This is a genomic window from Pectobacterium betavasculorum, assembly GCF_000749845.1.
GTDB lineage: Bacteria > Pseudomonadota > Gammaproteobacteria > Enterobacterales > Enterobacteriaceae > Pectobacterium > Pectobacterium betavasculorum.
The window spans coordinates 1-57,671 of sequence record NZ_JQHM01000006.1 but is presented as its reverse complement, the minus strand read 5'-3'; the positions used below and the strand labels follow the sequence as shown (position 1 = coordinate 57,671).

At 49.1% G+C, this 57,671-nt stretch carries 55 protein-coding genes and 3 pseudogenes (1 of these 58 running past the window's edge); 26 read left to right on the top strand and 32 right to left on the bottom strand.

Features of this window, described 5'->3' with window-relative positions:
- Together KP22_RS13985 and KP22_RS13980 are read left to right on the top strand one after the other, a co-directional pair.
- Positions 1–1,329 carry the 3' portion of a valine--tRNA ligase gene (locus KP22_RS13985; protein WP_039324828.1) on the top strand. 1,527 nt of this gene lie to the left of the window's left edge, so 1,329 of the gene's 2,856 nt are visible here — the last part of the coding sequence; its start codon lies beyond the left edge, outside the window; its stop codon occupies positions 1,327–1,329.
- Between the two features lie 195 nt (positions 1,330–1,524).
- Complete coding sequence (locus KP22_RS13980; RefSeq protein ID WP_039304287.1) at positions 1,525–2,175, top strand: DUF421 domain-containing protein; 651 nt, start codon at positions 1,525–1,527, stop codon at positions 2,173–2,175.
- Between the two features lie 60 nt (positions 2,176–2,235).
- Here KP22_RS13980 and KP22_RS23045 read toward each other — a convergent pair.
- From KP22_RS23045 to KP22_RS13950, 8 genes and pseudogenes are all read right to left on the bottom strand, one after another.
- A pseudogene (locus KP22_RS23045) lies at positions 2,236–2,489 on the bottom strand (VENN motif pre-toxin domain-containing protein); the annotation flags it as partial.
- Between the two features lie 614 nt (positions 2,490–3,103).
- Positions 3,104–3,415, bottom strand: a pseudogene (locus KP22_RS21810) (type II toxin-antitoxin system RelE/ParE family toxin).
- Positions 3,412–3,675 carry a type II toxin-antitoxin system ParD family antitoxin gene (locus tag KP22_RS13975; RefSeq protein ID WP_039304284.1) on the bottom strand — a complete coding sequence of 88 codons (264 nt, stop codon included), beginning with the start codon at positions 3,673–3,675 and terminating at the stop codon, positions 3,412–3,414. The pseudogene KP22_RS21810 and the gene KP22_RS13975 overlap by 4 nt, the downstream one beginning before the upstream one ends.
- A gap of 34 nt (positions 3,676–3,709) precedes the next feature.
- Positions 3,710–4,268 (bottom strand): annotated as a pseudogene (locus KP22_RS22205) (tyrosine-type recombinase/integrase).
- A gap of 677 nt (positions 4,269–4,945) precedes the next feature.
- Positions 4,946–6,565, bottom strand: a complete 1,620-nt coding sequence (locus tag KP22_RS13965; protein WP_039324826.1) for a methyl-accepting chemotaxis protein — start codon at positions 6,563–6,565, stop codon at positions 4,946–4,948.
- Between the two features lie 215 nt (positions 6,566–6,780).
- Positions 6,781–7,860 carry an alpha/beta fold hydrolase gene (locus tag KP22_RS13960; protein WP_039324916.1) on the bottom strand — a complete coding sequence of 360 codons (1,080 nt, stop codon included), beginning with the start codon at positions 7,858–7,860 and terminating at the stop codon, positions 6,781–6,783.
- Between the two features lie 316 nt (positions 7,861–8,176).
- The gene (locus KP22_RS13955) at positions 8,177–9,214 is read right to left on the bottom strand and encodes a M48 family metallopeptidase (RefSeq protein WP_039304276.1); all 1,038 of its coding nucleotides are present in this window, start codon (positions 9,212–9,214) and stop codon (positions 8,177–8,179) included.
- A 16-nt stretch (positions 9,215–9,230) separates the two neighbouring features.
- Positions 9,231–10,409 carry a YjgN family protein gene (locus KP22_RS13950; protein WP_039324824.1) on the bottom strand — a complete coding sequence of 393 codons (1,179 nt, stop codon included), beginning with the start codon at positions 10,407–10,409 and terminating at the stop codon, positions 9,231–9,233.
- A gap of 295 nt (positions 10,410–10,704) precedes the next feature.
- Between KP22_RS13950 and KP22_RS13945 the strand changes: the two genes are divergently transcribed.
- Positions 10,705–11,208, top strand: coding sequence for a GNAT family N-acetyltransferase (locus KP22_RS13945; protein ID WP_039324822.1), 504 nt, complete (start codon positions 10,705–10,707; stop codon positions 11,206–11,208).
- Positions 11,209–11,400: 192 nt separating this feature from the next.
- On the opposite strand, the gene rraB is transcribed toward KP22_RS13945, so the two are convergent.
- A complete protein-coding gene (gene rraB / locus KP22_RS13940; RefSeq protein ID WP_039304267.1) occupies positions 11,401–11,826 on the bottom strand; it encodes a ribonuclease E inhibitor RraB in 426 nt (141 codons plus the stop codon).
- Between the two features lie 161 nt (positions 11,827–11,987).
- Between rraB and argF the strand changes: the two genes are divergently transcribed.
- Positions 11,988–12,995: an ornithine carbamoyltransferase gene (gene argF, locus KP22_RS13935; protein WP_039304264.1), complete on the top strand. Its 1,008-nt coding sequence runs from the start codon at positions 11,988–11,990 to the stop codon at positions 12,993–12,995.
- A gap of 53 nt (positions 12,996–13,048) precedes the next feature.
- Here argF and KP22_RS13930 read toward each other — a convergent pair whose 3' ends face one another.
- The 3 genes from KP22_RS13930 to KP22_RS13920 form a co-directional block, all read right to left on the bottom strand.
- Positions 13,049–13,714 (bottom strand): PAS domain-containing protein, encoded by a 666-nt coding sequence (locus KP22_RS13930; RefSeq protein ID WP_039304261.1) that lies wholly within the window; start codon positions 13,712–13,714, stop codon positions 13,049–13,051.
- 4 nt (positions 13,715–13,718) lie between these two features.
- Positions 13,719–14,402 carry a helix-turn-helix transcriptional regulator gene (locus KP22_RS13925; RefSeq protein WP_039304258.1) on the bottom strand — a complete coding sequence of 228 codons (684 nt, stop codon included), beginning with the start codon at positions 14,400–14,402 and terminating at the stop codon, positions 13,719–13,721.
- Between the two features lie 492 nt (positions 14,403–14,894).
- Positions 14,895–15,359 carry a NanQ anomerase/TabA/YiaL family protein gene (locus KP22_RS13920; RefSeq protein ID WP_039304255.1) on the bottom strand — a complete coding sequence of 155 codons (465 nt, stop codon included), beginning with the start codon at positions 15,357–15,359 and terminating at the stop codon, positions 14,895–14,897.
- 448 nt (positions 15,360–15,807) lie between these two features.
- On the opposite strand from KP22_RS13920, the gene pyrB reads away from it, so the two are divergent.
- Together pyrB and pyrI are read left to right on the top strand one after the other, a co-directional pair.
- Positions 15,808–16,743: an aspartate carbamoyltransferase gene (gene pyrB, locus KP22_RS13915; protein ID WP_039304252.1), complete on the top strand. Its 936-nt coding sequence runs from the start codon at positions 15,808–15,810 to the stop codon at positions 16,741–16,743.
- A gap of 15 nt (positions 16,744–16,758) precedes the next feature.
- Positions 16,759–17,223, top strand: coding sequence for an aspartate carbamoyltransferase regulatory subunit (pyrI, locus tag KP22_RS13910; protein WP_039304249.1), 465 nt, complete (start codon positions 16,759–16,761; stop codon positions 17,221–17,223).
- 161 nt (positions 17,224–17,384) lie between these two features.
- Here pyrI and KP22_RS13905 read toward each other — a convergent pair whose 3' ends face one another.
- Genes KP22_RS13905 through KP22_RS13880 form a run of 6 tightly spaced genes read right to left on the bottom strand, consistent with a single transcriptional unit; the run spans position 17,385 to position 21,288 of the window.
- The gene (locus KP22_RS13905; protein WP_039324819.1) at positions 17,385–17,714 is read right to left on the bottom strand and encodes a 4a-hydroxytetrahydrobiopterin dehydratase; all 330 of its coding nucleotides are present in this window, start codon (positions 17,712–17,714) and stop codon (positions 17,385–17,387) included.
- Complete coding sequence (locus KP22_RS13900) at positions 17,714–18,232, bottom strand: adenine phosphoribosyltransferase (protein ID WP_039304244.1); 519 nt, start codon at positions 18,230–18,232, stop codon at positions 17,714–17,716. The genes KP22_RS13905 and KP22_RS13900 overlap by 1 nt, the downstream gene beginning before the upstream one ends.
- Positions 18,219–19,451 (bottom strand): hypothetical protein, encoded by a 1,233-nt coding sequence (locus KP22_RS13895; RefSeq protein ID WP_039324817.1) that lies wholly within the window; start codon positions 19,449–19,451, stop codon positions 18,219–18,221. The genes KP22_RS13900 and KP22_RS13895 overlap by 14 nt, the downstream gene beginning before the upstream one ends.
- Positions 19,429–20,070 (bottom strand): HAD family hydrolase, encoded by a 642-nt coding sequence (locus KP22_RS13890; RefSeq protein WP_039304238.1) that lies wholly within the window; start codon positions 20,068–20,070, stop codon positions 19,429–19,431. Before KP22_RS13890 ends, KP22_RS13895 begins: the two co-directional genes overlap by 23 nt.
- Positions 20,063–20,827, bottom strand: coding sequence for an HAD hydrolase family protein (locus KP22_RS13885; protein ID WP_167333802.1), 765 nt, complete (start codon positions 20,825–20,827; stop codon positions 20,063–20,065). Before KP22_RS13885 ends, KP22_RS13890 begins: the two co-directional genes overlap by 8 nt.
- An 11-nt stretch (positions 20,828–20,838) precedes the next feature.
- Positions 20,839–21,288: an ankyrin repeat domain-containing protein gene (locus tag KP22_RS13880; protein ID WP_052012528.1), complete on the bottom strand. Its 450-nt coding sequence runs from the start codon at positions 21,286–21,288 to the stop codon at positions 20,839–20,841.
- Between the two features lie 686 nt (positions 21,289–21,974).
- Between KP22_RS13880 and ridA the strand changes: the two genes are divergently transcribed.
- The 7 genes from ridA to nrdG all read left to right on the top strand — a co-directional run bounded on the left by ridA (position 21,975) and on the right by nrdG (position 29,632).
- Entirely contained in the window at positions 21,975–22,361 is a 387-nt protein-coding gene (gene ridA / locus KP22_RS13875) for a 2-iminobutanoate/2-iminopropanoate deaminase (RefSeq protein ID WP_039324813.1), read from the top strand.
- Between the two features lie 221 nt (positions 22,362–22,582).
- Positions 22,583–24,022 carry a circularly permuted type 2 ATP-grasp protein gene (locus KP22_RS13870; protein ID WP_039304231.1) on the top strand — a complete coding sequence of 480 codons (1,440 nt, stop codon included), beginning with the start codon at positions 22,583–22,585 and terminating at the stop codon, positions 24,020–24,022.
- Positions 24,016–24,945, top strand: a complete 930-nt coding sequence (locus KP22_RS13865) for an alpha-E domain-containing protein (RefSeq protein ID WP_039324810.1) — start codon at positions 24,016–24,018, stop codon at positions 24,943–24,945. Before KP22_RS13870 ends, KP22_RS13865 begins: the two co-directional genes overlap by 7 nt.
- Complete coding sequence (locus tag KP22_RS13860) at positions 24,942–25,772, top strand: transglutaminase family protein (protein WP_039324808.1); 831 nt, start codon at positions 24,942–24,944, stop codon at positions 25,770–25,772. The genes KP22_RS13865 and KP22_RS13860 overlap by 4 nt, the downstream gene beginning before the upstream one ends.
- 23 nt (positions 25,773–25,795) lie before the next feature.
- The gene (locus tag KP22_RS13855; protein WP_039324807.1) at positions 25,796–26,533 is read left to right on the top strand and encodes a proteasome-type protease; all 738 of its coding nucleotides are present in this window, start codon (positions 25,796–25,798) and stop codon (positions 26,531–26,533) included.
- A 414-nt stretch (positions 26,534–26,947) separates the two neighbouring features.
- Positions 26,948–29,086, top strand: coding sequence for an anaerobic ribonucleoside-triphosphate reductase (nrdD, locus tag KP22_RS13850; protein WP_039324805.1), 2,139 nt, complete (start codon positions 26,948–26,950; stop codon positions 29,084–29,086).
- Positions 29,087–29,167: 81 nt separating this feature from the next.
- The gene (nrdG, locus tag KP22_RS13845; RefSeq protein WP_039304217.1) at positions 29,168–29,632 is read left to right on the top strand and encodes an anaerobic ribonucleoside-triphosphate reductase-activating protein; all 465 of its coding nucleotides are present in this window, start codon (positions 29,168–29,170) and stop codon (positions 29,630–29,632) included.
- 11 nt (positions 29,633–29,643) lie between these two features.
- Here the strand turns inward: nrdG and KP22_RS13840 are convergent, their stop codons facing one another.
- From KP22_RS13840 to KP22_RS13830, 3 genes are read right to left on the bottom strand one after another with little or no spacing between them, the layout of a single operon-like run.
- Positions 29,644–30,297 (bottom strand): Rossmann-fold NAD(P)-binding domain-containing protein, encoded by a 654-nt coding sequence (locus tag KP22_RS13840; RefSeq protein WP_039324803.1) that lies wholly within the window; start codon positions 30,295–30,297, stop codon positions 29,644–29,646.
- 29 nt (positions 30,298–30,326) lie between these two features.
- The gene (locus KP22_RS13835) at positions 30,327–30,821 is read right to left on the bottom strand and encodes a YhbP family protein (protein WP_039324801.1); all 495 of its coding nucleotides are present in this window, start codon (positions 30,819–30,821) and stop codon (positions 30,327–30,329) included.
- A 9-nt stretch (positions 30,822–30,830) separates the two neighbouring features.
- Positions 30,831–31,277 (bottom strand): winged helix-turn-helix transcriptional regulator, encoded by a 447-nt coding sequence (locus tag KP22_RS13830; protein WP_039304208.1) that lies wholly within the window; start codon positions 31,275–31,277, stop codon positions 30,831–30,833.
- A gap of 155 nt (positions 31,278–31,432) precedes the next feature.
- Between KP22_RS13830 and KP22_RS13825 the strand changes: the two genes are divergently transcribed.
- Complete coding sequence (locus tag KP22_RS13825) at positions 31,433–32,164, top strand: MFS transporter (protein WP_081926252.1); 732 nt, start codon at positions 31,433–31,435, stop codon at positions 32,162–32,164.
- 90 nt (positions 32,165–32,254) lie between these two features.
- Here the strand turns inward: KP22_RS13825 and KP22_RS13820 are convergent, their stop codons facing one another.
- Positions 32,255–32,713: a hypothetical protein gene (locus KP22_RS13820; RefSeq protein ID WP_039304205.1), complete on the bottom strand. Its 459-nt coding sequence runs from the start codon at positions 32,711–32,713 to the stop codon at positions 32,255–32,257.
- A 186-nt stretch (positions 32,714–32,899) separates the two neighbouring features.
- Positions 32,900–33,451, bottom strand: coding sequence for a bactofilin family protein (locus KP22_RS13815; RefSeq protein ID WP_039324799.1), 552 nt, complete (start codon positions 33,449–33,451; stop codon positions 32,900–32,902).
- A 468-nt stretch (positions 33,452–33,919) separates the two neighbouring features.
- On the opposite strand from KP22_RS13815, the gene KP22_RS13810 reads away from it, so the two are divergent.
- The 5 genes from KP22_RS13810 to KP22_RS13790 all read left to right on the top strand — a co-directional run bounded on the left by KP22_RS13810 (position 33,920) and on the right by KP22_RS13790 (position 40,476).
- A complete protein-coding gene (locus KP22_RS13810; RefSeq protein WP_039304199.1) occupies positions 33,920–34,843 on the top strand; it encodes an aminoimidazole riboside kinase in 924 nt (307 codons plus the stop codon).
- Between the two features lie 200 nt (positions 34,844–35,043).
- On the top strand, positions 35,044–36,576 hold the full coding sequence (locus KP22_RS13805; protein WP_039324796.1) for a carbohydrate porin: 1,533 nt from the start codon (positions 35,044–35,046) through the stop codon (positions 36,574–36,576).
- Between the two features lie 70 nt (positions 36,577–36,646).
- Positions 36,647–38,017, top strand: coding sequence for a sucrose-specific PTS transporter subunit IIBC (locus tag KP22_RS13800; protein WP_039304193.1), 1,371 nt, complete (start codon positions 36,647–36,649; stop codon positions 38,015–38,017).
- Entirely contained in the window at positions 38,017–39,426 is a 1,410-nt protein-coding gene (locus tag KP22_RS13795; protein WP_039324795.1) for a glycoside hydrolase family 32 protein, read from the top strand. Before KP22_RS13800 ends, KP22_RS13795 begins: the two co-directional genes overlap by 1 nt.
- Positions 39,427–39,456: 30 nt before the next feature.
- A complete protein-coding gene (locus tag KP22_RS13790; protein ID WP_039304622.1) occupies positions 39,457–40,476 on the top strand; it encodes a LacI family DNA-binding transcriptional regulator in 1,020 nt (339 codons plus the stop codon).
- Positions 40,477–40,586: 110 nt separating this feature from the next.
- Here KP22_RS13790 and exbD read toward each other — a convergent pair whose 3' ends face one another.
- On the bottom strand, positions 40,587–41,012 hold the full coding sequence (gene exbD, locus KP22_RS13785; RefSeq protein WP_039304187.1) for a TonB system transport protein ExbD: 426 nt from the start codon (positions 41,010–41,012) through the stop codon (positions 40,587–40,589).
- 3 nt (positions 41,013–41,015) lie between these two features.
- Positions 41,016–42,014 carry a tol-pal system-associated acyl-CoA thioesterase gene (gene exbB, locus KP22_RS13780; protein WP_081923389.1) on the bottom strand — a complete coding sequence of 333 codons (999 nt, stop codon included), beginning with the start codon at positions 42,012–42,014 and terminating at the stop codon, positions 41,016–41,018.
- A gap of 670 nt (positions 42,015–42,684) precedes the next feature.
- On the opposite strand from exbB, the gene KP22_RS13775 reads away from it, so the two are divergent.
- The 5 genes from KP22_RS13775 to KP22_RS13755 all read left to right on the top strand — a co-directional run bounded on the left by KP22_RS13775 (position 42,685) and on the right by KP22_RS13755 (position 48,314).
- Entirely contained in the window at positions 42,685–43,662 is a 978-nt protein-coding gene (locus tag KP22_RS13775; RefSeq protein ID WP_039324793.1) for a TRAP transporter substrate-binding protein, read from the top strand.
- A 209-nt stretch (positions 43,663–43,871) separates the two neighbouring features.
- The gene (locus KP22_RS13770) at positions 43,872–44,378 is read left to right on the top strand and encodes a TRAP transporter small permease (RefSeq protein ID WP_039324791.1); all 507 of its coding nucleotides are present in this window, start codon (positions 43,872–43,874) and stop codon (positions 44,376–44,378) included.
- Between the two features lie 15 nt (positions 44,379–44,393).
- Positions 44,394–45,686, top strand: a complete 1,293-nt coding sequence (locus tag KP22_RS13765; protein ID WP_039304178.1) for a TRAP transporter large permease — start codon at positions 44,394–44,396, stop codon at positions 45,684–45,686.
- Between the two features lie 332 nt (positions 45,687–46,018).
- Positions 46,019–47,209 carry a cystathionine beta-lyase gene (metC, locus tag KP22_RS13760; RefSeq protein ID WP_039324789.1) on the top strand — a complete coding sequence of 397 codons (1,191 nt, stop codon included), beginning with the start codon at positions 46,019–46,021 and terminating at the stop codon, positions 47,207–47,209.
- Positions 47,210–47,654: 445 nt separating this feature from the next.
- Positions 47,655–48,314: a DedA family protein gene (locus KP22_RS13755; RefSeq protein WP_039304172.1), complete on the top strand. Its 660-nt coding sequence runs from the start codon at positions 47,655–47,657 to the stop codon at positions 48,312–48,314.
- Positions 48,315–48,343: 29 nt separating this feature from the next.
- Here KP22_RS13755 and KP22_RS13750 read toward each other — a convergent pair whose 3' ends face one another.
- Complete coding sequence (locus KP22_RS13750) at positions 48,344–49,288, bottom strand: AraC family transcriptional regulator (protein ID WP_167333803.1); 945 nt, start codon at positions 49,286–49,288, stop codon at positions 48,344–48,346.
- Between the two features lie 244 nt (positions 49,289–49,532).
- Between KP22_RS13750 and KP22_RS13745 the strand changes: the two genes are divergently transcribed.
- Both KP22_RS13745 and yqhD read left to right on the top strand, forming a co-directional pair.
- A complete protein-coding gene (locus KP22_RS13745) occupies positions 49,533–50,273 on the top strand; it encodes an NADPH-dependent oxidoreductase (protein ID WP_039324786.1) in 741 nt (246 codons plus the stop codon).
- A gap of 3 nt (positions 50,274–50,276) precedes the next feature.
- Positions 50,277–51,440 carry an alcohol dehydrogenase gene (gene yqhD / locus KP22_RS13740; protein ID WP_039324784.1) on the top strand — a complete coding sequence of 388 codons (1,164 nt, stop codon included), beginning with the start codon at positions 50,277–50,279 and terminating at the stop codon, positions 51,438–51,440.
- A 157-nt stretch (positions 51,441–51,597) separates the two neighbouring features.
- Here yqhD and KP22_RS22445 read toward each other — a convergent pair whose 3' ends face one another.
- The 6 genes from KP22_RS22445 to KP22_RS13715 all read right to left on the bottom strand — a co-directional run.
- Positions 51,598–51,759 carry a hypothetical protein gene (locus KP22_RS22445; RefSeq protein WP_156107280.1) on the bottom strand — a complete coding sequence of 54 codons (162 nt, stop codon included), beginning with the start codon at positions 51,757–51,759 and terminating at the stop codon, positions 51,598–51,600.
- 226 nt (positions 51,760–51,985) lie between these two features.
- Positions 51,986–53,008, bottom strand: a complete 1,023-nt coding sequence (locus KP22_RS13735) for a hypothetical protein (protein WP_039324782.1) — start codon at positions 53,006–53,008, stop codon at positions 51,986–51,988.
- Between the two features lie 228 nt (positions 53,009–53,236).
- Positions 53,237–54,247, bottom strand: coding sequence for a hypothetical protein (locus tag KP22_RS13730; protein WP_039324781.1), 1,011 nt, complete (start codon positions 54,245–54,247; stop codon positions 53,237–53,239).
- 24 nt (positions 54,248–54,271) lie between these two features.
- Complete coding sequence (locus KP22_RS13725) at positions 54,272–55,870, bottom strand: hypothetical protein (RefSeq protein ID WP_052012526.1); 1,599 nt, start codon at positions 55,868–55,870, stop codon at positions 54,272–54,274.
- Positions 55,871–55,881: 11 nt separating this feature from the next.
- Entirely contained in the window at positions 55,882–56,778 is an 897-nt protein-coding gene (locus tag KP22_RS13720) for a DUF4123 domain-containing protein (RefSeq protein ID WP_039324778.1), read from the bottom strand.
- Positions 56,771–57,671, bottom strand: a 901-nt coding sequence (locus KP22_RS13715; protein ID WP_039324776.1) for a type VI secretion system Vgr family protein, incomplete at its 5' end; no start/stop codon positions are given. The genes KP22_RS13715 and KP22_RS13720, both read right to left, overlap by 8 nt.

Below are 57,671 nucleotides of genomic sequence, written 5' to 3'. Positions count from 1 at the left end.
GACATCATCTTCTTCTGGATTGCACGCATGATCATGTTGACCATGCATTTCATCAAAGATGAAGACGGCAAATCGCAGGTGCCATTCCACACCGTCTACATGACCGGCCTGATCCGTGATGAAGAAGGCCAGAAGATGTCCAAGTCCAAAGGGAACGTAATCGACCCGCTGGATATGGTAGACGGCATTTCGTTGGAAGCATTGCTGGAGAAACGTACCGGCAACATGATGCAGCCGCAGTTGGCGGAAAAAATTCGCAAGCGCACCGAGAAGCAATTCCCGAACGGCATCGAGCCTCACGGTACAGACGCCCTGCGCTTCACGCTGGCGGCGCTGGCCTCCACTGGCCGCGACATCAACTGGGACATGAAGCGTCTGGAAGGTTACCGCAACTTCTGTAACAAACTGTGGAACGCCAGCCGTTTTGTGCTGATGAACACCGAAGAGCAGGATTGCGGCTTTGGCGAAGGTGAGAAAGTGCTGTCGCTGGCTGACCGTTGGATTCTGGCGGAATTCAACCGTACGGTGAAAGCCTACCGCGATGCGCTGGACGGCAATCGCTTTGATATTGCTGCCAACATTTTGTACGAATTCACCTGGAACCAATTCTGCGACTGGTATCTGGAGCTGACGAAGCCAGTAATGAACGGTGGTTCGGAAGCGGAGCTGCGCGGTACACGCCACACGCTGGTTACTGTACTGGAAGCGTTGCTGCGTCTGGCGCACCCGATTATTCCGTTCATTACCGAAACCATCTGGCTACGCGTTAAAGCGCTGAAAGGCATTAACGATGACACGATCATGTTGCAGCCATTCCCTGAGTTCGACGCCGCGCAGGAAGATACGCTGGCACTGAACGATCTGGAGTGGATCAAACAGGCTATCATCGCCGTACGTAACATTCGTGCGGAAATGAACATCACTCCGGGTAAACCGCTGGAAGTCTTACTGCGCGATACTACAGTTGAAGCACAGCGTCGCGTGGAAGAGAACCGCAGCTTTATCCAAACGCTAGCGCGTCTGGAAAGTATTACGCTGCTGCCTGCGGGCGATAAAGGCCCGGTTTCTGTCACTAAGCTCATCGATGGCGCCGAGCTGTTGATCCCAATGGCTGGCCTGATCGACAAAGCGGCCGAGCTGGACCGTCTGGCGAAAGAAGTGGCGAAAATCGAAGCCGAAATTGGCCGTATAGAAAGCAAGCTGTCTAACGAAGGCTTTGTGGCACGAGCACCGGAAGCGGTCGTCGCCAAAGAGCGTGAGAAGATGGACGGCTACGCCGTAGCGAAAACCAAACTGCTGGAGCAGCAAGCGGTGATCGCCGCGCTGTAGTTTTTATTTTTGCTTATTCCTTATCTCAGCCCCGGCACTTTGCTGGGGCTTTTCCCCCGCAATATCTGACAAACAAGTGAATTGTGCTCACCAATCCGCGCAGTGTTGCTATAGTCAATAGACGGTTGCCTATCACACCGCCTGTGTTACACCATAATAAGATGAAAAATAGTTAGGGCAGCAACGGAGAAGAAAATGGAATATTACGGATATGTGTTATTAAAATTCATCATTGGTTTTTCCATTGTGATTATCCATCTAAATTTCTCGGGTAAAACACAGCTCTCGCAAATGACCCCCGTCGATTTTATTGGTAATTTCATATTGGGTGGCATTATTGGCGGTGTTATTTATAGCGACAGCATCCCACTTTATCAATATATAATTGTGCTACTTATTGGTGTCAGCCTGATTTCTATTCTTAACTCTATCAGCAAAAATATTTATTTTTTTCGCTCTGTCAGTATTGGCGACCCGATCCCTATCATTAAGAAAGGCCAATTCCTGATGGAAAACATTCTGCAAAAGAAGAATAAAATAGATATTATCAACGTTGCTTCACAGCTCCATGCTCAGGGGATCAACTCCTTCCAAAAGATAAACTATGCACAAATTGAACCCAACGGACAACTAAGCGTCATTTGTGAAGGTATGGAAATGCCGTCAGTGATCGTGATTAAAGATGGAAAACCTAGGAAAAATGATTTGTGTGAAATAGAAAAAGATGAAGAATGGCTCTCTGCCGAAATCGCACGACACGGTATTGAATTAGAAAATATTTACCTGGCTGAATTCTGGAAAGGGAATCTTATGTTTATATTAAACGATGGTACTGTCGTCAAATAGACGCGTTCATCGCCAATTAACCAGAATATCCTCATTGTACATATACACTTTGCGAGGATAAGCAGCAGAGAGACCCGCGGCCTTCGCGTCTGCCTCCGCTTTCGCGGCTTTGGTCGCAATGATCGCCCCTGCGTACCGGCAATATCTATCACCTGACTGCTGATTTCTGCAATCACCTGCATTTGTTGCAGGCGCTTCTGCTCTTTCTCTTTGTCAAAAATCGGGCTGAGCGTCTGGTTTGCATGTTCAACATCGTTACTCAGCTGCGCGACGTCTTGACGCTGGTTGGCTTCATCACGAATGACCAATTGCCCCACCAATTTCACTGTGAATCGGATTTGTTATTACGGGTGTAAGTGTATTAGTTATAACTTTACCACCTCCAGCACCAACCGCCCTACCCACCCCAGCAGCGATAGAAGCCGTCAACGGGCCTTTGTTCTGCAACTTCGCGCCCGCATAAGGGTAATCCCCCCGACACGCTACCGCCCCGCCGTGACTTTGCCGCCTACAACCGCCACATCATAGCAGCGGCGTCAGGGACGGCGGCCACTCCATTGGAGCCAGGGAAGCACGCTTAGGCTGACAGCAGAGGTGAGCGCAGCGAACCTCTGCGCCACACAGCACCAAGAGCCCAACCCCAGCAGCCAGCCGCACGCTGATGTGGAAGAAGACCGCAGCGAGCCCTTAACCTGCCCGGCGCCGATATAATGTGTGTTACGCGTGGGCCGCGTTCAGCGGCTTTCGCGTAATGCCACATTATGTTGAATGACGAACGGCCAGCAACGTTAATGACAGAGAGTGACTACGGTGAGTGCTGGCCGGGCGACATTTACCGCCGGAGCGCCTGACCCGAACAAGGCAAGAGGGGCGCCACGGATGGCACGCCTCTTGCCCTGCGCCGTCCTGAGGCCTCACAGACAACCGGCTAACGTTTGGTGTCGTTCAGCGAACCTGAGAACAGGCTGTCTATATCACGCGCACCGTGCAGGACACGCTCGATCCTCACTTCCACATCCGTCGTGCCGTACAGGATAAGATAACGACCATAGGTACAACTTCTGATGGAGTGCCCCAACTCCGGGCGCTCACGATACAGCCAGGGATCCTCGCCTATTACACAACATTGCCGGTACAGATCTTCGGTAAAGTTCAGTGCGCGTACCGGGTTATCTTACGCGATATAGTCGCCTATCGCTTCGATATCCTGCTCTGCCAGCGGCGATATGGTCAGTTTCATTCCGCGTTATCACCTTCAGCCATGCGCCGGTATTTCTGCGACAGACGCCCGAACACCACTTCGGCATCCTTGCCTTTTCCACTGTTCACGCCCAACTCGACCGCCGTGCGTAACGCATCCAGTTTGACCTGCCGCTCTCGCTCCTCCAGTGCCCGTAGCCCTGCACGGATGACCTCGCTGACATTGTTGTAACGGCCACTTTCGATTTGTTCACGGATAAATTGCTCGAAGTAAGGACTTAACGCGATACTGGTTGCCATCATTGCCTCCAACCACTCAGGATAGTATCTATTATTATCTATTAGTATTTTTTTCCTTTCCCGTTCCGTCAACTCCTTCTTCCCGCTGACCCTCATCCACCGTCAGGTCAGCCAGCAGCTCGGTCTCGTCACTGTCCTGTTGTTCTGCCGGATGCGTGCTTGCATGGACTGCGGATAACGCTTTGATGGAGACCTGCGTGTAGATTTGCGTGCTCTCCACGCTCGCATGGCCCAGCATCGCCTATATCCACCGCAGGTCCGCGCCGTTCTCCAGCATTTGCGTTGCCATCGCGTGCCGGAACAGGTGGCAGCTTCCCCATTGCGCTATACCCGATGCCTTGCAGGGTAGTGAGGTCGGGCAACGCCAGTACCTGCTCCACGTCCTCCACGCTCAGTATCGTGCGCGGCAACCGCTTTTCCAGCTTCGGTAACTCAAGGTCTGCCGCCCACAGGATAAAGCGGTACTGGTGATGCGTCTGCACCTTCAGTGTCGCCTCCGACCCGTTCCGCTCCCACCGCCACACCACGAACCGCAGCAGCAGCGCGTAACTTGCTAACGCTGTTTGTATCTGACGCTGATCGAGCTGTTGCAGCTCAGCTGAAGTAGCGGCATTCGCTATGACTGCAAAGAAAGGTAAAGATAGCGTGAAGAGTATCGAACGAATTAATAGGGTGCTTCTTAATGTGATATATTTTATATAATTGATTTTTAATGATAAAAAATAGAATAGAACAATCCTTGTCATAACAAATAAACCTAAACATGCAAATAATTAGTTACATTTTCATATCAGATAAAAATATTAGGAATGAGGACTGTCTTATTCGTTCTTATCTCAAATTGACAAGGCAGAGGAGAAAACTAACGGGAGAGTGTGGCGTTCAGATAGGATCTCGCGTTGGAATATCTATACCCTAAATAATTCGAGTTTCAGGCAGGCGGCAAGCGGGGGACAAATTCGTCGGGAACGAATTTGACCAGCCAACGGCTGGCCTTCGGTGAGAGACAGGATGTCTCTCATTTCATCCCGATGAGCTTACTCAGGTAAGTGATTCGGGTGAGTGACAAGTCTGCCAGAGGCAGATTTGAACGCTGCTTGCAGCGGCCCCAACGGGGCGAGGCCCACATAAGTGGGCCGAGTAACGCAGCCAACACACATGTAACTTGAAGTATGGCGGGTATATCGCATCATGTTGTGGTTTTGAGGATTAACCGTCTGTTTTCTTTCCTGATACAGGCAAACAAAAACAGACGGTGGTCATTTAACGATTAGCGGGCATCGGCCAGCGCAATATTCTGACGCAAACCGGGCAACACGTTGCCCATTTCCATGTTTTCTCTTGCGATCTGGAAACGGGAAACAGACTGTTGCAGGTTAATAACCTGTTCCTGAAGCGCATTCGCTGAGGTCGCCACTTCTGCTACCAATGACGCATTCTGCTGAGTCACGCCATCCATCTGATTAATCGCGATGTTAATCTGCGAAATACCTCGGCTCTGCTCGCTGGAAGCCAGAGTGATTTCATCCATGATATCGACGACTTTCTTCACATCCATCAATACTTCGTCCATGGTGTTACCGGCCACTTCAACCAGACCCGCTCCCTTTTCAATACGGCTGAGAGAAGCATCAATCATCGTGCCGATCTCTTTCGCTGCGGTCGCACTGCGCGCAGCCAGCATCCGTACTTCAGAGGCAACCACCGCAAAACCTTTACCGTATTGACCCGCGCGCGCAGATTCCACCGCAGCGTTCAGCGCCAGCAGGTTGGTCTGGAAAGCAATACCGTCGATCACACCAACAATGTCGGAGATCTTGGCAGAACTCATCTTAATAGAACGCATGGTATCAACCACTTCGGAGACAACATTCCCGCCGCGAGACGCGGAGTCAGAGGCCTTCTGCGCCAGTTGATTCGCCTTGCGTGTGTTGTCTTCGTTATTTTTCACCGTCGACATGATCTGTTCCATGCTTGAAGCGGTTTCATCCAACGAGGCTGCCTGCTGCTCGGTACGGCTGGAAAGATCGATGTTGCCGGATGCAATTTCTTCTACCCCAACGCTGATTGCATCGGTTCCGTTACGCACCACACGCACCATGTTTTCCAGCCCGTCGCGCATACGTTGAACCGCGGCAAACAGATGGGCGATTTCATTTTTCCCGCTGCTATCAATCTGCGCCCGCAGATCACCTTCAGCAATGCGGTCAAAGACAGAAATGGCCTGATTCAATGGTTTCACGATCATGTTGGTCATCGCAGACCAGGCCAGCGCCGCCAACAGCAACGCGAAGGCGATCGCAACGTACAGAATGGTTTCCATCAGTTCCACACGCCCATTTGAATCCGCGTAGGCTTCATCAATACTCTTCAGCTTGAAGGCCACCAACGCTTTAGAGGATTTATCAAACGCGGCGTACAGTACCGTCGATTTTCCGGCACGCTGGCGATATTCATCCAGGTTCCCTGCGTTAAGCGCTGCAAATGCCGGATCGATAAAGTCCTGCATTAGCGTGTTGCGCTTTTCGGCCATGTCCGAAGAAATCACTTTTTCCTGTTCCGACTGCGGATATTTCAGGTACTCCTGCCATTTTTCGCTAGCACCGTCGACCTTGCCTCTGGCACGTCCCAGAGCGACTTTAGCCGCCTCGATATCGCCTTTCCCCATTAATGATTCGTACAGGCGTAAATCCAACCGACCACGCAACAGCAGTTCGGAGCTGTCATTCAGCGCAACCAACCCCGGTAGTACTTCCATATCGACGCGAGCAAATGATTTATTCCCTGATTGAACCGCAATCAGCCCTAAAACGCCGACAAAAAGCAGTAACGCCGCTAACGAGAACACCATCATGCTGAGTGCAGTACGGATCTTTATCTTACGAAACATAAATTATCCCTGTGGTCTGAAAATAAGAAAGGATGAGCGCCAGTTTTACAGCGTAGCCGTTCAGTTATTTACGTAATAGTCGTTATATTTCAATTTTCAGACGTGTTAATCCCCACGACCTGAAATAAATCCGTTATAAAATCGTAATAAAATAAAGAAACGTATAAAGAAAATAATAACCGCCAGAAAATTGGCTTTCTGGCGGTCATTAGAATTTATTTTTTATTCTTCTTCTGAGACTGATTTTTGTCTAAGAAACGTTGCAGCTCATCTTTATAAAACTTCGCCGACATCATCGTGCCATGCCCGCTGGTATCTTTACTGGCGGGAATAAGGAACAATGTCGCCTGTTTAATTTTCTTAAGCTCAGCATCCAGAATGCCAGTTTCAACAGGATTTCGCTCATCATCCGCGGAGTTAATCACCAGAATGGGAGCCTTAATTTTATTCAGATCCGGTGCCGCGTTATAATTTGCAGACGAGCCCCAGAGATAAATAAAGTCATTGGCATCGCTGGTTGAAGGCGCAGCGAGGCGATCTTCTACCAACTTGTCCGCCTGAGCACGCGTCGGCGCTTTGCTCTGATACGCCAGCGTGCCGCCCGTGGTGGCAATGCTAAACATAATGTTGGCTGTTTTTAGCGTTGGCGGCTGCTGAGTGTAATCACCGTTATTCCACATAGGATCGTTCTTGATGGATTCGATCAAGATGCGGCGCATCATCCAGTTACGACCAGACAGCTCATTTGGCAGCGATGCCATTGGCACCAGCGCATCCATCATATCTGGGTATTTTTCACCCCAAAGCCAGGTTTGCATGCCACCCATGGAATATCCCATCACCAGGCTCAGGTGATTAATGCCCAGCCCTTCTTTGATTAAGCGATATTGTGCCTGAACCATATCGTTATAATCGTACTGTGGGAATTTCATGCGTAAGCCGTCTGACGGTTTGGAAGATTTTCCAGAACCAATGCTCTCTGGCATGATAATAAAATATTTACTGCTATCCAGCGCCTGCCCCGGCCCGAAAAGCTCTCCGCCAAAGCCATTTGCTAACAGTGCTTTAATCGGTTGGTTCGTTCCATGTAGCAATAACACAGCGGGCCTGGTTTTATCACCGATGGTGTAATAGTGAATTCGCAGATCTTTTAATTTTTCGCCGCTGTTGAAGGTAAATTCTGGCGCAATCCAGTCGCCTTCTTTGGGCACCGGGAAATTGACCTGCGCATGCGTCAAGGGTGACATCATTAACAGAAATGCGCCCACCACCCCTGATAGAATTCGATTAATCATAAATAACTCTTCGGTAATCATGAAGTCGTGAAGCCGCGAGTTTAATGTCTATTAGGAAAAATCCCAATAAACATAAGCGGACTAACAATAAAAAGGGATTATTCTCTGCTTTTTTTATTTATGGCGAAATATTCTACAAGAAGTTTTTAATAGAATGATATTTAACTCATTCCTGTTAATCGACTGGCTACGCGGTGAGTGCTTTACTCTCGACGTTAGCGTTTATAAAAACAGCAAAACGGGATCGTGCGCGGTGATACCGCACACGATCAACACAAGCAGGGGTAGCTCGGGGTTGAGAATCAAGAACGAGGGATTAGTGCTTATTCATCTCTCTTTCAATCGTTTTGAGACGCTCATCCATATCCGGGTGCGTACTCAACCAGTCAGGTAAATCCAGCGAATCAATTTCATCCTGGCTGTGGTCCTTAGCGATCAAAGCCTGATACATTGCCTGCATTGACTGAAGTGAACGTCCCTGCTGCTGCATTTCTGCTATCGCCCACGCGTCGGCTTCCCTCTCCATATCACGGGAAAACTGCATCTCGTTGATAAAGGCGGCAGACTGCAACACGGTATCTCCGATTCCACTAACATCTCCTGTCATCCACATGAACGTCAGCGATACCAGTGATGAACGCACCACCATGCGCATTGGGTGGCGATAGGCATGATGCCCCATTTCATGCAGCATCACCGCCGCCAGCTCGTTGTCATTTTTCGCCAGCGTCACCAGATCGTCGCTAATAATCAAAGTGCCATCTGCCAGCATAAAGGCATTCGGCCCGATAGGCGCAGACATGATCTCAAGACGCAGCGGCGTTTTATCTTCCCGCATGTCAGCGGGCATAACCTGTTGAAACAACGTTTGCATCGCCTGTTGGCGTTCAATCGGCAATTTGGAGGGCTTAAAATCACTGTGTCGTAACAGCTTCAGCGTATGTTGTCCCAACTGCTGTTCGATAGCAGTAGGAATGCGTAGCGCCAACGCGGAACTCGCCCAAGGCAGCACGACGTAAACGTAGTTTATGACTAGCAAGATTGTGGCGAATAGCGTGAGAATGACGCCACGCTTATGGCGTTCCAGGCGATGGACAAGCCCCGGTCGACGCCGTGCGGAATACCACGCGCGAAAAGTGGGATCGTCGGCAGGCACAAAGCGGCCGCCGTCAGGAAACGTTAATGTCAGAGGAATAGAACCCAGCGCATCGGAAACCGTGACCTGCTCTAACGTAAACGTCATATTCGATGACCCGGTGTTCAGCACCATCGTCGAACCGTTATCCGTTAATTGAAGAGAAGCGGCCACGCGGGCCGCCAATCCGGGGTATTGATAATGCCCCTCAATATTCATATTCCTGCCTTATAACTTACAGGCCGACACCCAAATCGAGAGCTTGTACCGCTTCTTCGGCCAGTGCGCTGTTTGCAGTATCTTGGTGTGCCTGAACGTGAAGCAGTGCCAGATCGCCTTCAACCGCTGTTGCATTCGCGAGATAGCGTGCATGACGAATCTCTGCCACCGGTGCTGCCCAACCCAAAGAGAAAATGATGATCAGGCTATTGGTTATCAGCAGCCCCATGTAAGACATCGTTTGCATGGAAGAGTGCAATTTCACCCCACCGTTCAGCGACATTTGGCTAAACAGATAATTACGCTGTGCGACCACCAGGTAGCTGCTGGAAACCAGCACGCCCAATAGCATGATGACGACCATCATGACGATGTTAAAAAAGTAGCTCAGCAGCATCATCAGTACGAGTTCTTCACTTTCTTCTATCGCCACTGTTTGGAACAGCGAGAAGAAGAACGAACTCATAAATGACAGCGCCGCGATCAAGAAAGGAACAAAAATCAGCAGGCTAATGAGGGCGAATTTTATAAATGCCGCTTTCGTCAATTCCGCTTTAAACGCCGTTTTGCCGAAGAACAGGTTATTTACATAAAGATCAAGCTGCATCATTTTCATGATGCCATTTACCGCTGCAAACCCTGGAATAGCAATCGCCAGCGCAACGAACCCCATCAGAATAGGACTATTGCTCTGCATACCGATCATGATGACAACAACCAGAGCGATATAAAAAGCCAGCAACAACAGGATAGGGCAAAGCAGTAATACCCAATATGCGCGCCCCGTCTGGCAATGATAATTAAAACGGATACCGCAGTAGCTAGACATAATGGCGTTATAACGCCAATTGCGGATCACAATAACCGGAATAAGTGCCGCAAATGCCAGCGCGAGGATCGTCCCCAGCGTTTGCGACATCATCATTACGATATAAAAAAGAATAATACCGCCGATCACCAGCAAACGTCCTTTAAGGATCTGAATGGGCTGTGCGTGGTAATCAAAACGGTCACCATTAATTTCCGTGTTACCGTAGAAATAACGGCGACGGCGCACTGTAGCCCAGGCAGAATAAATACCCAAAGTGATGATCGTTAATAAGGCATTCACCAACCAAATTGCAAAATATTCCCCAGCCTTACCATGAAACTGCACGCGATGCTGCGCGCTATTTTCTGAAGTATTGATTGTCATAACCCTTTCATCCTAAAAGAAATAAGCCTTATAAAATGCATTATCTAACACGTTATTGGTATACAAAAAGCGGCTCATTTAAGCATGTCCTGTTAATGACAACAATAAAAGTTAACAGAAATCAAACAAGTTTATATACCTATTAATTACAGGGAATAGGAAATCAGCGGAGTACCCAACACATGGGTAACGTAAAGTATGGCGGGTATAGACGTTGCATGAATGTGGTCTGAAATGGTATTACAATCGGCCAAGATTATTCCCCTCGTAAACCGTAAGAACAAGAGTACGTATTATGACAACCGCGACCTCCGCCAATCTTCAGGTACGCCCAATCACCGCGCAGGACGATGCCGCTATCGCTCAGGTCATCCGTCAAGTTTCTGCCGAATTTGGTTTGACGGCCGACAAAGGCTACACCGTTTCCGATCCTAATCTGGATACGCTGTTTGCGCTGTATAACCAGCCGAAAAGCGCCTATTGGGTGGTTGAATATGAAGGCCGCGTGGTTGGCGGTGGCGGCATTGCGCCACTGGTCGCGGGAGAAGACGATGTGTGTGAATTACAGAAAATGTATTTCTTACCCATAGTGCGAGGCAAAGGGCTGGCACGTCAGTTAGCGATACAGGCGCTTGATTTTGCACGCGAACGTGGCTTTCGCCGCTGCTATCTGGAAACAACCGGTCACCTGACCAGTGCAATTCGGCTGTATGAGTCTCTGGGCTTCGACCCTATTCCCCATTCAATGGGCAACACGGGTCATACCGATTGTGAAGTAACGATGCTGAAGACGCTGTAAAAGTAGTATCGATTGTTTCAGGCTCGAGATACCGGGGCGACCACGGTGCGAGGTGTCCCAGCGGGAACCTCATCACCGTGTTTCCCCTAAACCCACGCTTAAGCTATCGGCATGACAATCAAGTAAAAAAACCAAAAAAACGCCGCAGGATGTTTCTGCGACATTCAGTGAGGCTGGGTTCAAGCTCAATGATTAATGGCGTTTTCCGTCATCATCTTCATCATAAAAATCTTCATCATCGCCTTCTTCTTCGCCTTCACCATCTGGGTCTTCGAAGTAGGTGCCCCAACCGTCATAATTCACACCGTGGCGTTCTGCCAGCGCCAGCAACTGTTCTACCTGTGTGTCGATCAGTTCCGCCTTCAGCGCAACTTCACTGATAGCATCGCAGCACATCAGCAACACACCATCTTCCACTTCCAGCTCTTCTGCATCCGTCACTTCATAGCCCAGCTTGAAGGCTTCTACTGCGACTTTTTCCAACACTTCAAACTTCTCAGCAGAGAAATGGTGTTCAATGGTATAGAGCGCGTCAGGATCGCTGCCATCATCCAGCAGTTCTTCAATGATCAGGCGTGTCTCTTCCCGTTGCTCTTCCAGTAATTCGCGATTTGCCATGCCTCAGTCCTCATTAATCGACGTAATATTGCTTATTGTCCCACAGCCCTGCGGCTTGCTCCACCACAAAGTTTGATATCACCACTTGAATTTGAATAATTACACATATAAAGTGAATTTTAATTCAATCAATGATATCGGATCACATGGAGAAGTACATCATGCAACCGTTCTATAAGCGTCACTTTTTAAGGCTAATGAATTTTACACCCGCAGAAATTGCCAATCTTTTAGCCCTATCAACGAAACTGAAAGCCGATAAAAAAAATGGGACCGAAACCCGCCGCCTGCAAGGGAAAAACATCGCACTCATCTTCGAAAAAGATTCGACTCGAACTCGCTGCTCTTTCGAAGTTGCTGCATACGATCAGGGCGCGCAAGTGACCTATCTCGGCCCAAGCGGTAGCCAAATCGGACATAAAGAATCCATCAAGGATACCGCGCGCGTACTGGGAAGAATGTACGACGGCATCCAATATCGCGGCTACGGCCAGCAAATTGTTGAGACGCTGGCGCAATATGCGGGCGTTCCGGTCTGGAACGGCCTGACAAACGAATTCCATCCCACGCAGTTGCTGGCAGATTTGCTGACGATGCAGGAACATTTACCGGGTAAAACGCTGTCAGAGATGACGCTCGTCTACGTCGGCGATGCGCGCAACAACATGGGTAACACCATGCTGGAAGCAGCGGCGCTGACCGGGCTGGATTTACGTCTTGTTGCGCCAAAAGCCTGCTGGCCGGATGCTGGTCTGGTGGCGGAGTGTCAGGCAGCGGCAGAGCAAACGAGTGGCAGCATCACGCTGACGGAAGATATCGCCGCAGGCGTTGCGGGTGCAGATTTCATTTATACCGACGTCTGGGTTTCCATGGGAGAACCAAAAGAAACCTGGAAGGAGCGCATCGCACTGCTGAAACCGTATCAGGTGAACACAGCGATGATCGCAGCAACGGGCAATCCACAGGTGAAGTTTCTGCACTGCCTGCCTGCGTTCCATGATGACCAGACAACGATGGGTCAACAAATGGCGGAACAGTATGGCCTACACGGCGGAATGGAAGTCACGGACGAGGTCTTTGAATCCGCACACAGCATCGTGTTCGAACAGGCGGAAAACCGCATGCACACCATCAAAGCGGTGATGGTTGCCACGCTGGTACAGGATTAAGGTTTAGCCTGCCTTTGATGTGTTTTAAAAACAGATCAGAGGTGGGCAGTCCCTCAGGTAATCGACACATGCCCTTTTATCAGAAAAAAAGGGGGAATGTAGTTATCCCATCCTTTTTGGTTGCAGTGTTGGATCAGGGTGGCACTGTTTGCCATGCCTGTTTTATCACAGCAACGCGTTATCCTGTTACGAAGCGTTGAAGAACTTATACCGAGTATGTCGGGAATACTGTTCTGCTTCACCCCGCACTGTAGCAAAAGAACGACTTCCCACTCTTTGTCTGTAAAAATATTTGCCGGTCGGGTGAACACAAACGGCTTCCTTTCGCATGGCACAAGAAAGGTTGAAAAGTAAACATTGGTGATTTCTATGTAAGTGCAAACAATGCCGTCATTGCCATCATTGAGCCGCCAGGGACGCTTCTCCACCAGAAAAGACCTGAGTCTATTTCGTCTTCCGTAATCAAATGTTTTGAGGACGATACTCATTTCATTTGTGGTCAATATTTTTTGGTCGTCATACAGTATATGGTTGTAGTGCTCGCTGACATCAGGCGTTAAGTCAGTGTCGAGACAACCTAAAAGTTTATTTTCTGTTACGTCGAAATACTGACATACCATCTTATTGCCATAAACATACTGGGAGTTGCAGTCCTTTATTGCCCAGCCAAACAAAGAGTTATCAAAGTAATACTCAACAGGAGTCAAGTCTGGATCCATCAGGTTAGCCTCTGATAATGAGATGTCCTTTTTTCAGAAAGAACAGCGGTATGTAGTTATCAAATCTGTTATCTCTACAGTATTCCTTTAGGCCTGATAGTGAATTCAAGCCTGTTTTTCTGTAGCAGCTTCGGAGTCTGCCGTTAACGGCATCGACGGTGATTGAGAGGATGCTGCTTATATCTTTAAGCATCATCCCACAGACCAGCAGGTAAATAACCTCCCATTCCTTCTCGGTAAATATTTTAGAAGGAGGCTCGAAGGTGGAGTGTTGCATTATTGTTCCATTTAGCAACGAGGTCGGTGTGATGATCCTAACATGTCTGACGCTGATAACTGTGCCCACACAGTTGCGATGTTCATCATAGATTGGCTCCTGAATATTGTAGGCGGGCTGCATTATTTTTTCCGCGCCTTGAATATGCGTTGTAATGGCTCTCACCGCCTTACCTGTACGCTCTATCTCTCGTTCCTGCTGGTTAAAAATGTCTGAAAATTCGGCTACAGGAACAGGGATATCCCTAATGTTCAAGCCTTCATAATCATAACGAGTTGATATGGTTTGCCAGGTTTTAAAGGTGTTATTGACATAAATAAAACGGGAGTTTGTGTCTTTTACTGCCCAGCCGACGAGAGGATCGCTTTCAAACATTGCGATTAATCTGTCAGGTAATGTAATTTGTTTCATCAGTGTATCCCTACATTAAAATTACCCTACATAAAATATGCCGTACCTGATATGCACCTGTTTATAAAAACTAATATAGAATAAAAAGTCAGTGACAGGCCAATACCAAGGAAAATATCCTACATAATTTAAAGTAATAATATACCTATAATCTAAATAATTCGAGTTTCAGGCAGGCGGCAAGAGAAGGAGTCCCGATGAGCTTACTCAAGTAAGTGATTCGGGTGAGTGAACGTAGCCAACGCACATGCAACTTGAAGTATGACGAGTATATAATCGAAAGGTCATGAAGTTTTTTAGCAAGAAAATCATTTTCTGAATAATGCCAGTCAGTTAAGTAACTGATTGGCTGTTTTTTTCCAGGCCTTGCGGTTTTTACGTGGTTTTTCCTTTACTACTCGGCAGAAGGGGAAAACCACCGGGAGGCATCTGAGGAATTATTGCCATTATTTTCTTCCATTTTATGGTGAACGTTCCTTGTTCACAGAAATCCTACACCAGCGATGCGTCGATTTTCACCACGGCTTTGCGCACGGGCGCGGGTTCACCCACGGCACACAGCGGTTTGTGCACTTCTCCTGGGAAGAAGACGACAAAATCCCCTTCCTGCATCACAAACTGTTTTTCCTGTTCGCCCGCAGGCAGAAAGGCAATATCTTTATCCGCCAGCCAGTCGGTATCCGGCTTGCCCGCTGGCAGGTTGCTGAATGTCATCCCTTCCACACCGGACAACACAATCTGAATGTCCAGATATTTAGCGTGATATTCGGCGCGACGCTTTTCCAGCAGGTCCGTGCTGTCGTTGGAGATCAGCACAAATACGCTGTTGCCATCGATATCATGCTTGCCCAACGGCGTGTCTGCCGTGATGTTTTGCTTTACGTATTCAATCGCTTCACGCAGTTTGGCAGGCAGATAAGGAACCAGTTCAAGGTGGTAGACATTGCCAGTAATCATAAAAACCTCGTTGATATAAAAAATGAAACCCTGTTTTACAATCCTTATACTCTGCAAATGTGACACCCGCCAGCGTGTTAATCCGAAACAGTGAACCACTCATCACTCTTATCAGTTGTCCTCCTTCCGTCTACGGCCGTCATGCATATCGCACTCGCTAAGCAACCGATTGCGATGCGTAAAAAACCACGTTTTCTGCTTGAAATAGCCTAATCGGCGCGTATAATTCCCGACAGTTTGCTGGGAGGGGTCATGCACCGTTACACCAAAAAATCCGCTGCTTATGTTGGTTCTCAACCACAACTGCCATCCGGCAGCCAGCCAGCGTTTTCCTTTCCGTCGCTCAATCGATCAATTAAGAAAGCCCCTCAATGAGGGGCTTTTTTTTGCCCACCGTTCGGGCAGCCAGATACGACATTTCCTGTTTACTCGTTAGGAGAAAGACAACATGGTCAATCCGCTCTATCAAAAACATATTATTTCGATTAACGACCTCAGCCGGGAAGATTTGGAACTGGCGCTGAATGTCGCCGCCAGCCTGAAAGCCAAGCCCCAGCCTGAATTGTTAAAACACAAAGTGATTGCCAGCTGCTTCTTTGAGGCCTCTACCCGGACGCGTTTATCCTTTGAAACCGCGATGCACCGCCTGGGCGCATCCGTCGTCGGTTTCGCCGATAGCAACAACACCTCACTGGGGAAAAAGGGTGAAACGCTGGCCGACACCATCTCCGTTATCAGCCAATATGTTGATGCCATCGTGATGCGTCATCCGCAGGAAGGTGCATCACGCCTTGCTACTGAGTTTTCCGGCGGCATTCCAATACTGAACGCCGGTGACGGTGCGAACCAGCACCCGACGCAAACGCTGCTCGATCTATTCACCATTAAGGAAACGCAAGGCCGACTGAACAACATCAACATCGCGATGGTCGGTGATTTGAAATATGGCCGTACCGTGCATTCACTTACGCAAGCGTTGGCGAAGTTCGAAGGGAACCGCTTCTACTTCATCGCCCCTGACGCGCTGGCGATGCCGGACTACATTCTGAGTATGCTGAAAGAGAAGAAAATTGCTTACAGTCTGCACAACAGCATCGACGAAGTCGTCAGCGAGTTGGATATTCTGTATATGACGCGCGTTCAGAAAGAGCGTCTGGATCCGTCCGAATACATCAACATCAAATCCCAGTTTGTCCTGCGTGCTGCCGATCTGGACAGCGCCCGCCCGAATTTGAAAGTGCTGCATCCGCTGCCGCGCGTCGATGAGATCACTATTGATGTGGATGCCACGCCCTACGCCTATTATTTCCAGCAGGCGGGCAACGGTATTTACGCCCGTCAGGCACTGCTGGCGCTGGTCCTGAATCGCGAACTGGTTCTGTAAGAGGAAGAAACCATCATGACACAAGATAATAAATTACAGGTTGAAGCGATCAAACGTGGCACGGTGATCGACCACATTCCCGCACAGGTGGGTTTTAAGCTGCTGACGCTGTTTAAACTGACTGCAACAGACCAGCGCATCACCATCGGCCTGAATTTGCCGTCCAACCACCTTGGGCGCAAAGATCTGATCAAGATCGAAAACGTGTTTCTCACTGAACAGCAGGCGAATCAGCTGGCAATTTACGCGCCGCAGGCTACCGTCAATCAGATTGATGAGTATGACGTGGTGCGCAAGCTGGTACCAACGCTACCTGACCATATTACCGGCGTGCTCACCTGCCCGAATAGCAACTGCATCAGCCGCAGCGAGCCGGTTTCATCGTCATTCAGCGTTAAGCAGCGTGACGGTGACGTTCACCTGAAATGTAAGTACTGTGAAAAAGAGTTTGAGCGTCAGGCTGTGCTGCAAGATCGCTAATCGGCGCACTACAAACCAATCACAGCAATAACTGGAATCCGCGCATCCATTCCCATTAGGGGACTGGATGCCAGCAAAATAGGTGAATCGCAGTCTTGCACCTGAACGTTAGCCTCCTTCACGCAGCTCGAATTATTAAGGTATATGGTATTAAGACCATGTTATTTATTCGATAAAAAAGAGCGGAATATCGTCTGGGTTTCTCTGACCATTAAAGCATCAATCGATGTTAACGTTCTGCTTGAGTGAGTCCACCATTCTAAAGTTAGATGATCCCACTCACAAATAATCTTAGGGTGATGTTGCATGGAATCTATTTTATTTCCAATTAACAACAAAAACTTAAGGCTATCAAGATAGTTAGAAAATTTGAATTTCTGAATAACTTTACTTACACCATTAGAGTAATCCATTTTACAATTAGAAAATTCATTGAGTAAATCCTGAATATCATTATCAGTAAGCGGGGATGGGTTTTTACTATCTGACATTATAGATCTCCATCAATACAATCGCATGCTTTAACTACATATCCCTTTAACTTTTCCCTACCATTCAATGCGGTAAGCTCTAATAGAAAACCAACCCCCACAACGGTAGCACCTAACTTCTCACATAGCTTTATTGCACCTAAGCATGTACCACCTGTACCTAATACATCATCGATTAAAAGAACTTTATTGTCCTTTGACAAATCATCGGAGTGAACATGTAGTTCATTAGTTGCATACTCGCTATTATATGATGTTGATATAGTCTTTCTAGGAAGCTTATTTGGTTTACGTATTGGAATAAAAGACAATCCAAGTCTATCTGCGATCATCGCTCCTATAATGAATCCTAAAGCATCAATTGCCGCAACAGTATTTACACGGCCTCTAAATTCCTCAGTTAAAAATGAAATAGCCTCATTCCGCAACGTACTGTTAGATAATATAGGTGTTATATCGTGAAACTTCACCCCTTTCTTTGGGTGATCAAAAATTATCTTTATTTCATGATAAAGCATGACAATATCCTTTCAATTGGCTCGTGTTTTTTAGAATTGCAATACCTAACCGTAAATCATTAATATTAAAGTCCAATATTCCGCATACAGTATCATATAACGCTGAATTAACTCTGTGCGAAACGGAAAGCATTGACAAGGTTTTCCGATAGGCTTCACAATGTCCTCTATGCCTAAGCGTGTTACGAGCCTCCGCATAGAGCCATTGTGAATTAGCCTCCAAATCAATTAGTCTTTCCGCTGGAGTAAACAATGATAAATCGATAGAACCATCATTCCTAATTAACACAAATCGTTCAACTTCAGAAGCGGATGACTCATATAATTTATTAATCACTAATATGATTAGTTCCTCAAAACTTATCTCGGTGTTTCTTTTATATTTTTTATCATCAATAACAATGGCAGACTTCCCCATCAAATAATTGGCTATCCTTTCACCAATTACATCAACAATTCTGTTATAGTCATTAGTTTTTTCAAGGTCATCATATATTTTCCTGGTTACTTTTGAATACAAAAAACCATCCGATATTGAATCGCAACCAGAACTCTCATACATTGATATTAATTTTCTAAAATTATTATTAGTAACATTTTCTGGAAGATCATGATAATAACATCCATAGAGTGATGGTTTACATAATGTACTAACAACATGAGCAAAGTCATGAAGATCATAAATAGGGGTATTCCCCATTGACATTATTATATTATGGTTCACATAAAAACAATCATCACGATAGTAAAGTTTTTGATTCTTACCCATTTGAAATTGATATGGTGCGATCATTTGTCCTTTTGATTCACAGTCTCCCCAATTAAAAACAAAGTGATTTATGCATAAATTAAAAATCATGTTTAGCATGTTTTTTTCAGAAAGCCAGGAATATACTTCGTTAATTTCTTTTCTATATTTAATAACGTCTGGCAAATAGTAACTAGCTTCATCTCTTGAAAAAAAATAAACTCCTTTATATTCATGTGCAGAGATAGCCAATTTAAAAATAATTTTATCTCGGCACCAATATCCTTTAATAACATCATCAAAAAAACATGATATATATTTACCTATAATATAAATTGCACCATCCCAGAATAAATCTTTCACTAATTTATTCTTACACTTCACTAAATTCACATTAGATATATATGGGTAATCACAAATACTCTCATAGATAGAGCCATCTTCAAAGTCATATGATTTTAAGTATGTCATTGAATTCCTCGAATATAAAATCAGGTTTTAATATCAAATCTGATACAGGGCGACCAAACCCGTAAGTTACATATCCACATCGAATGTTTAAATTTTTAGCATACTCAATATCCAATTCAGTATCTCCTACATGAAGTACGTTGGATAATGACAAAGAGGTAAATTGTTTTTTTATAACCTTATCCCAAGAATCTGTATTCGGCTTACTTTTGACATCGCTTCTTGATCCAACGACTAACGATATAGCGTGGGTTAATTTATTTTTATCCAGAAAATCATGTATCGATTTCTCTCCCTTGTTACTCACAATAACAGTCAGGATTCCTTTATGATGTAGATCTTCAATCACTTCTTTTACATAAGGGTACAATTTCTGATGAACAAAATACTCTTTATTATACTTTTCTCGATAAGCCAAAACCAATGCTGAAATATCATCATCATTTATATTACTATCAGAAAGATAAGCAAGCGTATCTTTTAAGGACAGTCCTTTAGAGATAATATTATTTATTTCTTCATCTTTTTTTAGCGGAAATAAATCATTTAGTGTGCACTTGATTGAATTTTTCGTATCACATATAGTGCCATCAAAATCAAGTGATATACAATTAAACATTACCTATCCTCTGAATAAAACTCAGAACTTCGCATTCCAAATCACCAGATAAACCTGGCTTTATGGCGTAATTGCAAAACTCAGTTAATGTAGCATTATTTCCAACGCATATACTTAAATCGGAATTTTTTAAAATTTCAACATCATTAACATCATTACCAAATGCAGTAACATAATAATGTTTTAGATTGAATTCAAAAATTAAATCTGATTTATCTACTAAAGTTGATGAAATATCAAAAAAACCCACATTACTGTAATCATGAACTACCACATCATCAATATCAGAAAAGTAGCCGATATGATTTTTATCAAAAACCTGTATTTTGCACACGCCTCTTTCTTTCATATACTCAATATTTGAAATTGGCTCTATACCACATCTTTTTGTATATTGGAAAAAATCAATATCATGATTAGTAAGGTAAAACCCTTCATCATTATCTGCTACAAAAGGAACATTCGATGACAATAAATAATCGATCACGTCTCCCGCTACATTTTCTTTTATATATTTTACCTTTTGTGGAACCTGATTTTTATAATATGCTGATCCATTCATGCAAACAATATCTGATGACCACAGCGTGTTCGGCAGTACTTGCTTTACATCACGAAAAGGTCTCGCTGTTGCAAATATAACCATTCCAATAGCTGATAATTTTAATATCTCAGATTCTAATGATTTAGATAAATGTACATTGTTAAATACAATAGTCCCATCAATATCAAAAACGAAACATTTCAGGTTCCTCATAATAATTATCATCAAGTCCGGTTGAAAAGGTAAAAAATGTTTTCATGCTGGTATTTTTTAGCTAAATCAGCAGGCGTTTCATTTTCACCCGTTAGCGCGCAATCGTTTGCTCCTATAGACAAAAGATATTTAACACAATCATGTTTACCTTCCACGGCGGCTTCATGCAATGGTGTTCTATTACTGAATGATGCCACTTTACTATTTGACGTAACGGCTTCCAAGTTAGCGCCTTGTTTAATTAATATTTTAACTATTGATACATTTCCATACGTGCAGGCTTTATGAAGAGGAGTGCTTCCATTTGCTGTCATAGCATTGATATCAGCACCTGAATCTATCAATAATTTAACCATATCTTCATTCGATTCTATAGCGGCTAAATGTAATGCTGTATACCCTTTTTTATCGGCATTATTTATGCCATACATTGCATAATACTCAGATGATTTATTATCCATTAACATCCCCTCCCACAATTAATCAACATTCACTTAATAAGGGTAGCGTTAGAAAACATCACAATCAAGAAATTATTAATAAATATCGATAGGTACAAAACCAATAATTAAAATATAAAATAATTATCATTAATTAAATAACGTTATGTTATTAATAAAAACAGTTCTTCCCAACAGGGGGGAGTTACATACTGCTCATAACAGACTAATAGATAAAACGTGGAAAAACAGAGTAAATAATACATACACGTGCTATTGAAATAACATTTCCCATTTCAGTCCCTCTCTAAATATCTGCGCGGTATAATAGAAAAACAGCTATTTTAAGGTCAACAAAACCTAACATCCAGGGACAGGAGGTAGAGCGATATTATGCAGGGGTCTTTAGAAAAGTGTTTGAGGTTTATAGTCAGCTCTCATTCCAATAAACCATCAAGAATTGCTCTAATGGCGTTTCTCCATATAGTATTTTAGCTTGCGTGTGCGATGGACATTGCCTGTCACGGGGCTTTTTTGAATAATGCAGTGTCCGCGTAATACCGATCGTTTAAGGATCGAGATAGCGGGGCTACCAGGGAGTGAGGCATCCCTACAGGAACCTCATCACCGTGTTTCCCCTAAATCCATGCTTAAGTGACTGGCATTCTGCGTCCGCGTTTCTTTTACGCCCTCATCAAGGAGATACCATGTCACGCACTATCAGCACCGAGCACGCCCCTGCCGCTATCGGCCCTTATGTTCAGGGCGTCGACCTTGGCAGCATGATCATCACATCCGGCCAGATTCCGGTGAACCCGAAAAGCGGTCTGGTGGCAGATAACATTACTGCTCAAACGCGCCAGTCACTGGAAAATGTTCAGGCTATTGTCGAAGCCGCTGGCCTGAAAGTTTCCGATATCGTGAAAATGACCGTGTTTGTGAAAGACCTGCACGATTTCACCCTCGTGAATACCGCGTATGAAGCGTTCTTCAACGAACACGACGCACCGTTCCCGGCTCGCTCTTGCGTTGAAGTCGCACGCCTGCCAAAAGATGTGAAGATTGAAATCGAAGCGATCGCCGTTCGTCGCTAAGCACCATCATTGATCGTTCCCTTCTCAAGACGCACCATTACGGTTGCGTCTTGCTGATTTCTAGTGCCTTTATTCTCTCGCCTCAGTGCAAACTCGCCTCGCTACGCACCAATTAGAGGAAAAAACCGAGCACCATCCTCACTGCATCACGCTTTTTCCAAAATGGCGCATTTTATGCATTGTCCTATTATCGCTATTAAGCGTAACGCCTGGGGATGACAATGATAAAAATGAAACTTCCATCTGCGCCTTATTACGACGAGATGCTCTCGTCGCAAGGCCAACAACGTCAACACTACAATTCCTATTGGCAATGGCTCCAACAAACCGACCAGCAGGCCATTAAACAGAAGAAGGAGCAGGCAGAACTGCTGTTTCACCGCGTGGGTATTACGTTTAACGTTTATGGTGAGGAAGGAGGCACCGAACGCCTAATTCCCTTCGATAGCGTACCGCGTATTATTCCTGCCCACGAATGGCAGTTGCTCGATCGCGGCATCCGCCAGCGGGTACAGGCACTGAACGCCTTTCTCTACGATATTTACCATCAGCAGCACATACTCAAGGCCGGTATTATACCCAGTGAGCAGGTACTGGCGAATGAGCAGTATCAACCCTGTATGCAGGGTGTGAACCTGCATAACAATATTTACGCCCACATCACCGGAATCGATATGGTGCGCAACAGCGACGGTCATTATTACGTGCTGGAAGACAACCTGCGTACCCCATCCGGCGTCTCCTACATGCTGGAAAACCGCAAAATGATGATGCGGCTTTACCCGGATCTCTTTGCCAGCCAGCATATCGCCCCTGTTGAACGCTATCCCAGCTATCTGCTACAGACCCTGCGTGAAAGCACGCAGGTTGACGATCCTACCGTGGTCGTGATGACGCCGGGCCGTTTCAACAGCGCCTACTTTGAACACAGCTTTCTGGCGCAGCAAATGGGCGTCGAACTGGTAGAAAGCGCGGACTTGTTCGTGAAAGCAGGGGCGGTCTATATGCGTACGACTGAAGGCCCGTGTCAGGTGGATGTGATCTATCGTCGCGTAGACGATGCCTTCCTCGATCCGCTGGCATTTCGCGCGGATTCGATGCTCGGCGTGCCCGGCCTGTTGTCCGTGTATCGTGCAGGCGGTGTTGTACTGGCGAATGCTGTCGGCACCGGTGTCGCCGACGATAAATCCATCTATCCCTATGTTCCGGAGATGATCCGTTTCTATCTGTCTGAAGAACCGATCCTTCACAACATTCCTACCTGGCAATGTCGCAACCCCAAGGATCTGCGCTATGTGCTCGATCATCTGGATAGCATGGTGGTGAAGGAAGTTCACGGTGCAGGCGGTTACGGAATGCTGGTCGGCCCACGGGCGACACGTCAGGAGATCGAGATGTTTCGCCAGCGTTTGATCGCGCACCCGCACAACTATATCGGTCAGGAAACCTTAGCGCTCTCCACCTGCCCAACGTTTATCGACGATGGCCTGGCTCCCCGACATATCGATCTGCGCCCTTTCGCCCTGTCCGGTGAGGAAATCCGACTGGTTCCCGGTGGCCTGACGCGTGTCGCACTCACGGAAGGTTCTCTGGTCGTCAACTCCTCACAGGGCGGCGGCACCAAAGACACCTGGGTTATGGAGGAGGACGAATCATGCTAAGCCGCACTGCCAGTGAACTGTATTGGATGGCTCGCTATCTGGAGCGGGCAGAAAGCCTTGCCCGCGTGCTGGATGTCACCTACAAACTCTCAATGATGCCGCGTCACAGCCAGCAGCAGCGCGATCTGGCTCTGCCCCTTAACCTGACCGCCACTCACGAGCTATTTCAACAGCGCTACACCCACTTTTCCATGAACAACCTATTGAATTTCTTCGCGCTGGACAGCCAGAACCCAAGCAGCATCTACAATTGTATTGAAATGGCATGGAACAATGCACACGCCGTGCGTGGCAGCCTTTCCTCCGAGGTCTGGGAGTGTATTAACACCACACGCATCGACATTCGTAATCTGCGACATCAGGGTGTAGATAACATCGGTATTAATGAGTTTTTTGACTGGGTAAAAGAGCGCTCTCATCTGTTTCGTGGCGCGATGTTCGGAACACTGCTGCGCAATGACGCCCAGTGCTTCATTCGTGTTGGCACGCTGATTGAACGCGCCTATGCGACCGCACAGTTACTGAATGTTAAACACCAACAGCTCAATAGTGACCCCGACCCGGTACGCGAATACTATCGTCTGGATACCCTGCTGCGTGCCGTAAGCGCGCGCGAGGCCTACCACAGCATCTATCGCCAGCCAATCAGCCCGGAAACCGTCACTGAGCTGCTGGTCTTACGCGAGGACGTACCGCGTTCGCTGCACGCTTGCGTTGGCGATCTGGTACTTCTGTTGGAAGCCATCGGTAGCCAACGTGCCAAAGTCCCGCATCGGCTCGCCCACCTGCTACACGTCGAGCTACGCTTCAGCACGCTGGACGATATTCTGGCGCAGGATTTACCCACCTATCTCAATAATTTCATAATTAAAATCAACGAACTGGCAGACAGTATTCGTCATACCTATCTGGAGGCGCTATGAAACTCACCATCAACCACCTCACCCACTACCGCTATGATGAGGAAGTGAAGTTCAGCACCCAGTACCTGCGTCTGACGCCGCAAAACTCCGCGCATCAGAGAATACATGAATGGAGACTGACGCTGCCCGCCTCAGCGGTTCAAACCACCGATGCGTATGGTAATGTGTTGCATGTGCTAACACTCGACCACCCACATCACGACATCACGATTCATGCGCAAGGCGTGGTTGATATCGGCGACGACGATGACGATGGCAAAAGAGAAAAGCCCGAAACGCAGAATGGCCTGTCGCCGCTGGTTTTTTTACGCGCGACGCCTCTGACCGAAGCCGATGCCAATATTCGAGCGTTTGCACAACGCTATTATCGACCGGATGCAGCGGAAGAGAGCCTGAATATGCTGATGGCGGAGTTACAGCTGAAAATGCCGTATACTCCTGGAGCAACGCAGGTGCAGGATACCGCAGCGGCAGCGTTTGCCATGCAGAAAGGCGTTTGTCAGGATCACACGCATGTGTTTCTAGCCTGCTGCCGTAGCCTGAATATTCCAGCACGCTATGTCAGCGGTTACGTGTACAGCCAAGACACTCAGCATGTCGCCATGCACGCCTGGGCAGAGGTGTGGCTAAACGGATACTGGCAGGGGTTCGATATTACCAACAATACACGACAACTCCATCAGCATCTGTGGCTGGCCGTGGGAATGGATTATATGGATGCCTGCCCGGTACGCGGTACGCGGCTGGGAGGCGGGTGTGAAGAGATGTTTTCAGAAGCTGAAGTCCGCTTGTTTGAACGGCAGCAGCAGGTACAACAGCAACAGTAAAATTTTTAACGAAAAGGTACTTTATGACGTACTGTGTCGCCATGTGTCTGTCTGACGGCCTGGTTTTTGCTTCCGACTCCCGTACTAATGCGGGCGTCGATCACATTGCCACGTTCAAAAAACTCTATGTTTTTCAGCATGATGATGAGCGTGTATTAGTGATCCAATGCGCGGGAAATCTGGCGACAACGCAAAGCATCATCAGCCTGCTCAACGCCCGCATTGATGCGCAGCATACGCCAAATCTCATGCAGGTTAACTCCATGTATGACGCCGCAATGTTGCTTGGAGAAACCGTGCGTGAAGTGATTCACCGCGATAGCAGCGCGCAGCAGAGCGGGAGTAATACCAATTTTGGCTGCAACCTACTGCTAGGCGGACAGATTAGCAGTGAAACACATCGGCTGTTTCATATTTACCCTGAGGGCAACTTCATTGAGGCTACGCCGGACACCCCCTATTTCCAGATCGGCGAGAGCAAGTACGGCAAGCCGATTATCGATCGCGTGCTGACGATAGATACGCCGCTGGAGCAAGCCATGTGCTGTGCGCTGATTTCTATCGACTCCACTCTGCGCAGCAACCTGTCGGTTGGCCTACCGCTGGATGTGATGATTTACCGTACCGGCAGTTTTGACAGCGGTGAGCAGCAACGCGTTACCGAAAACAACGCCTATTTCACCACGATCCGTAAAGCCTGGTCAGAGGGGCTAGTGAATATCTTCCACCAGCTTCCCCCCTTCCCTGATAATCAACAGTAACTCGCCCCTTCATAGGCCATCGGTCATCGGCATTCAGTAGTCACCGCCACGCGTTACTACGAATGCCGAAAGACACCATCTGGCATTTCAGATATTTCTGTACTGTTACTCTCGCTACCCATAAAAAGCACCCAATAAGCCGCCAGACCAGGCACCGCAAGCCTTCACGAACCTCTCACCCAGGATGATTAAATTTTGTTCAAGTTCGATTTATCTACTAGGGAGGGATTTCTTTGCTCTACATCAATTTTGCAGCGATAAAATTGCAAACACTCCTATGCAATTTCAATATATAGTGCCTATCCTGTAAACACCGCCTACATATAGTGCTTATCCACAGTATCATCCACAGCATCTGTAACCCTTGCCAGTTACGGTTTTTGCCTGTGGATAACCTTTCCAGAGGAAGAAAACGTGAAACCAGTAGTGATTAAACGGGACGGTTGCCAGGTGCCTTTTGATGAAGTTCGTATCAAAGAGGCGGTCGAACGCGCGGCACATGCAGCCGGTGTCAATGATGCAGACTACTGCGCAACTGTGGCCTGTGCGGTCGCTCAACAAATGCAGGATAAATCGCGCGTAGATATCCGCGATATTCAGGACGCGGTCGAAAATCTGCTGATGTCCGGCAATTATAAGCAACTGGCGCGTACCTACATCGAATACCGCCATGACAGAGACATCGCGCGTGAGCGCCACGGTCGCCTGAATCAGGAAATTCGCGGTCTGGTCGAGCAAAGCAACATGGCACTGCTGAACGAGAACGCCAACAAAGACAGTAAAGTGATTCCCACCCAGCGCGATCTGCTGGCTGGCATTGTCGCCAAGCATTACGCCAAACAGTACATCCTGCCCCGTGATGTGGTGCTGGCGCACGAGCGCGGTGAGATTCACTATCACGACCTCGATTATTCGCCGTTTTTCCCGATGTTCAACTGCATGCTCATCGACCTGAACGGCATGCTGACCAACGGCTTCAAAATGGGCAATGCAGAAATTGAGCCGCCAAAGTCAATTTCAACCGCGACTGCCGTCACCGCGCAAATTATCGCACAGGTCGCCAGCCATATTTATGGCGGCACCACGATTAACCGCATTGATGAAATTCTGGCCCCGTTTGTCACCGCCAGCCACGCGAAACATAAAACCGTAGCGGAAGAGTGGCAGATTCCAGATGCAGAAAACTATGCCCTGACTCGCACCGAAAAAGAGTGCTACGACGCCTTTCAGTCACTGGAATATGAAGTCAATACGCTGCACACCGCCAACGGCCAAACGCCGTTCGTCACCTTTGGCTTCGGGCTTGGCACCTGCTGGGAATCGCGTCTGATTCAGGAGTCTATCCTGCGCAACCGCATTGCCGGGCTGGGTAAAAACCATAAAACGGCGGTATTCCCTAAACTGGTCTTCGCCATCCGCGACGGTCTGAACCATAAAGTCGGCGATGCGAATTATGATATCAAGCAGCTCGCGCTGGAGTGCGCCAGCAAGCGTATGTACCCCGATATCCTGAACTACGATCAGGTCGTCAAGGTCACCGGTTCGTTCAAAACCCCCATGGGCTGCCGCAGCTTCCTCGGCGTTTATGAAGAAGACGGCCAGCAGATTCACGATGGTCGCAATAATTTGGGTGTCATCAGCCTGAACCTACCGCGTATCGCGCTGGAAGCCGAGGGCAATGAAGAGCGCTTCTGGACGCTGCTCGATCAACGCCTGACGTTGGCGAAGAAAGCGCTGATGACGCGTATTGCGCGGCTGGAGAACGTGAAAGCCCGCGTCGCGCCGATCCTGTATATGGAAGGTGCCTGTGGCGTGCGCTTAAATGCGAACGACAGCATCGCTGACATCTTCAAGAACGGACGCGCGTCAATTTCACTGGGTTATATCGGCCTGCATGAAACCATCAATGCTCTCTTCGGTAACCAAACACACGTATTTGACGACGTGACGCTACGTGCCAAAGCTGTGGCTGTCATCGCCCGTCTGAAAGCCGCTACCGAACAGTGGAAAGACGAGACGGGTTACGGATTTAGCCTTTACAGCACGCCAAGCGAAAACCTGTGTGACCGCTTCTGCCGTCTGGATACTGCCGAGTTTGGCGTCGTACAGGGCGTGACGGACAAGGGTTACTACACCAACAGCTTCCATCTTGATGTAGAGAAGAAGGTAAATCCTTACCAGAAAATCGACTTCGAACTGCCCTATCCGCCGCTAGCTAACGGTGGGTTCATTTGTTACGGCGAATACCCGAACCTGCAACACAACCTCAAAGCGCTGGAAGACGTGTGGGATTATAGCTATAGCCGCGTGCCTTACTACGGCACCAACACGCCGATCGACGAATGCTATGAGTGTGGTTTCACGGGGGAATTTGAGTGCGCCAGCAAAGGTTTCACCTGCCCGAAATGTGGTAATCATGATTCAGCACGCGTTTCCGTGACCCGCCGCGTATGCGGCTACCTCGGCAGCCCGGATGCACGTCCGTTCAATGCCGGTAAGCAGGAAGAGGTTAAACGCCGGATTAAACACTTGGGCAACGGTCAACTGGGCTGATCCCTTCTGGGCCGCAGCAATGCGGCCCGCCTTTTGCGGCACCGTTGACATACGCCCGCCTCATAACATGGGCTCTACCGTATGAATTACCACCAATATTATCCCGTCGATGTGGTCAACGGCCCCGGCACTCGCTGCACGCTGTTTGTCGCTGGCTGCGTGCATGAGTGCGTTGGGTGCTACAACAAAAGTACCTGGAGACTGAACTCCGGTCAGCCGTTTACACAGGAACAGGAAGATCGGATCATCGCCGATCTTCAGGATACGCTCATCCCACGACAGGGAATTTCTCTGTCTGGAGGCGATCCGCTTCACCCACAGAATGTGCCTGACATCCTGCGGCTAGTACAACGTATACGTGCGGAATGCCCCGGCAAAGATATCTGGGTCTGGACAGGCTACGTGCTGGCGGAAATTACGCCGGAACAACAGCGGGTGGTCGATCTCATCAACGTGTTAGTCGATGGAAAATTTGTGCAAGATCTGAAAGATCCCGCACTGATTTGGCGTGGCAGCAGCAATCAGGTTGTCCACCGCCTGCGCTAATCGATAAGCGGCTACTGAAGCGGCTGCCACTTCCCCAGCGAACGCAATTGATCGGATTCCAGTACCGTAACCCGCGCTTTTGGCTCCGGCGAGAACGCCTGATTCAACAACGCCTGCGCTACGGTTTTTCCCTCAATCGCCCGCCACTTTGCCGGGAACAGGCGGAACAACGGCGCGGCAAGGCTCTCCAGTGTTCGACTGTCTTCTCTTTCCCCCAGCAGCATCGACGGCTGTGCCAGTGTCAGGTGCTGCCAGCCTTGCTGACGCAGCGATTTTTCCGTTTCTCCTTTCACACGCGAGTAGAAGAAAGGCGACGTTGCACTCGCACTCAGTGAACTGACCGCCAAAAGGTGCGTCGCCCCCAGCGCTAGCGCCACTTTTGATCCTTCCACGACCAGCGTGTAATCCACATAGCGGAAAGCCTGCTTACTGCCTGCCGTCTTGAGCGTAGAACCCAGGCAACAAAATGCAATATCAACAGGATCGCTCAATTGCGCGAGCGCAGCAGACAGATCGGGATCGTGCGGATTGACCACTTTCTCCGAATGCGCCAACGGCTTACGGGTCGGCGCATAGATCGTCTCTACCCGATTATTGACTTTCAGCAGTTCTAACAATTCGTGCCCCACTAACCCTGTTGCACCTAATAACAGTACCCGGCTCATCGGCTTTCCCCCTTGATCTACGCCTTTTACTATCCCATCTTTTCATGCTTATGTTGTTCTTTCTGGCACGTCCGTTCTTCGCGCTGCCAGTAGCGTTTCTTACCAAAGCCCAGCGCATTGTCCGTCATTTTGATTTCTGTCAGATCGAGCCGCCAGATCGGTGCTTGCGATGCACGAGCAATAGGAAAACGCGTGTTGTACCGCGTTCTGGCCTCTTGCGCCGCATCACCGTCTAACTGCACCGCCTGCGCCCGAAACTGCACGCCTTTAATCAATATCACGTTCTTCGGCTGTCCGCTGACCGTACCGGCCACCTGCGGCAGCCTTGCCATAATTTCACCGTGGCGCGTCTGCAACTCCGTCATTAGATAGAACGCTATCTGTTGATCGTCATAAGTATAGAAGCAACTCGCACACCATAATTCCGAATTTTCACCTACGCATAATGTCAGTACGTGCAACTTCTTCAGATAGCGGGAGATTGCCTCAAGATCGCTGCCTGTTTCTTTCGATCCTTTCTGCATCACGACTCCTCAATCTATTTTCTGAACGAACGTATCCTGCCCGACCAACCGTTGCCCTTGCGCAGAATGCGGCACCATGGCTCGCAGAGGCTGACTGGTGTGCTTATCCAATAGCAGGGAGTGAGCTTCCCCTTCAGCGAACAGCTGCTGCTCTCCCCACTGGTGTAACGCCACGACGAGCGGGAATAACTGCTCACCTTTTGGTGTCAGAACATATTCCTGATAGGCCGAACTTTCAGAAACGGGCTGAACGGAAAAAACCCCTTCGTCAACCAAGGTGCGCAGACGGTCGGTAAGAATATTTTTGGCAACGCCTAAACTGCGCTGAAAATCGCTGAAACGGCGGCGATTGTCGAACGCATCGCGGATAATCATTAATGTCCAGCGATCGCCAACCACCTCCAATGCACGAGCGACGGGACACACATCCTCTTTCAGACTTTTGCGTTTCACCATGACGATTTCCTCCCCCTTTTTCCTGTTCATCCTACTTACCTTACCCACAAGCTGAAAAACTGACCGCGCACTTTTTGGTTGCATAGTAAAACCAGATCATTCATGCTTCAAATGGTTTTATTTTGAAACCAAAGTGAGTAATGAAAGCCAATATTATGAAAAATAGTCCTATTCATACCACGTCATCCGTCACTGAATATGATCTTTCCAGCGCTACACCACCAGCACAAACGGTATTACCACGCACGTTAGTGCTGCTGTTTGCCTGTGCCAGCGCCCTCAGCGTAGCCAATGTGTATTACGCACAGCCGCTGCTTTCTATGCTGAGCCTGCTGCGTAAAGAACGCGTGTTGCAAATACGCGGCGTCATCGCTTTACTGATGTTTGCTGCTCTGAGCATTTTTTGGAGCGCGCTCGTTCTGCCACTGAGTCGCGAACCTTATTTCTTTTCTCATACGGTTATCGGTGCGTTTGGTCTGGTGGGTATTCTCGGCGCACTGGCGGCAGTGAAAGCAGGCTCGCTGGCCGATAAAGGCCGCGAACAGTGGGTCAGCGGCATCGCCCTATTATTGCTGCTGGCATCGTGGCTGCCGCTGTGGCTAGCACCCTATTCTCTTTTCGCCTTGGTGGTCGGCATCATCGTTCTCGATCTGGGCGGACAGGCCATTCACGTTACCAATCAAAGCATGATTTTCAAGACACATCCTGATGCACACAGCCGTTTAGTCGGCTGTTATATGTTGTTTTATAGCATCGGCAGCGGGCTTGGCGCGATGGCAACGACAGTGGCTTATGACGCTGCTGGCTGGTCAGGCGTGTGCCTTCTTGGCGCAGTCGTCAGCCTGCTGGCGTTATTATTCTGGAAAATGACGTTGAGCACGGCCTAAAGCGATGAACGAGCTATAAAACGATTATCCCCGCAAATGCGGGGACAGAGGAAAGGATGACGTCATCAGACAATGGCGTACCGAAATGCGCTAGACGTAAACGCTAATACTAGATACCTGCCCCTGAAAGCGGTTCAGCGCTTCTGCTGCACGTTGCAGGCTTTCGGTATTTTGCACTTCGCTACGGGATGATGCACCCGCAACACCTTGCTGAATAGTGTCGAAAACATTAATCGGCTGGAACACATTGGAAGGCGGCACGCTACCACTTTCAGTTCTCGGCGACGAGATAAAACTCAGCAACGCGGAACCTTCTTCCCTCCCCAGTTGCCCGCTGCTAACCAGGCTATCAACCGTTTCGTACAGTTCGGCAGGGCTAATACGGGTGAAATCATACCGCGTCGTCTGACCAGCAGGAACGACACCGCTGCCTGCCTGATAAGACTGAAGCTGTTCGGACAGCTCCGCTTTCTCAGCATGGTCTGTAGAACGCTTTGCCATCACCTGCTGGCTGGCAAAGACGGACGACTCTGCGGCTTCAACTTTCATGTCACCTCCTTACGGTAACGTATGGGAGACAAAAATTATTGGCATAACACGACACCATTAGGATGAGTGCAAACATGGCGTGCTTTAATACTGACACGCAATCCCCCATCGCGCCAGCCAGAAGCGGGATTTGGTTCCACTGGCGCGGGGAACACGGAGGTCTCATTCAGATGGTAAGAACGAGCCTCACACCGTCGTCGCATTACTCGCTAGTGCCACGACATTCTCTTGTTCCGCAGTGGCTTTACTGGTTTTCTCTTTTTTCTTTTCCACGTAGGTCAGTTTTTCCTGACTCTGCGTTGGTGGAGTCAACGGGTGGGATTGTCCGGTGAAGATGCCGCCTTTTTCTATCGAGAGTTCATCGGTGAAGATATCGCCGAACACTTTTCCTTGCGCCAGGATCGCTACAACGCTGGCAACTATGCGTCCTTCAACACGGCCATTGATGACGATCTGCTGCGATTTCATTTCGCCGTTTACCTGGCCGGTGTGTTCCACTTTTATCGTGTTATCACACTGCACATCACCTTCTACCTGACCTTCTACCGTGATATTTCCATCAACAGATAGGGAGCCCGTCATACGCGCCCCCTGAGAAATGAAAGTGTCTTTTTTCACACGCACAGGGTTCACTGAATTAATCAACTCGTTCGAGGGGGTGATAGCGGGAGAACTGTTTATTTCACTGCGCCCTTGCGACTCCTTTACGTCTTTTTTATTTTTACCGAATGGAAACATCGTGTTATTCCTTGTAACAGTATAGAAAAATGCAATCACAGCGCTTGCGGCCAGTATGGCAGCGGCTCCTTGACCGTAATATCGAAGGGGGAATCCGCTATAAATATCAACAAGCCAGACGACAACCAACAAAGCCCATATCGCCCATATTCCCCAAAGCAGGTTGTAATTACGCACCGGGATAAACCAAAGAGGTGGGGTAATGCATATCCTTCTCCATTCGTCCTTTTTTGCGGCCTCATTTCCACATTAATTGTGGCCATACCTCATAGATATCGGATGGTAAGTCCTTTTATTTAGTCCGATGGTCATGGCACGTGATGAAAATCGCATAAATTTTCGCCAACTTTGTGTGGAAAAGTGCGTTTTATTGATGTAGGTGCATCTCTGCGGTGAAGAGTATTGCTTAGCTAAACCGATTCTTCTATTTTAGCAAACAGTCTAACTATCGTTGATAAGAGTAACGTTATGGCAAACAGAGTTTGGGTCATGGGCGACGCGGTTGTCGATCTCATACCGGAAGATACAGAACGCTATCTGAAATGCCCCGGCGGTGCACCGGCCAATGTCGCCGTTGGCGTTGCCAGACTGGGGGGCAACAGCGCCTTTGTCGGTCGCGTCGGCGACGATGTTTTTGGCCATTTTCTAAAAACGGTGCTGGAACAGGAAAACGTCGATACCCGCTATATGGCACACGACAGGTTCTACCGCACTTCAACCGTCGTTGTGAGCCTCGATGAAACAGGAGAGCGCACCTTCACGTTTATGGTGCGTCCAAGCGCTGACCTGTTTTTACAGCCGGAAGACCTGCCGGCGTTCAATCAGGGAGAATGGCTGCACCTGTGCTCCATCGCACTTTCGCAGGAGCCCTCGCGTAGCACCGCCTTTGAGGCGATGCGGCAGGTGAAAGCCGCACAGGGGCGAGTTTGCTTCGACCCTAATATTCGTGACGACCTCTGGCAAAGCGAGCAGGAACTGCGCGACTGCCTGACACAGGCGCTGATGCTGGCCGATGTGGTCAAACTGTCGCGCGAAGAGCTGGCCTTTCTCTGTCCAACGCCGGATGTTGAAGAAGGGATCCAACAGTTCATGCAGCGCTATCCCACCCGGCTATTGCTGGTGACGCTGGGCAGCGAAGGCGTCTGGCTGCACGATCGCCACCAGTTACGACACTTTGCTGCGCCGTCGGTGATACCTGTCGATACCACCGGCGCAGGGGATGCCTTCGTTGCTGGTTTGCTGCACGGCCTGGCGGAATATGACGATCTGTCACAGCCGTTGAGTTGGGATCCGATTATCGAGCAGGCGCAACGGTGCGGCGCGCTAGCCACGACGGCAAAGGGTGCGATGACAGCGTTACCCTATGCCCAGCAGTTGCACACACTCCCGTAGCCAAGCTCTAACGGCCTTCGTTTAATACGGCTACCGCCCGGTTTTGTAGTCAGGATCACAGTTACAGAATCGGGCGAATGAAATTTCTTGCTAACCCTCCTGCTGGCTTTTATTTTTCCCATGGAAAATCGGTTTAGCAATTTAGCTAAACATGAGAATTCCAAAAAATAATAAATATCCTTCACGACGAGAACGAAAAAATGAAGCCAAGCCACCTTGCAGTGACGATAGGATTGTTACTCACCTCCCCATTTTATGTGTACGCTGCCAGTACTGACAGTATTGAAGACCGCCTGAACGCAATGGAACAGCGTTTGCAACAGGCTGAAGCTCGTGCTCAGGCCGCCGAGGCCAGAGCCAATGCCGCTGAAAAGCAAACCCAGCAGCTCGCAACCCGTACCACCCAAACCGAACAAAAAACCCAACAGGTGGAACAGCGCACGACGGCGCTAGCGAAGCAGAAATCGTTCGCCGATGGGTTCGAATTCCACGGCTATGCGCGTTCGGGTCTGTCAATCAACGACTCGTCTACCAGTACGAGAACCGATGTCGGGCCGGGCATGTCCCCTGCTGGTCAGACCGGCGGGCACATCGGCCGTCTGGGCAATGAAGAAGATACATACATCGAGCTCAAGCTGGAGCACAAACAGAAACTGGATAACGGCGCTACCACCCGCTTCAAGGTGATGATGGCCGACGGCCAGCGCAGCTATAACGACGATACGGCGGCCACCAGCACTCTGAATGTTCGCGAAGCCTTTGTCGAACTAGGATCGCTGCCCAGCTTCAGCGGCGCTTTTAAGGACAGCACCCTGTGGGCGGGTAAACGTTTCGACCGCGATAACTTCGACATCCACTGGATAGATAGCGACGTGATCTTCCTTGCCGGTACCGGCGGCGGGATCTATGACGTGAAATGGACGGATAGCGCCAAGAGCAACTTCTCGCTGTATGGCCGTAGTTTTGGTTCACCGGATGGCTCGAACGACACACGCAATGAAGATATTAAAAACTATATCCTAACAGCCAACAACTACGTCGGACCATTCCAGTTTATGCTGAACGGCATGAAAGCGAAGGATAATGAAGCTCGTCCTAATACCAGTAGCGAAGTCACTAATATCAACGCGGGCGACAAAGGCTACCACGCGATGGTCGCTTATCACGGCGACAGCTTCTACGGCCTGCGTGACGGGACGTCGAAAACCGCGATCCTCTACGGCCACGGGCTAGGCGGCGAGGTGAAGAGTATCGGTTCCGACGGTAACCTCACCAACGACGCCAACACATGGCGCTTTGCGACCTACGGCACCACAGCGCTGAACAAGAACTGGATCTTCGCGCCGTCCATTCTGGCGCAAACCAGTAAAGACCGTTATATCAATGGCGATAGCTACGACTGGGTGACTTTTAACGCGCGTCTGGTTCAGGAAATCACCGAAAATTTTGCGTTGGCCTATGAAGGCAGCTACCAATATATGGATCTCGATCCGCGCGGATATCGTAACCTGAATCAGGTAAGCGGCGGCTTCTACAAGCTGACCTTCGCGCCGACGTTCAAGGTCGGCGATATCGGCAACTTCTTTAGCCGCCCAGAGCTGCGCGTGTTCGCCACCTATATGGACTGGGATAAACGACTGGACAGCTACTCCAGTGAAGATACGTTTGGCTCCACCGGCTTTAAAGCAGGCGGCGAATGGAACTTCGGTATCCAGATGGAAACCTGGTTCTAATCATTGGCTAGCCTTGGCGTCGATTACGCGTTAATCGACGCTGAAGAAACAGCATATATAGAGGAATAATATGGATATCAACGCTACTGCCGCCGCGCTACTCCCCCTTCTCGGCGGGAAAGAAAACATTGCCAGCGCTGCCCACTGTGCGACTCGCCTGCGTCTGGTGCTGAATGACGACAATTTGGCAGACAAGAAAGCCATTGAGAACGTTGACGGCGTTAAAGGGTGCTTCCAGAACGCCGGACAAATGCAGATTATTTTCGGCACCGGATTGGTGAACAAAGTGTATGCCGAGTTCATCAAAGCAGCAGGCATCAGCGAATCAAGCAAATCCGAAGCCGCCTCTATCGCAGCGAAAAAGCTGAACCCGCTGCAACGTCTGGCGCGTCTGCTATCGAACATCTTCGTCCCTATCATGCCAGCGATTATCGCTTCCGGCCTGCTGATGGGGCTGCTCGGCATGATCAAGACCTACGGCTGGGTCGACTCCAGCAGTGCAATCTTCGTGATGCTGGATATGTTCAGCTCCGCTGCCTTTATTATCCTGCCTGTGCTGATCGGTTTCACTGCCGCGCGGGAATTCGGCGGTAACCCCTATTTGGGTGCAACGCTGGGTGGCATTCTGACCCACCCGGCGCTGACTAACGCCTGGGGCGTCGCGGGTGGCTTCCAAACCATGCATTTCTTCGGCATGGACATTGCTATGATCGGCTATCAGGGCACCGTATTCCCGGTATTGCTGGCTGTCTGGTTCATGAGTATCGTGGAAAAGCGCCTGCGCAAAGTTGTACCGGATTCACTCGACATCATCGTCACGCCTTTCCTAACGGTCATCATCTCCGGCTTCGTCGCGATGCTGCTCATCGGCCCAGCTGGGCGCGCATTGGGCGATGGCATTTCTCTCGTCCTCAGTACCTTGATTACCCATGCGGGTTGGCTAGCCGGTTTACTGTTCGGCGGCCTCTACTCCGCCATCGTGATCACCGGCGTTCACCACAGCTTCCATGCCATTGAAGCCGGACTGCTTGGCAACCCGAATATCGGCGTCAACTTCCTGCTGCCGATTTGGGCGATGGCGAATGTGGCGCAGGGTGGCGCGTGTCTGGCGGTCTACTTCAAAACGCGTGATGCCAAAACCAGAGCGATTGCCGTTCCAGCCGGGCTGTCTTGTCTGCTGGGTATCACTGAAGCGGCGATCTTTGGTATCAACCTGCGCTTCATTAAGCCGTTTCTGGCGGCGCTGGCAGGCGGTGCGCTCGGTGGCGCATGGGTCGTTTTCAATCACGTCAATATGACGGCCGTTGGGCTGACTGGTTTTCCGGGGCTGGCCATTGTGCAAGGAGGGTCAATGCTTAACTACCTGATTGGGATGTTGATTGCATTCGGTGCCGCCTTTGTCATTTCCTTACTGCTGAAATACAAAACGGATAGCGAATAATGAAGGAAGTCCACTTAGTAAAACGCATGGCGCACGCCTTGATGTCAGGTCACTCACGGAAACAGGAAGACCCGTATCGCCCGGAATGGCATCTGTCCCCGTGCGTAGGTCTGCTTAACGATCCGAACGGATTCATTCATCACAACGGGCGTTACCATCTGTTTTATCAGTGGAATCCTTTGGCCTGTGCCCACGGAGCGAAATTCTGGGGGCACTGGAGTTCCGTCGATCTGGTGAATTGGAAGCATGAACCCGTCGCGCTGGTGCCAAGCGAAAGTTATGAAAGCCACGGCTGCTACTCTGGTTCTGCCGTCGTAGATCACGGGGCAATCACGCTGATTTACACTGGCAACGTCAAATACGATGACGGTTCACGCACCGCGTTTCAGTGCCTCGCCCGTGAGAACCCTAACGGTGAATATGACAAGAAGGGAGCGGTTCTGACGCTCCCCGATGGCTACACCGGGCATGTTCGCGATCCGAAAGTATGGCATCATGACGACCACTGGTACATGGTGCTCGGCGCACAGGATCTCGATCTTCAAGGGAAGGTACTGCTCTATCGTTCTGCCGATCTGCTGGCATGGGAAAAGATGGCTGAGATCGCCGGTTCTCGTTTGGGTGGACTCGGTGATTTTGGCTACATGTGGGAATGCCCAGACCTGTTCCCGCTGGATAGCAAAGACGTACTGATTTGCTGCCCACAGGGCGTTCCCGCCGAAGACGAGCGCTACCTGAATACTTTTCAAGCGGGCTATTTCATTGGCTCACTCGACTACCAAAGCGGCGCTTACCCGCATCAGGATTTCCACGAGCTGGATCTCGGTTTCGAGTTTTACGCCCCACAAACCACGCTGAGTGAAGACGGGAGACGCCTGTTGTTTGGCTGGATGTCGATTCCCGACGACAATGAGTTTTTTGAACCGACGATAGAGCACGGCTGGATCCATATCATGACCTGTCCGCGTGAACTCACGCGGCATGGCGATCGTGTTTATCAACGTCCCGCGCGCGAATTGCAACAGCTGCGTAGACAGCATTACACCTGGCAGGGTGCCGCAGACTACGCATCGCCGCTACCCATTAGCAGCGCAGAAGTGCTCATCACCGTTCAGGGGGAATTCCAGCTCAACCTTGCCTCCCAGCTTGTTCTCTGTTGGGACGGTGAACGCGTCACGATGAGCCGACGCAACCGTCGCACTGGCGAGCCAGAACATCGCTACTGGCGCGGTGGCCTGAGTCAATTACAGATATTGTGCGATCGCTCCAGCGTTGAAATTTTTATCAACGATGGCGAGGCTGTGATGTCTGCACGCACTTTCCCGGTAGGCGAAGCGACCATGACGTTCAGTGGCTCTGGGCAATTAACGCTACAACACTGGCTGTTAGCGCCGTGCATGATAGAATAACTTTCCTTTTTTCTGATAGCAGACCACGTGGTGAAACCGACTAAACGCATCACAATCAGTGACATCGCCGCACTAGCGGGTGTATCAAAATCCACTGCCAGTCTGGTGCTTAACGGCCGTAGCAAAGAGTTCCGCGTTTCTGATGAAACGCGCGATCGCATTTTAGCCGTCGCACACGAGCAGCGTTATCAGCCCAGCATTCACGCACGTTCACTGCGTTCCTCACGCAGCAACACGTTAGGGCTGGTGGTGCCGGAAATGACCAACTACGGTTTTGCCGTGATTTCCCGCGAGCTGGAGATGCTGTGCCGTGAAGCTGGGCTACAGTTGCTGATTGCCTGTACCGACGAAAATGCCAGTCAGGAGATGATGGCGGTTAACAGTCTGGTGCAGCGCCAGGTCGATGGACTGATTGTCGCCTCCAGCCTGCTGAGCGATACCGAGTATCAGAAAATTAATCAGCAACTGCCCGTCGTACAATTTGACCGGGTGATTGGTGATTCCACACTACCGATGGTCATTTCCGAAGCGGTAGAATCCACAGCAGAAATGGTCGAACGTATTGCCCGCCAGCATCGTGATGAATTCTATTTCCTTGGCGGCCAGCCGCGAATTTCTCCGACTCGCCACCGTCTGGAAGGCTTCCAGCTTGGACTGACCCGCGCTGGCATCGACTGCCGACCTGAGTGGATTGTTCACGGTAGCTATCATCCCAGCGCGGGTTATGAAATGTTTGCTCAACTGTGTGCAACGCTAGGCCGTCCGCCAAAAGCGCTGTTTGTGGCCGCATGTGGCCTGATGGAAGGCGTGCTGCGTTATATGAACCAGCATAACCTGATGGAAAGCGGCATCCGTCTGTGCTGCTTTGACGATCACTACCTGTTTGATTGCTTACCGCTGAAGATCGATACCGTGGCGCAGGATTGTGAAAATCTGGCGCGCAACAGCTTTGAAATGATTACGAGTCTGATTGCACAACAGCCACTTGAAAACGATAGACGCTATATCCCGACGCGTATTCACTGGCGTCATCCTGACTCGCGGGCATAACTCGCGACATAGCTCAACACACTTCACCAACCGATAGAACGTAAAAAGGGAACGTGGTTAGCGTCGCTTCTGAGAGCCTCACACCACATTCCCTTTACATCGATAAGTCGTTATTTAGCGGCAGCGGTTTCCGCACCAACCAGACCGACCTTGAGGTAGCCTGCTTTACGCAGCGAATCCATTACGCTCATGATGGTTTCATAATCGACGCTTTTATCTGCCTGAAAGAAAATGGTCGTTTCTTTGTTGGCGCTGGTTTTCGCATCCAGCACCTGAGCCAGAGACTGCTCGTTAACTACCTCTTCTCCCAGGAACATTTGCTTATCCGCTTTTACCGTAAGGTAGAGCGGTTTTTCCGGCCGCGGCTGCGGTACTGCCGATGAAGCAGGCAGATCGACACGAATGTCTACCGTCGCCAACGGTGCCGCTACCATGAAGATAATCAGCAGAACCAGCATGACGTCAATGAACGGCGTGACGTTAATATCATGCATTTCACCGTCATCACTCACGTCCTCCTTCAAATGCATCGCCATGACTTAACCCACCCGCAGTTTATGCGCTGCTGAAGACGTCCGGTTATCATTGCTGGCCGCTACGTCGAGATCGCGACTTTGCAGCAGCAGCACTTGTGCAGCCACATCACCGACCATCGCTTTGTAGCCAGCAATCGAACGTGCGAAGACGTTATAGATAACAACCGCAGGAATTGCGGCAACCAGACCAATCGCCGTCGCCAGCAGAGCTTCCGCGATACCTGGAGCAACCACCGCCAGGTTAGTCGTTTGCGTCTGTGCGATACCGATGAAGCTGTTCATGATGCCCCATACCGTACCGAACAGCCCGACGAACGGTGCAACTGCGCCGACCGTTGCCAGATAGCCGTTACCTCGTCCCATGTGACGCCCGGTAGCCGCCACACGACGTTCCAGACGAAACGCGGTGCGCTCTTTAATCCCATTGTTGTCATCAGAACGGGCAGAAAGTTCCAGCTCGTTCTGCGCATCTACCAGCAATTGCTGCGCGACGCTGCCTGCTTTGAACGCGTCCGCCGTTTCCAGTGCATCGTCGAGCGTTTTCGCTTTTTCCAGCGCCAGATACTCGCGACGCAGGCGACGTTTCGCGCCAGACATTTCAACACTTTTACTAAAGAAGATCGCCCAGGTAATCACCGAAGCCAGCAGCAAACCGATCATCACCGTTTTCACTACAACATCAGCGTGCTGGTACATGCCCCAGACGGACAGGTCGGTTTTCATGAGGTTATTGGTGCCCGGAGCCGCGCTGGCTGGAAGCGCGAGCGCTGACGCAGGTGCTTGTGCATTGGTCGTCACGGGAGCAGAAGGAGACGCGGCGGCAGGCGCTGTATTCTCAGTCGATAACGGCGTGGTTGCCGGAGCCGCAAACGCATTTCCACTTAGTCCCGCCGTACACAACAGGATAACCAGCACGCTACGGGAAAATGCGCTGAACGCGCCACGTTTTTTTTGCCAGGTTGATAACACCTGTTGAGTTGTATTACTGACAGCCGTCTTCACGCTGTGCCTCCACCATTCGTTCTGTACAATACCCGCACATACCCGCAGGTATAATGCAGCAATAACGCAGCCTGAAATGATACCAAACCCTGAACGAATTGATAGTCGTTCTCATTATTATTTACATCAGATAACGCACTTTTTCTTGCGTTCTGACAGGGTTTTTGGGGGATTGTCAGCATATTGGTAGCAAAAGCATAAAAATATGCAGAAGAAGAGCATTCAGGAATATATCGGGAAAGAGACAGCCCTAAAAGCAGCACAACGACCAAGGTTTTTCTGATCGATTTTTTGTGATCAACATTAAGTTATCACACCATTTCATGATGGCTGGCGATAATCTCACTGAAATAAATAGATACAAAATGACACAATAAGATAAATGAAAACACCATGTTACGCGTATATTCGTGAAGCAGACAGGAATAAAGTCCATATAAAACAGCATTTCATATTAGCTTTTTCTTTTGTGACATGAGTCATTCTACGAAGTTGTATAATAGGTTAGCTTAACTCGAAGAGAATACTGACGCACGCCACAATAATACTTAACAGGCGGCCGCCTTCTCGTTATTAAACCCACCCTTCATTATTCTATTTTTCATGGGTTTATATTTTTAAATCACCATTTGATTATCAATAATGTCACCTTACCTCTGGAGATAATTCAATGAAGCTGTCGAAAACATTGATCGGCGTTTGTCTGGGATCTACCGTACTCCTAATGAGCCAAGCGATTCAGGCTCAACAAATTAAAGCCTCTGATGTTCACCCTGAAGGTTATCCTAATGTCGTCGCAGTTCAGAAAATGGGGGAAAAATTAAAAGCAGCCACAAATGGCAGGCTGGAAATTAAAACCTTCCCCGGCGGTGTATTAGGTGATGAGAAACAAATGATTGAGCAGGCACAGCTCGGTGCGATTGATATTATTCGTGTATCCATGACGCCCGTTGCTGCTATTTTACCGGAAATAGAAGTTTTCACCCTTCCCTATATTTTCCGTGATGAAGATCATCTGCATAAAGTACTGGATGGAAAAATCGGTCAGGAAATTGGTGACAAGATTACCCAGAGCAGCAAATCAAAATTGGTTTTCCTGGGCTGGATGGACGCAGGAACGCGTAATTTAATCACCAAGCAGCCAGTCGCAAAACCTGAAGACCTCAAAGGCATGAAAATTCGTGTTCAAACCAGCCAGGTTGCGCTCGCAACGTTAAAAGCCATGGGGGCTAACGCCATCGCCATGGGCACCAGTGAAGTCTTCAGCGGTATGCAAACTGGCGTGATTGACGGCACCGAAAACAATCCCCCGACCTATGTTGCACATAACTATATGCCTGTAGCCAAAAATTTTACCTGGAGCCGCCACTTCATTATTCCTGAGCTGTTCCTGTACTCCAAAACCAAGTGGGATAAGCTTTCCAAAGAAGATCAGGATCTTATCCTGAAACTGGCGAAAGAAGCGCAGCAAGAACAGCGCGTACTGTGGAATGAATATAATCAGCAATCACTGGATAAAATGAAAGCCGGTAGCGTTCAGTTCCATGAAATCGATACCGAGTACTATTTCAAAGCCACGCAGCCCGTACGCGACCAATTCGGTGCCAAATATCAGGAGCTGATTAAAGCCGTCGCCGACGTCCAATAAGCCAAAATTCATTTTAGCGGATAAATAGCAAAACGTTGACGAACCTATTTACGTAATGAACACGGTGATAATGGAAACTAATCCATTATCACCGTGCTAAGGCTTTGTCACGATCTCAAAAGTCGTTATCTATTATCCGCCACCCTGATGGCCCGATATTAACAATTATCCTTCGCTTATCACTCAATTGAGTGAATATAGGTGGCACAATGGCACAGTCTTATCTCTCAAGTATGGATGTACTCTATCGTATTGCCATGTGGGTTTCTGGTCTGGCGTTATTAATTATGACGCTAATAATTCCTGTCGGCATATTTGCGCGCTATGTTTTAAATGCCGCATTATCCTGGCCAGAACCCATTTCGATTATTTGTATGGTGACGTTTACCTTTGTCGGCGCAGCGGTCAGTTACCGTTCCAATTCACATATTGCCGTCAGCATGTTGACCGACAGATTGCCAGAATCCGGTAAGAAAATTTGCATTCACCTGTCGAATCTCCTGATGCTCTTAATCAGCCTGTTTATTTTCTATTACAGCTCCGTGCTCTGCATAGAATTATGGGAACAGCCCGTTGCGGAATTCCCATTATTAACCGCAGGTGAAAGTTATTTACCGTTGCCTATCGGCTCGTTAATTACCCTGCTCTTCATCATCGAAAAAATGTTTTTCGGCCCTCAGGATAAACGCCCTGTGGTCATGCCTGGCAATGCTTAATTCGGAGCCAATATCATGGATGCATTTATTCTTGTTGCCACACTGGCCGTGCTGTTGGCGGTCGGCGTTCCCGTCGCCTATGCGGTAGGGTTGAGCGCGATTGTTGGCGCTTTCTGGATCGATTTGCCGCTTGAGGCGGTCATGATCCAAATTACCAACGGCGTGAACAAATTTTCGCTGCTGGCAATCCCCTTCTTTATTCTCGCTGGAGCCATTATGGCCGAAGGCGGCATTGCCCGTCGGTTGGTCAGTTTCGCGTATATCTTTGTCGGTTTTATTCGCGGTGGCTTATCACTGGTTAACATCGTCGCATCAACGTTTTTCGGTGCGATATCTGGCTCTTCTGTGGCAGATACGGCCTCAATCGGCTCGGTGATGATCCCGGAAATGGAGAAGAAGGGCTACCCGCGTGATTTCTCTGCTGCCGTCACCGCCAGCGGCTCCGTGCAGGCCATTCTGACTCCACCGAGCCACAACTCTGTGATCTACTCGCTGGCAACAGGCGGCACAGTTTCGATTGCTTCGCTGTTTATCGCAGGGATCCTGCCTGGCCTGCTGCTCAGCCTGACCCTGATGGTAATGTGTGTCGGTTTTGCACATCGGCGCGGTTACCCGAAAGGCGAACGTATACCGTTCCGTCAGGCGCTAAAAATCTTTGTCGATACGCTATGGGGGCTGATGACGGTCGTCATCATCATGGGTGGGATTCTGTCTGGTATTTTTACTGCCACCGAGTCTGCGGCCATCGCCTGTCTGTGGTCCTTCTTCGTGACCATGTTTATCTATAAAGATTATAAGTGGTCGGAACTGCCCAAGCTGATGTACCGCACGGTAAAAACTGTCACGATCGTGATGATCCTGATCGGTTTCGCCGCCGCGTTCGGTGCCATCATGACCTACATGCAGTTGCCGAGCCGCATTACCGAGTTCTTCACCTCCATTTCGGATAACAAGTACGTCATCCTGATGTGGATTAACATCATGCTCCTGCTGATCGGTACGCTGATGGACATGGCCCCGCTGATCCTGATCCTGACACCCGTGCTGCTGCCCGTCGCCCTCTCGCTCGGTATCGATCCGGTGCATTTCGGCATGATCATGCTGGTAAACCTGGGGATCGGTTTGATTACACCGCCAGTGGGGTCGGTGCTTTTCGTCGCCAGTGCGGTGAGTAAACAGAAGATAGAACAGGTCGTTAAAGCGATGCTGCCCTTCTACTGCGGGCTGTTCTTTGTGCTAATGCTGGTCACCTACATTCCGGCCATTTCACTCTGGCTGCCTAAATTCTTTGGCGTCCATACGGGTTAACAGATCCCAATTGCGCCATGTCATTCGCAGCAATGCAGAAGAACATGGCGCTTTCCTGATGTTTTTTACCTGAAATATTTTCACCTACCTTCGACATTATCCCACCGAAATCGGCGAAAAGCCCCTTTCGCTGCGGTAATGCCAGCGATACCGAGCAATTTTTCCGTCATGACAAAACACGCCCACATGCCGTTCCAGCCGTGATAACGTAGACCTTATAAATCGAATCCTAATAAATCCAATTATGCCCGCGACTCCTCTCCGTTCACTGTCGGGAATAGTCGGCGTATTGAGTCATTCGGCAGGACTGAACAGAAAAGGTGATAGTGGTTATGACAAGCAAAAAAACGGCAACAGCGTTAGTCGCCGCAGGACGCAGCAAGAAATTCACCCACGGCTCCGTCAACCCCGTTATTCAGCGCGCGTCCTCTCTGGTATTTGATACCGTGCAAGACAAGAAACACGCTACTATTAACCGCGCCAAAGGTGCGCTGTTCTACGGTCGCCGCGGCACGTTGACCCATTTCTCGTTTCAGGAAGCGATGGTAGAGCTGGAAGGCGGCGCAGGTTGTGCGCTGTATCCTTGTGGTGCGGCTGCCATTTCTAACGCGATCCTCTCTTTCGTCGCGGCTGGCGATCATATTCTGGTAACGGAATCAGCCTATGAGCCTACGCAGGATTTCTGCACAAAAGTGCTCAACAAACTGAACGTCAGCACCACCTATTTCAATCCGCTCATCGGTGCCGATATTGCCGAACTGATCCAGCCCAATACCAAAGTCGTCTTTCTTGAATCGCCGGGCTCTATCACCATGGAAGTACACGATGTGCCCGCTATCGTCCAAGCCGTGCGCCGTATCAATCCCGAGATCGTTATCATGATTGATAATACCTGGGCGGCGGGCATTTTATTCAAGGCGTTCGACTTCGATATTGATATCTCGATTCAGGCAGGTACGAAGTATATCGTCGGCCATTCCGATGCCATGATCGGCACGGCGGTCGCTAACGAACGCTGCTGGGTGCAGTTACGTGAGCACTCTTATCTGATGGGGCAAATGGTGGATGCCGATACCGCCTACGTCGCCAGTCGCGGCCTGCGCACACTGGGCGTCAGACTCAAACAGCATCAGGAAAGCAGCATCCGTATTGCGAAGTGGCTGGCAGAGCGGCCAGAAGTTGCGGTCGTTAATCACCCCGCATTGCCGGGGTGCAAAGGGCATGAATTCTACCAGCGCGATTTTAACGGCTGCAACGGCTTGTTCTCATTCGTCCTGAAAAAGAAATTAAGCAAAGAAACGTTGGCGCACTATCTGGACCATTTTGAGCATTTCAGTATGGCGTATTCCTGGGGGGGATTTGAGTCCCTGATTTTGGCAAATCAACCAGAAGAACTGGCAGCGATTCGTCCTGTGAGCGGCGTGGATTTTACCGGCACACTTATTCGGTTACATATTGGACTTGAAGACAGCGACGATCTGATCGACGATCTGGCCGCCGGTTTTGGCAGACTCGGCGCTTAATCAGCCACGTGCGGCCAAAAAACAGGCAAAAAATACCGTCAGGAAACAAAATACAGGAAGTGTGACGGCCATAAAACCGCTGCGTCTTGATTTCCCCTGCGACGCGGTGGGTAATGCGTTATGATAATAAAGAGTCAACGCTTACTAAAAAAACCGCGTTACCTTAACCAAAAATTAAGCCCTGGCGTATTCTCACAATGCGGCAAGGCGTTTTGCCCCATATACCCTAAATAATTCGAGTTGCAGGAAGGCGGCGACGTAGTGAATTCCCAGGAGCTTACTCAAGTAAGTGACTGGGATGAACAAAGGAAGCCAACGCACATGCAGCTTGAAGTATGACGGGTAGACTGATTTTAGGGCTTGATAGACAGGAAATTTCAGGTAACCCAGCGTTCTACCGCCGCTGCCTGAGAGATAATGAATATCGTCACTGGCAGGAAGTAATATGAGTATGGTTCACGACATTATTCAGGCGCTCTGGCAGCAGGATTTTAGTGCATTAGCCGATCCCCACGTCATTTGGGTTATTTACGGCATTCTGTTCACCACGCTGTTTCTGGAAAACGGCCTGCTACCTGCCTCGTTTCTGCCCGGCGATAGCCTGTTGCTGCTCACCGGTGCCATGATTGCCAAAGGCGTGATGAGCTTTTTCCCCACGATGATTCTGCTTACCATCGCCGCCAGCCTCGGCTGCTGGCTCAGCTACCTTCAAGGACGCTGGCTGAGTGATACCCGTCTGGTAAAAGGCTGGCTGTTGCAGCTTCCTGCCCATTACCACCAGCGCGCCTATCACCTGTTCCACCGACATGGCCTTACCGCGCTGCTGGTTGGCCGCTTTTTAGCCTTTATCCGCACGTTGCTGCCAACCATGGCGGGGATTTCCGGGCTAAACAATACCCGCTTCCAGATTTTCAACTGGCTCAGCGGGCTGCTGTGGGTCGGGGGGATTGTCACGCTCGGCTATGCGCTCAGCCACATTCCGCTGGTCAAACGCTATGAAGATCAGGTGATGACTGCGCTGATTCTGCTACCGATAATTTTACTGGTCAGCGGTCTTATCGGTATGGCCGTCGTCGTATGGCGTAAAAAACGTACGGTCGCCTAATCCGGCAACCGTGAGATTTATTGCCGCACTCAGCCTTCTTCAACCGCCATATTAGTGGCCTTTAATCTTGTCACTTCGTCACCCGGCGTCGCACCGAAATAACGTTTAAATTCCCGGCTAAACTGCGACGCACTCTCATATCCGACGCGAGCTGCCGCAACACCGGCTCTCAGGCCATCGTTGATCATCATCACACGCGCTTTATGCAGCCGGTAGGATTTCAGATACTGCAACGGTGAAGTGTTGGTGACCGCCTTGAAGTTATGATGAAACGCCGAGACGCTCATGTTCACCTCGGCAGCCAACTGCTCCACATTCAGGCTATCGGCGTAGTGGTTCTCGATGCGTCGCAGCGCTTTGGCGATTTGACTGAAGTGCGTGTGCCGATTCACCAGCGCTTGTAATGCCGCACCGCGTTCGCCACAGAGCATATGATAGATAATCTCGCGCACAATCGTCGGGCCTAATACGCGGGCATCGCGCGAGTTATTCATCGCATCGAGCAGTCGTTCAACGGCACACAGGATCTCATCGGTCAACGGCGCACTGTTCACCCCGCACGTACAAGAACAGGGACGAATCGCGCTGTCATCATCACCGATGTCGATCAACAAATCCTGAAGCATTTGGATGTCGATGCTGATCGACATCCCTACCAGCGGGTTCTCAGCGCTGGCTATCGTTTCACATTCGAACGGCAGTGGAACGGTCATTAGCAGATAATTTTCCGGGTCGTACTGAAACGTTTTTCCGCCCAGATAGCCAATCTTTTGGCCCTGAAAAATGATGACGATCGTCGGCTCATACATCACCGGCACACGCGGATGATGCTGTTCCGTATATAGAATTTTGACCTGAGGCACGAGCGAAGGCGTAACCCAGCTTTTGGTGGAACAGCGTATCGCCTGCTGCACAATGCGATGCCGCACGGTCTGTTGCTGAACAAACCGCTCGCACTGGCTCTCCGTCAACATGCTTTGATCTTCCATCAACATGCCTTGGTCTCCATAAACATAGTGTTATCTCGCTACGGGTTCTCTTTTGCTGCCTGAAGCCTCTCTCCTGACAGGAGAAACAAAATGACATACCCATGAATTTTTATCACCCTTTCCTCCTGTATTTTGTAGAAATAGGCAATAACCAAACAGAAATGTGCATTGAACGTATTCCGTTGGTTGATAACAATACTGAGCATCCCCTCATCACCTGGGAAAAGACATGAATAAAACGATTGAACTGTTTACGTCACACCGCAGCGAACGTAGCTACCTTGATAAAGCGATTCCCGATGACGTGCTGGATGCCATTATCCAATCCGCACATTTGGCACCGACGTCCGTGAACTCTCAGCAAGTATCACTCATCGTCACCCGCGACCCGGAACGCAAAGCACGCATTGCCGAACTGGCTGGTGGACAACCGTGGATTGCCAAAGCGCCAGTGTTTATCACCGTAGTGCTAGATATGCACAAAACACAGGTAGGGATTGCCATGAGCGGCAAACAACAGCAAGCCCATGAAAGCCTCGAAAGCCTGATTTCCGGCACAACGGATGTCGGTATCGCACTCGGCACGCTAATGGCCGCCGCACGCTCATTCGGATTGGGCATCGTCCCGATTGGCGGCATTCGTCGCGAACCGCAGGCGATGATCGACTTTCTGCAACTCCCTGAACTAACGTTCCCCGTCGCGGGCGTTGCTATCGGCTACATCGATACCCCAGCGCACCAGAAACCGCGCCTGCCACTGAATTCATTCCGTCATGATGAAACCTATCATCAGGACACTCTGCCTGCGGCGATTGAGCAATACAACCACACGCTGGTGACGCACTGGCAGCAAACTGGCCGCGCAGACGGCGACAACTGGAGTGATAACACCGCCGGCTACTATCAACACATCTACTTCCCGAAAGTCTTGCCCGCGATCCTTCAACAGGGCTTTAAACTGGACAAATAACCTATGCTAAATTTCACACTTCATACCCCGACCAAGATTCTGTTTGGCGAAGGCCAGATTGCTGAATTAGGCAAAGAAATTCCTGCCGATGCCCGCATCCTCATCACCTACGGCGGCGGCAGCGTGAAGCTCAATGGCGTGCTGGATCAGGTCTATCGCGCACTGGAAGGCCGCAACGTACGCGAGTTTTCCGGCATTGAGCCGAACCCGACGTATGAAACACTGATGAAAGCCGTTGAAGTCGTCCGTGCAGAGAAGATTGATTTCCTGCTAGCGGTTGGTGGTGGATCTGTCGTCGATGGCACGAAATTTATCGCCGCCGCGGCGGATTATCAGGCCGCACAGGACCCGTGGCATATTCTGCAAACGGGTGGCGCGGAAATCGATCGCGGCGTCGCCATGGCAGCGGTACTCACCCTGCCAGCAACGGGTTCAGAATCCAACAATGGCGCGGTGATCACCCGTAAATCAACCAACGATAAGCTTGCTTTCCGTTCGCGATACACACAGCCGCTTTTCGCCGTGCTCGACCCGGTAGTGACTTACACCCTGCCTGCTCGCCAGATCGCGAACGGCGTGGTCGATGCCTTCGTTCACACGGTTGAGCAGTACCTAACGTATTCCGTCGATGCCAAAGTACAGGATCGTTTTGCGGAAGGTTTGCTGCTAACGCTGGTTGAAGAAGGCCCGCGCGCGCTGGCTGAACCGGAAAACTACAAGGTCAGAGCCAATGTGATGTGGAGCGCTACCCTGGCGTTGAATGGCCTGATTGGTGCCGGTGTGCCGCAGGATTGGTCAACCCACATGCTGGGGCATGAATTAACGGCGCTGCACGGCCTCGATCATGCGCAAACGCTGGCAATCGTTCTGCCCGCCATGCTGACAGCCAGAAAAACCCAGAAGCGTGACAAGCTGCTCCAATACGCGGAGCGGGTCTGGAACCTGCGCGACGGTAGCGAAGATCTGCGTATCGACGGCGCGATCGCCGCCACACGTGACTTCTTCGAAAAAATGGGCGTGCCGACCCGCCTGTCTGACTATCAGTTGGATGGCAGTTCCATTCCGACGCTGGTCGCCAAGCTTAGCGAGCATGGCCTGACTGCACTGGGCGAGCACCGCGACATTACGCTGGAAGAAAGCCAGAAGATTTACGAAGCGGCACGTTAAGGTACCCCGTATTTAGCGACTCCACTGCCTATCTCGAAAATAACAGATAGGCAGAACCACCGCGGAATCAAATACTCACCACATCGGTTCGGCCACGTATCGATAAAATATCATCCAATATTTACCGTTCCCCCAGCAACCAACACACCACCGCAACTCACCCCATCGCCAGCACACCGTTGGTCTTGATAGCGCAAAACACCGAGTTAATATCAAATACGCTGCGAATTCGTAATGGTTCAGTAGCGGCATTGGCGGTAGACATCATTATTAGCCCCAGCAACGCAGCTTGCTTCCACCGAGTCCCTATTTTTCTCATACGTTCTCCCTGATTTTGTTGATAACGAAAATAATAGCAGCAGCCTGACACGATACATTGTGAACGGTATATTACACACGATGGTGAATATAGAATACAAGAGATAACTAAGCTGGTAGCTAAACAGCTAAAGACTTTCGGTTAATGATATCAGTATTTATTTAAAAAAATAAAACATCGAAATAATAATTTAACTTACTCCGGTGTATTTTCGCGTTATTCAATATTAGATAACAGGAACAAACCTCCCATTTATAAATGAAAATATGGGAACGTAATATCCTAAACTGTCATCTCCACCCTCATCTTTAACTGAATAAGAAAGAGGAGATATAGTAGGATCTGATTTATTAATAAAACGCACCATCCTATTTTTATTCATCACTTCAATTTGATAGTTTTCCCAATTTATGGAGCGCATTTTAAATGACTCACTTTTAAAATCATTCCTGAAGCTAAAATCGTTATATATTTCATCAGTAGAGTTTCCGGTTGTGACTGCCCATGTTTGTAAAGACTCATTAAGGTATTTTTTTATTTCCACATCATTTTTTTCAGCCAACAGATGCCAGAGATCGAGATAGGCAATTTTTAATGCCCGAATCTGCTCGGTTTTGCCGGTAAAAGGCGTGGCTTTTGTCCATTTCCATTCTGGAATATTCTTAAGATGGACTTTTTTAGTAAACTGATAGAGCTCCATCCCAGCAAGGAAATAGTTATCAATCAGATAATCCGAAGGAAAATTTCCCATTTCAACCTGCTGTGCAAGAATTTTCTTTGCTGTTACCTTTTCAGTTTTAGCACTGTCCGTTTTTCCGCCAGAGGGTACATAAGGAATGCCGTCTTGACCGATAGCGATAGTAAGCTGGCTTAATACCTTCGACTGCTCGCCTTTAAACGCGGTCAGAGCCACTTTACAGCCTGCATCCGGCTTAAACGCTTTGCGAGATTCATCACTGATATTCTCTTTTGAGAACCAACCTAGTGCCCCGATCTCAACGGTAATCTCATTTTCGCCATTTTCCAGCACCATTAATGCGTTGGTGCTGGAGGTGCCAAACCCTCTACCAGTGACTGCCGAATGACGGTTATCCATCCCCAGCACGCCGTTGGTTTTGATAGCGCAAAACGCCGAATTAATATCGAATACGCTGCGAATTCGTAATGGCTCAGTAGTGGCATTGGCGGTAGACATCATTATTAGCCCCAGCAAAGCGGCTTGCTTCCACCGAGTCCCTATTTTTCTCATGCGTTCTCCCTGATTTTGTCGATAACTAAATAGCAGCAGCCTGACACGATACATTGTGAACGGTATATTACACACGATGATGAATATAGAATACAAGAGATAACTAAGCTGGTAGCTAAACAGCTAAAGACTTTCGGTTAATGATATCAGTATTTATTTTAAAATAGAATGATAAAACACCGAAGTAAGCATTTCCCTTGCTTCGGTATATTTATTCATCATTCAATTTTAGATAACAGGGATAAACCTTCCATCAATAAAGGAAAATATGGGGGAGAAGGATCCAATAAACCTCTCCCCCCCCTCATCAGTGAAATAAGAAATGGGAGAAAATGTAGGATCGGACTTATTGATAAAACGAAGCATCCGCTGGTCATTCATTACTTCAACTTCATAATCACTCCAATTGATAGGGATCATTTTGAATGAAGGATCTTTAAGATCAAAGAAAAGATCAGAATATATATCATCGACACTCTCCCCTGTAGTTATTGCCCATGCTTGCAACGATTCATTAAAAAATTTTTTAATCACTACATTATCTTTTTCAGCTAAAATATACCAGAGGTCAAGGTATGCACGTTTAAGTGCCAAAACTTGTTCTGATTTGTTAGTAAATGGAGTCGCTTTCGTCCATTTCCATTCGGGGAGATTCTTAAGATGGACTTTCTGCGTAAACTGATAGAGCTCCATCCCAGCAGGGAAATCATTATCAGAGAAATATTTATCAGGAATATGTCCCTTTTCTACCTGCTGCGCGAAAATTTTCTTTACCATCACCTTTTCGGTTTTATCTCTGTTTGCTCCGCCTGATTGCATATAAGGAATACCGTCTTGACCAATAGCGATAGTAAGCTGGCTCAATACCCTGGACTGCTCGCCTTTAAACGCGGTTAAAGCGACTTTACATTTTGCATCCGGCTTAAATGCCCTGCGGGATTCATCACCGATGGTTTCTGGTGAGAACCAACCCAGTGCGCCGATCTCCACCGTAATCTCATTTTCGCCATTCTCCAAAAATAACAATGAATTAGTACTGGAGGTGCCGAATCCTCTTCCAGCGACCGCCGAATGACGGTTATCCATCCCAATAACACCGTTAGTTTTGATAGCACAAAACGCCGAGTTAATATCAAATACGCTACGGATCCTTAACGGTTCCTCAGCGGCATTGGCGGTAGACATCATCATCACTCCTGACAGTAGTAGCCATTTCCATTGAAAAAATTTGCCTATCATGTGCTTTCCTTGTATTGCTAACATTTAGGATTCGACCCCCATGGCCCAGGCTTCCCGACTCGGTTTTTCCACTTTATTGTATTTGGGATTCGATCCCATTGCCCACGGCTGGGCGGGTATCACTTCCGGCTTGGTAATGACTCGCTCTTTACCAAACAGATTAATACGCATTGCCGACTCATCCGCTTTTAATGATCCGGCCAGCTCCGTTGTTGATTTATATTTGTATTGCTGGTTTAAACCTTTATTCCCACCTTTTTTGCTATTCCATTGAGCATCAGCCAATAACGCCACCTCAGCCTTAATCCCATCGTGGTACCCTACCAAATCGATACCATCCTTATGCGGATCCAGCTTCATTCCGGCTTCCGTTTTGAGGCTGCCTTCTGCCTTTAAGGTTACTTCAACAAATAATACTTTTGCCTCAAAAGCCGTACTCACAACCCCTTCCAGCGTAAAAGCCAGCTTATTGTTGTCGTCTTCTGGTGCGAAGGTCCATTGTGCTTGCTTATAGGCCGCGCCGACAGAAAAATGCAATTGCGTCGTCAGTTGTATATAGCATTCAAGGGCACTGCCGCCTCTGGCGATATATTCCCGGCACTTCGCCGCAATACGTTCTACTTTACAATAAGCCGCCAGAAGCTGTATCAGGTCTATTTTCATGCTCATGCTAAGGAAGGGCGCCGCGTAAAGCCCCATAAAATGCGTGGCGTCGTCAACACTGCCTTGGCACTGATACGCGTAGGACACCCCCAGATTAATCGGCTCAACGGAGAAATCAAACAGGCGATACTCGCGCGTTCCTTTTTTTTCGGGATCGGGCAGGAGATATTTGTTGATGTTCGATAAAAAACGCTCCACTTTGCCGATCTGTTCCAGCGTTTTAACCGTTTTGACTTTATTGCGCGTCATCTCCGCAAACTTGGCCGAATATTCCGTACCACCGATTTTCAGCCCGTACTCAATATTCAGCTTCTGCTCCTGCGTAATTTGGAACTGATCGGTCTGCAACGTCCAACCACTTCGCAGCTTATTGCCGTTTTTAGGCTGGGTATTCTCCATCTTTGTTCTGGCAGCTCTCTGTTCATCCCGCCGCTCTTTCCAGGTGCGTTCTTTTCCCATTAGCTCATAGCTGAACCCTACAACAGTCTGTAGCTCCAGTTCAGGGTAAACGTCAATATGTGCATAATTCGCTTTACCCGCACAGCCTTGTGTAATCAGTTGATAACGATGAGGCGCGGCAACAGCATCAGAGGGCAAATGAATACGATTGAAATAGGACCATATTGGATCGACGGGCAGATCTGCCTGCTCGCTGTCCGCGGGTTTCTTGTAATAGAGCGTGATGGGGTTTGGCGCGCCATTCTTTAACGCAATTTTCTCATTTCCGCTTTCCAGTGTGGCCTGCGGACAGGTTGGTTTCCCGCACTTGCCTTCTATTTTTATCGTTCCCTGGCTGCCCGTGCCATCATCCAGAACTTTGAGATGAATACTCTGCTCAACAGGCCAGACATGCGTTTTTTCATCAAAAGCATCAAGCGTGATTTCATAAGTACAGGGATCGGGATTATTGCAATTTGCACAGGCACTGCCTGCGGCGAGCGAGACTTTTCCTTCAGACATACGCTTTTCCTTTAGCGGGGAATATATCCCAATGTTTCTTTAAGCAAACGTTCAACCCGATAATGACCGGGAACGCGTTCATTACTTAATAGTTCCTGCCATCGTGCAGGGAGTTTTTTTATTGAATACCTGTTTTTTTCTATCAACAAATGCAGTAATCCGCGAATAGCGCGATCGTCTTCAATGCCTTTTTCCTTACAAAAATGATAACACTCGCTCACTGCCTCTTTGACCGTGAAGCGTTCTGGCTCATCTCGTGGGCCAGGATAACTCTCATCTGTCTGGCTCATTTTCCATTCGGGAGCATGCGGTACACTATGTTGTATTTTTTCTGCGTACTGAGTCACCGTTTTAGCCGTTAATTCCTCGATGTATTTCGCTTCTGCACACTGATTCAGTAAATCAAGTTGTGGCTGGCTAATTCTGAACAATTTCATTCGGCTTTTAGCCGTGAGTGGAAACTGGGCACGAACGGGCTGAAAATTTTCCTCCCGAATGATGTCATTATGGACAGTCATCATTTTTTCAATCGGGCCCATAAAACAATGCAATTCCCATTCACTCAAGACGCGACATAAATCCCAGATATTCCGGGGATCATAAAAGCGGAAAAATACCGGTTTATCTTCTGAAGGAAGAAGAACCTGTAAATATTTACGCAAATGGTGGCGTAAATCCTTCATATTCACCGACGTAAACAAATAGATTCCCCACGGGGATGCCTTATTCGCCAACCAGGATGAAACCTCATGCGTGACTTCAACTAAATAGGGAGCCAACGAGATCAACTCCTGCTGTAAGGGCTCCGCATATAAGCAACAATGCGGCGGGTCATGTTCAGCCAAAAAATCCAGCAGTCCCTCTTCGATTGAACCGTCAATAACAGCATATTGCACAATCTCACTCACCTGTTTTCTCCTTGGCCGGACAGTGCGCCACAAACATCGTCCCTGCGGCCGCCGCCGCTTTCAATATCGCCGGGTCGGCGGGGAGTGCCACATCGCCCGGACTACCGCCCGAGTTCAGGTTGATGGCTGCCCCTTTGATATCGACCCCACCGGCGTGAATTACCACAAAACTGCCTCCGACGCGGAGCGTCAGTTTGCTGCCGCTTTGCAGCGTTAGATCGCCGTTGCTATCTACGCTGAATACGCCGCTGATTTTCTGCGTCAGATCGCCCTTAACCTGTATGCCGCTATCGCCTTCGGTCAGCGACAAATGATTGCCGGTGGTTTTGTGATCCTGATTGCCTTCTACCGTAACCTTACGATCGTTAGCGACCACTAGTTCTTCATCATGCCCGATGCTCGTCGTGCGGTTATAGTCCACGCGCTCATCTTTGGAATTCAGTACCCGCACGGCCATATTCTTCTGGGCGTGAAGGAAGATCTCTTCGTTATCGGTTGCATCTTCGAAGCTGAGTTCGTTAAAGCCTTTGCCTTTGTGAGTTTTTGAGCGAAGCGTGGTACGCGTTTTGTTGGCGGGCAGCGGATAGGGGGACAGGTTGGTTGCATGGAACGTCCGCCCGGTGACAATCGGCTGATCCGGGTCGCCGTCGAGAAAGCTGACGATCACTTCATGACCGATACGCGGAATAGCAATCATGCCGTACTGACCGCCCGCCCAGCCCTGACTGACCCGCACCCAGCAGGAGCTTTGGTCGTTGCTCGCGCTGTATCTGTCCCACGGGAATTGCAGCTTCACGCGGCCGTGCTGGTCGCAGTAAATCTCTTCATCCGCTGGCCCCACCACCGTGGCGATTTGTGGGCCGTCCACCATCGGTTTGTACGGCATCGCGGCA

Coding starts and splice junctions, on each gene's coding strand:
- KP22_RS13870 (WP_039304231.1), top strand. CDS start 22,583: ATGATAAAAATGAAACTTCCATCTGCGCCTTATTACGACGAGATGCTC.
- KP22_RS13730 (WP_039324781.1), bottom strand. CDS start 54,247: ATGATAGGCAAATTTTTTCAATGGAAATGGCTACTACTGTCAGGAGTG.
- KP22_RS13950 (WP_039324824.1), bottom strand. CDS start 10,409: ATGACAATCAATACTTCAGAAAATAGCGCGCAGCATCGCGTGCAGTTT.
- KP22_RS13885 (WP_167333802.1), bottom strand. CDS start 20,827: ATGAGGAACCTGAAATGTTTCGTTTTTGATATTGATGGGACTATTGTA.
- KP22_RS13920 (WP_039304255.1), bottom strand. CDS start 15,359: ATGATTACTGGCAATGTCTACCACCTTGAACTGGTTCCTTATCTGCCT.
- KP22_RS13765 (WP_039304178.1), top strand. CDS start 44,394: ATGGATGCATTTATTCTTGTTGCCACACTGGCCGTGCTGTTGGCGGTC.
- KP22_RS13835 (WP_039324801.1), bottom strand. CDS start 30,821: ATGCAGAAAGGATCGAAAGAAACAGGCAGCGATCTTGAGGCAATCTCC.
- KP22_RS13975 (WP_039304284.1), bottom strand. CDS start 3,675: ATGGCAACCAGTATCGCGTTAAGTCCTTACTTCGAGCAATTTATCCGT.
- KP22_RS13820 (WP_039304205.1), bottom strand. CDS start 32,713: ATGAAAGTTGAAGCCGCAGAGTCGTCCGTCTTTGCCAGCCAGCAGGTG.
- KP22_RS13880 (WP_052012528.1), bottom strand. CDS start 21,288: ATGGATAATAAATCATCTGAGTATTATGCAATGTATGGCATAAATAAT.
- KP22_RS13945 (WP_039324822.1), top strand. CDS start 10,705: ATGACAACCGCGACCTCCGCCAATCTTCAGGTACGCCCAATCACCGCG.
- KP22_RS22445 (WP_156107280.1), bottom strand. CDS start 51,759: ATGAGAAAAATAGGGACTCGGTGGAAGCAAGCTGCGTTGCTGGGGCTA.
- pyrB (WP_039304252.1), top strand. CDS start 15,808: ATGGTCAATCCGCTCTATCAAAAACATATTATTTCGATTAACGACCTC.
- KP22_RS13815 (WP_039324799.1), bottom strand. CDS start 33,451: ATGTTTCCATTCGGTAAAAATAAAAAAGACGTAAAGGAGTCGCAAGGG.
- KP22_RS13830 (WP_039304208.1), bottom strand. CDS start 31,277: ATGGTGAAACGCAAAAGTCTGAAAGAGGATGTGTGTCCCGTCGCTCGT.
- KP22_RS13905 (WP_039324819.1), bottom strand. CDS start 17,714: ATGTCAGATAGTAAAAACCCATCCCCGCTTACTGATAATGATATTCAG.
- pyrI (WP_039304249.1), top strand. CDS start 16,759: ATGACACAAGATAATAAATTACAGGTTGAAGCGATCAAACGTGGCACG.
- KP22_RS13825 (WP_081926252.1), top strand. CDS start 31,433: ATGAAAAATAGTCCTATTCATACCACGTCATCCGTCACTGAATATGAT.
- KP22_RS13965 (WP_039324826.1), bottom strand. CDS start 6,565: ATGTTTCGTAAGATAAAGATCCGTACTGCACTCAGCATGATGGTGTTC.
- KP22_RS13800 (WP_039304193.1), top strand. CDS start 36,647: ATGGATATCAACGCTACTGCCGCCGCGCTACTCCCCCTTCTCGGCGGG.
- metC (WP_039324789.1), top strand. CDS start 46,019: ATGACAAGCAAAAAAACGGCAACAGCGTTAGTCGCCGCAGGACGCAGC.
- KP22_RS13745 (WP_039324786.1), top strand. CDS start 49,533: ATGAATAAAACGATTGAACTGTTTACGTCACACCGCAGCGAACGTAGC.
- KP22_RS13725 (WP_052012526.1), bottom strand. CDS start 55,870: ATGTCTGAAGGAAAAGTCTCGCTCGCCGCAGGCAGTGCCTGTGCAAAT.
- KP22_RS13750 (WP_167333803.1), bottom strand. CDS start 49,288: ATGTTGACGGAGAGCCAGTGCGAGCGGTTTGTTCAGCAACAGACCGTG.
- KP22_RS13775 (WP_039324793.1), top strand. CDS start 42,685: ATGAAGCTGTCGAAAACATTGATCGGCGTTTGTCTGGGATCTACCGTA.
- KP22_RS13865 (WP_039324810.1), top strand. CDS start 24,016: ATGCTAAGCCGCACTGCCAGTGAACTGTATTGGATGGCTCGCTATCTG.
- KP22_RS13890 (WP_039304238.1), bottom strand. CDS start 20,070: ATGTTTAATTGTATATCACTTGATTTTGATGGCACTATATGTGATACG.
- KP22_RS13840 (WP_039324803.1), bottom strand. CDS start 30,297: ATGAGCCGGGTACTGTTATTAGGTGCAACAGGGTTAGTGGGGCACGAA.
- KP22_RS13805 (WP_039324796.1), top strand. CDS start 35,044: ATGAAGCCAAGCCACCTTGCAGTGACGATAGGATTGTTACTCACCTCC.
- ridA (WP_039324813.1), top strand. CDS start 21,975: ATGTCACGCACTATCAGCACCGAGCACGCCCCTGCCGCTATCGGCCCT.
- KP22_RS13755 (WP_039304172.1), top strand. CDS start 47,655: ATGAGTATGGTTCACGACATTATTCAGGCGCTCTGGCAGCAGGATTTT.
- KP22_RS13930 (WP_039304261.1), bottom strand. CDS start 13,714: ATGGATCCAGACTTGACTCCTGTTGAGTATTACTTTGATAACTCTTTG.
- nrdG (WP_039304217.1), top strand. CDS start 29,168: ATGAATTACCACCAATATTATCCCGTCGATGTGGTCAACGGCCCCGGC.
- rraB (WP_039304267.1), bottom strand. CDS start 11,826: ATGGCAAATCGCGAATTACTGGAAGAGCAACGGGAAGAGACACGCCTG.
- KP22_RS13855 (WP_039324807.1), top strand. CDS start 25,796: ATGACGTACTGTGTCGCCATGTGTCTGTCTGACGGCCTGGTTTTTGCT.
- KP22_RS13900 (WP_039304244.1), bottom strand. CDS start 18,232: ATGCTTTATCATGAAATAAAGATAATTTTTGATCACCCAAAGAAAGGG.
- KP22_RS13925 (WP_039304258.1), bottom strand. CDS start 14,402: ATGAAACAAATTACATTACCTGACAGATTAATCGCAATGTTTGAAAGC.
- KP22_RS13735 (WP_039324782.1), bottom strand. CDS start 53,008: ATGAGAAAAATAGGGACTCGGTGGAAGCAAGCCGCTTTGCTGGGGCTA.
- yqhD (WP_039324784.1), top strand. CDS start 50,277: ATGCTAAATTTCACACTTCATACCCCGACCAAGATTCTGTTTGGCGAA.
- KP22_RS13980 (WP_039304287.1), top strand. CDS start 1,525: ATGGAATATTACGGATATGTGTTATTAAAATTCATCATTGGTTTTTCC.
- exbD (WP_039304187.1), bottom strand. CDS start 41,012: ATGGCGATGCATTTGAAGGAGGACGTGAGTGATGACGGTGAAATGCAT.
- KP22_RS13860 (WP_039324808.1), top strand. CDS start 24,942: ATGAAACTCACCATCAACCACCTCACCCACTACCGCTATGATGAGGAA.
- KP22_RS13960 (WP_039324916.1), bottom strand. CDS start 7,860: ATGATTAATCGAATTCTATCAGGGGTGGTGGGCGCATTTCTGTTAATG.
- KP22_RS13895 (WP_039324817.1), bottom strand. CDS start 19,451: ATGACATACTTAAAATCATATGACTTTGAAGATGGCTCTATCTATGAG.
- KP22_RS13810 (WP_039304199.1), top strand. CDS start 33,920: ATGGCAAACAGAGTTTGGGTCATGGGCGACGCGGTTGTCGATCTCATA.
- KP22_RS13955 (WP_039304276.1), bottom strand. CDS start 9,214: ATGAATATTGAGGGGCATTATCAATACCCCGGATTGGCGGCCCGCGTG.
- KP22_RS13795 (WP_039324795.1), top strand. CDS start 38,017: ATGAAGGAAGTCCACTTAGTAAAACGCATGGCGCACGCCTTGATGTCA.
- argF (WP_039304264.1), top strand. CDS start 11,988: ATGCAACCGTTCTATAAGCGTCACTTTTTAAGGCTAATGAATTTTACA.
- KP22_RS13770 (WP_039324791.1), top strand. CDS start 43,872: ATGGCACAGTCTTATCTCTCAAGTATGGATGTACTCTATCGTATTGCC.